We start from the raw sequence: 49,426 nt of genomic DNA on the forward strand, positions 1-49,426 counted from the left end.
GGTATGGATTTGATACACGGTGATTTGTTTTGGTTTTGTGGTGGTTTTGTTTTCTTTGATATAGCCATCTTTTTGTCGTATTGGGGGGGGGGGGGGGGGGTGTAACTTCATAATTTTCAATAGGCGTTTCTTCAATAGACGCTTCAGCCTCTTCAGTTTCTGTATAGATAGGGAGAGAGTACAAATTGGTTTTATGGCCTCCCCAATAATGCCCATAGAGTCTCACAAAATCAAAAGGGCTTTTCAAGCAATCTTCTAAGGCTTGCATGAAATGAGACTCTAGCGTTGCATCATCTTCTAAAATAACGACCGGTTGGTTTAATTTGACGCATTCCTTCCATAAAAGATAATGGCTTAAATAGCACCCAAATTCTCGGGGCAATAATTCTCCACAACAATAATCAGAATGGAACCAATCGGATTTTAACATGCTTTGCGCGTCATAAAGCTCTTGAACGAGTTTTTCAAAATCTTCGTGTTTAGGGCTAATAGCGTCAAAGATTTGAAAAACACAACGGCCTTTAAATTTTTCATTGGATTCTAAAACGAGTTTTTCAGTATCCAAACGCCTTTGACTTTCTTTTAAAGAAATGATATAAACTTGTGTCAAATGAACTCCTAAATATGGCATTCTGTGGCATTCTACCATAAAGTTTTTTCATTCTTTTTAAACCTCTTTAGGGGTTTTTAAAGGAGCGTATTGCTTGCTGTATTGTTGAAAGGCTTTTAAACGTTTTTTAGCGTTAATGCTGTAGTAGAAAAGATTCTTAAAAGTTGATTTTTTAGGCGGAAATGGGTAAGATTTCAAGCTCTTTTTTTGGGGCTTTTGAATGGTGCTGTCTAAAGAATGCTCGCTTAAAGAAACAGGGCAAGGCACATAAGTCAGATTCGCTATATCATGATAAGCAGAATTATCCATAAACATATCCACCGGCTCTATGATTTTAAAACGCTCCGTGGCTTCTATAAAAGTTTTAGCGCCCTTAGGGGTTAAGTAATAACTGGCTGTAGAAGCCACATACACGCTGGTGAGGTAAAAATGCTCTAAAAAAAAGGCTTCTTTTTCATGCGTTGCGTAATAGCTTTTTTGTATTTTTTTGAGAATATAGTGGATGACCTTATGGGTAGAAAGATTTAAAAATCTAGAAACATCAAAAAATTTTTTAAATTTTTCTAAAATAGGGTTATTTTTAAAAGGATAATCAAAGGGAGGAAATACAAATTCTTTGGGTAAAACATGGAATTTTGTCTCGTGGTAATACCAATAGCACCCATAGAGTCTCACAAAATCAAAAGGGCTTTTCAAGCAATCTTCTAAGGCTTGCATGAAATTAGACTCTAAGGCTACATCATCTTCTAAAATAACGACCGGTTGGTTTGTTTTGACGCATTCTTTCCACAAAAGATAATGGCTTAAATAACACCCCAATTCAGGCAAAGTCAAACCAGCGCCAACATAAGAATGATACCAATCAGATTGCAATAAACTTTGAGCGTCATAAAGCTCTTGAAGTAATTTTTCAAAATCTTCGTGTTTAGGGCTAATAGCGTCAAAGATTTGAAAAACGCAACGGCCTTTAAATTTTTCATTGGATTCTAAAACGAGTTTTTCAGTATCCAAACGCCTTTGACTTTCTTTTAAAGAAATGATATAAACACCAATCACAGCTTATTCTCTTTGGAACGCATTTTAATTTGCAAAAGACAAAATATATTTTTGCATTTCATTCACGATTTCTTCAATGCTTCTTTCGCCATCGATAACTTTATACACTTTCTTATTCTTGTAAAAATTTTGGATCTCACCCAACGGATCCAAAAACACCCGCATGCGGTTATGAAACACGACCTCATTATCATCAGCCCCCCTAGAGCGCCCTAAAACCCTTTCTTTAGCAGTGTTTTCACTCACTTTTACTTCAATCACGCTTTTTAAGATCACTTCGTTTTGAGCGTTCAATTCCTTATCCAAAGCCTGCATTTGTTCCACGCTCCTAGGATAGCCATCAATTAAAATGATCCCTTTGCTAGAGCTTTTAATCGCCGAAAGGATCGTTTCTACCACAATTTCTAAAGGCACTAATTCGCCTTGAGAAGTGAATTTTTCAATCAATAAGCCTCGCTCAGTCTTTTTAGCGCTCTCAGCCCTTAATAAATCCCCGGTAGAAAAATGAGCGATTGTTTCGCTGTTATTCTTAGCGATAAGCTCTGCATCAGTGGTTTTACCACTCCCTGGGGCTCCAATAATCAAAAATAGTTGTTTCATATCGTATCCTTTTAAATTATTTTCTTAAGCGAATGTGTAATTCTCTTAATTGCTCTTCATTAATGGGGCTAGGCGCGTCAGTCAATAAGCATGAAGCTTTTTGCGTTTTAGGGAAAGCGATCACGTCTCTAATGCTACTAGATTTAGTCATTAGCATGATCAAGCGATCAAAACCTATCGCAAAGCCCCCATGAGGAGGAGCGCCAAACTTTAGCGCTTCTAGTAAAAAGCCAAATTTTTTTTGTGCTTCTTCTTCATGGATATTGATTTTTTCAAAGACTTTTTTTTGCATTTCTTCTTTATGGATCCTTATGCTCCCCCCACCAAGCTCCACGCCATTAAGCACCACATCATACGCATGCGCTTCAACCTCTTCTATATCTTCGCATTCTATATTTTTAGGCATCGTAAAAGGGTGGTGTGCAGCATGATAGCCGTTTTCGGTTTTTTCAAACATGGGGAAATTGACTACCCATAAGAAATTCAAAGCGTCTTTATCAATCAAATCAAGCGTTTCAGCCACCTTCAAGCGCAAGCGCCCCATGTAGTCTAACACGATTTTTTTATCTCCCGCTCCAAAAAAAACAATATCCCCAACTTGTGCATCAGTCCTTTCTAAAATATTTTTAAGCCCCTTTTCGCTCAAAAATTTAACCAAAGGCCCTTTAATCCCATCTTCTTTAATTTGCAAATACGCTAAGCCTTGAGCCCCAAATTGGCGTACAAATTCTTCTAATTCTTTTAAAACGCTGCGGCTAAAAAGCGCATCAGCCCCCTTAACGTTCAAAGCTTTAATGCGTTTGTGTTTAGAATCTTTTGCGATATTAGAAAAAATAGAATTCGAGCTGTCCCTAAAACAATCCCCCACTTCTATTAAAGGCAATTCAAAGCGTAAATCCGGCTTATCGCTCCCGTAATTTTCCATCGCTTCCTTATAAGGCATGCGTTTAAAAGGTTTAGAAATAGTATGCCCAATCGCTTTAAAAATCTCTTGCAACAAATCTTCCACCACGCCCATCACATCATTTTCATCGCAAAAGCTCATTTCCGCATCAATTTGCGTGAATTCTGGCTGCCTGTCCGCCCTCAAATCTTCATCTCTAAAGCAGCGAGCGATTTGAAAATACCTGTCCATCCCCCCCACCATTAAAAGCTGTTTGAATAATTGCGGGCTTTGGGGGAGTGCAAAAAATTCGCCCTCATGCACCCTGCTTGGCACTAAATAATCCCTAGCTCCCTCAGGCGTGGTTTTAGACAAAATGGGGGTTTCAATCTCTAAAAAACCCTTTTGGGCTAGAGTGTTACGAGTGATTAAAGCCACTTCACTGCGCAATTTAAAGATTTCATAAGCATTCAAAGAGCGTAAATCCAAATAGCGGTATTTCAAGCGCAAATCTTCATTCACGTTTTTATTGCCAATTTCAATCGGTGGGGTAGCGCTTTTATTTTCAATAATTAACTCTTCTAAAACGATTTCAATTTTACCCGTTTTTAGTTTAGGGTTTTCTAACCCAGCACCCCTTAAACGCGCTTTCCCTTTAGCCACTAGCACAAATTCGCTCCTAACCTCTAAAGCCTTTTCATAAGCCTTAGAGCTAGGATCACAGACTAGTTGCACCAAACCGCTTTTATCCCTTAAATCAATAAAAACCACGCCTCCATGGTCTCTATAAGTGTTACACCACCCGGCCACTTTGACTATTTTACCCACATCTTTTTCACTAATTTCTGTGCAGAAATGACTTCGCATGTTTTATCCCTTTAAATTAAAACAAAAATTAAATTTATGAAAGCGTTTTTTTAAGCATTTCATGGATTTCAAGAATGTTAGATTTTACCACAAAACCATCCGCTTCTAAAGATTGGGCTAATTGGCGGTTAGAATCGCTGCTCATGGACGAATTGATGATCACAGGAAGATGCTCAGTTCTATGATCAGCTTTAATGGTTTTTAGCACTTCAAACCCTGAAACGTTAGGCATTTCTAAATCCGTAATAACCACGCCAACTTGTTGGTAATGTTCTTTTTCATACAAATAATCCAACAATTCCCTCCCATTTGGAAAGGCTAAATAACGCAATTCTAAAGTTTGAACGATCTTTTCTAAGGTTTTAAGAGCGCTCAAGGAATCTTCAGCGATTAAAATGAGTTTTTGGCTTTGAATGGCTTCTATGCAACGCAAAGTCAAATCGTCTAAATCCTTCAAGCTAGGGAAAACATCGCTAATCATTTTCTCCACATCTAAGATCTGCACCACTCGTTCTTCATCAAAACGGGTGATAGCGCTAAGCTTACCCTCTTCATTAATGCCTTGTTTGTCCCCGGCGCTAATCTCATTCCAATTTTTATGAATAATCCTTTCAATTTTTAAAACCTTTAGAGCGATGGAATGGTTAGAAAAATGGCACACGATCACTAAATTATGGTCATCTTTAACGCTACATTCTTTTAAATCACGACTCGGATCATTCGCGTTATAATGCAACCACCTTTTCACATCCACTAAAGGAATGGATTCGCCCCTAACGCTAAGAAACCCGAGCATCACGCCATCGCTCCCCCCAAGAATCTCTGTAATCTCCCCGTCATAATGGATAATTTCTCGGATCTTAAAAATGTTCATGCCATAAAGTTGGGCGTCTTTTTTTTCATCTAATCTAAAGCACAGAAATTGCACTGCGTTGTTTAAGTGCAACGAAGTCGTTTTGTCAATGTCTCTTACCACCTATTTTCCCCTAAAGCCCTATCAAAGATTAAATGTTATAATACTACCCTAATTTAGTTTAAAAGGTTTTTACAAAAATGATAAAAAGCCAAAAAGAATATTTAGAAAGAATTGAATACTTAAACACGCTATCGCACCATTATTACAACCTTGATGAGTCAATCGTAAGCGATGCGATCTATGATGAACTTTACCAAGAATTAAAAGCTTATGAAGAAAAAAACCCTAGCCACATTCAAGCGAATTCCCCTACCCAAAAAGTGGGGGCTACTGCCACCAATTCGTTCAGTAAAAACCCCCATTTAATGCGGATGTGGAGCTTAGATGATGTGTTCAATCAAAACGAATTGCAAGCGTGGTTGCAACGCATTTTAAAAACCTACCCTAGCGCTTCGTTCGTGTGCTCGCCCAAACTTGATGGGGTTTCGCTCAATCTTTTGTATCAACATGGCAAGCTAGTGAGTGCGACCACTAGGGGCAATGGCTTAGAAGGAGAATTAGTTAGCGCAAACGCTAAACACATCGCTAATATCCCCCATTTTATCGCTTATAATGAAGAAATAGAAATCAGGGGCGAAGTGATCATTTCTAAAAAGGATTTTGACGCTTTAAATAAAGAACGCCTAAACGCTAATGAACCCCTATTCGCTAACCCCAGAAATGCCGCATCAGGGAGTTTGAGGCAACTTGATAGCGAAATCACTAAAAAGCGCAAATTGCAATTCATCCCTTGGGGCGTGGGCAAGCATTCTTTAAATTTTTTAAGCTTTAAGGAATGTTTGGATTTTATCGTCTCGTTGGGTTTTAGCGCCATTCAATACTTACGCTTAAACAAAAACCACCAAGAAATAGAAGAAAATTACCACACCCTGATTAAAGAAAGGGAGGGCTTTTTTGCCCTTTTAGACGGCATGGTGATCGTTGTGAATGAATTGGATATTCAAAAGGAGCTAGGCTACACGCAAAAATCCCCTAAATTCACTTGCGCTTATAAATTCCCGGCTTTAGAAAAACACACCAAAATCATAGGAGTCATCAACCAAGTGGGGCGCAGCGGGGCGATCACACCGGTCGCTCTTTTAGAGCCTGTAGAAATTGCTGGAGCTATAATTACGAAAGCAACCTTGCACAATTATTCTGAAATTGAAAAAAAGAATATCATGCTCAATGATAGGGTCGTTGTCATTAGAAGCGGTGATGTGATCCCTAAAATCATTAAACCTTTAGAATCTTATAGAGACGGCTCGCAACACAAAATTGAACGCCCCAAAGTTTGCCCCATATGCTCGCATGAGCTTTTATGCGAAGAGATTTTTACTTATTGTCAAAACCTTAATTGCCCAGCAAGGTTGAAAGAAAGCTTGATTCATTTCGCTTCTAAAGACGCTTTAAACATCCAAGGCTTGGGCGATAAAGTCATAGAGCAACTTTTTGAAGAAAAACTCATTGTTAACGCCCTGGATTTGTATGCTTTAAAATTAGAAGATTTAATGCGGCTAGACAAATTTAAAATCAAAAAAGCTCAAAATCTATTAGACGCTATTCAAAAGAGCAAAAACCCTCCCTTATGGCGTTTGATCAACGCTTTAGGGATCGAGCATATTGGTAAGGGAGCGAGTAAAACGCTAGCCAAATACGGCTTAAATGTGTTAGAAAAAAGCGAAGCCGAGTTTTTAGAAATGGAAGGTTTTGGAGTGGAAATGGCGCGCTCTTTAGTCAATTTTTATGCGAGCAATCAGGAATTTATCCGATCGTTATTTGATTTGTTGAACCCTAAAAACAGCGATATGGCTGAAGAAAAGCAAAAAAGCTCTTCTGTTTTCAATAACAAAACGATTGTTTTAACCGGCACGCTTTCTAAACCACGGCAAGAATACGCTCAAATGTTAGAAAATTTAGGGGCAAAAATTGCTTCAAGCGTGAGCGCTAAAACCGATTTTTTAATCGCTGGAGAAAACGCCGGCTCAAAACTCGCTCTAGCAAAAAAACATGGCGTGAGCGTTTTGAATGAAGAAGAATTGTTAAAACGCCTTAAAGAATTGGATTAAAATTAAAATCAAATACCCGGTTAAATTCTAAAGAAAAATTCCAATTTTCATTCTTAATGAATTTACTCACAAAATCCTATTTTATAGTAGAATGCGAAAAATAAAGATATTTTAAGGAGCAATGATGGAACACCATAAAGTGCACACAACCATTCAGGCTTTACAAGCCAAACGCAAAAGGTTGCTAACCGAATTAGCCGAGCTAGAAGCAGAAATAAAAGTGAGCAGCGAACGAAGGAGCAATTTTAACATTTCGCTTTCGCCCAGTTTGTTAGCCGAAATAGAAGAGATAGAATACGAAGAAAAAACAAGTAAAGAGCGAAGAATCAATCATAGCGTTTTACTCTCGCCTAGTTTTATGGCTAAAGTGGATGAATACATGAAAGAGAAAGGTTTTTCTAACCGCTCGCTCCTCTTTGAAAAAGCGTTGGAATTTTATATGTTAAAACACCCATAAAACCAATAACGGACAAAAAACGAGAGAATATTTAGGGTTTTGAGAATGAAAAATCAAAAACCCCGTTTCTCTTTTAAGGTCTTTCTTATTTAAAGCTTTGGCTTTGTCTATTTTTTAGAGTTGGAGTGCTTTTTAAAATCGTTTCACTCGCTTAGAGCGTGTCTATCAGTAACGCTTTTGGCTCGTTTTAACAAAAATCGGTTAATTTTTTAATAACACTGCACTAAATAAAACCATTATTTGAATACAATAACCCTAAATGGGATTTTAAATCATTTCTATCAAAAGAGATTTTATGCAAAGGGGATTTTATGATTTCTAACATCAGCATACACCCAAAAACCATGTTTAAAAACGCTTTAAATATACAAGATTTTTCATTTAAAAATCATACTAGTACAGCCATTATTGGCACAAATGGTGCTGGAAAATCAACGCTTATCAACACTATTCTAGGCATTAGATCAGACTATAATTTTAAAGCACAAAACAATAATATTCCATACCACGACAATGTTATACCACAACGCAAACAATTGGGAGTTGTCTCTAACCTATTCAACTACCCACTTGGATTAAACGCAAACGACCTTTTTAAATTCTATCAATTTTTTCACAAAAACTGCACTCCAAATCTATTTGAAAAAAATCTTTTAAATAAAACCTACGAACACCTAAGTGATGGACAAAAACAGCGCTTAAAGATTGATTTAGCTCTTAGCCACCACCCCCAATTAATTATTATGGATGAACCAGAAACCAGTTTAGAGCAAAACGCTCTTATAAGACTATCAAATCTCATAAGCTTGCACAACACCCAACAACTTACAAGTATCATCGCCACTCAGATCTGATTGTCTTAGATAGTTGCGAATGGGTATTGTTCCTTAAGAATGGCAACATTGCTCAATACAAACCTTTAAATTCTATATTAAAATCTGTAGCTAAAACTTTTAACTTTAAAGAAAAACCAACCACAAAAGACTTATTAGCATTACTAAAGGATATTTAGTGGGAGCAATTCTATCTATCCTAAAACTTGAAATCAAATCTTATCTCACCAATACAAGCGCGCTATTTTGGACTTTTATTTATCCTATTTTAATGCTCCTATTACTGATTTTTGTTTTTTCAAAAAATACTACTGAAATTTTTTACTTTAATAGCATCATAGGTCTAATGGGACTCCTTATTATTTCTAGCGCGATCTTTGGTCTCACTCAAGCTATAACAAGCTTGAGAATCGCATAATATATTCTTGTTCTACATGCTATCACTAGCAACTTTCAAACAAATAACTCTAGCATTAATCGCTTCAAGACTAATCGTTGTAATCCTATATGCTTTTATCTTTATTATTCTCTCTTTTTATGCGTTCAATATCATCACTATTCTTAATTTTAAAGCGCTTATTTTGGGGTTTGTTAGTGTTTTTTCAAGCGCATTGTTTTGTTTTTGCTTAGCCATTTTTGTAGCTAGAATTTTTCAAAACGAACAAAGCATCTTAGGATTTTGTAATATCATCAATCTCTATGCACTAATGTCTTGTAATGTTTTTGTTCCTTTAGAATACCTACCTAATATTGGTCAATTATTTATCAAAACATCTATTTTTTACTACCTTAATCAACTTCTAATCAAAGCTTTTCAAGGGATTGATACTATACTGGTTTTAGCAACTTCAACATTTTTCATTATTGGTGGCATTATTTTATTTTTACTAAGCACTAATCGCATGTTACTAACACCAAAAGAACGCATGCGTTAAAGACTTAGTCCCACCATTGATTTATTTAATGGCTCAAAAAGGGGTAAGCCCCCACCCCTTAAAACGCTAAACGCATTCCAATATTTCCGGTAATGTTGATCATTTTATAATCCAATCCAAACCTAGCCCCCACCCCAGCATTCGCATAAAAGCTTTTAAACAACCTCACTTCCCCGCCTGTAGTGATGCTCGCAAAAGTGTTATAAAGCTCGCCTTTTCTGTAGCTCAAAGTGTTGTTACCAATGAAACGCACCAATTTATCCCCCATAGACCTCACAAGCAAATCCCTACCAAAGCCGCCAATCGCATAAAAATAAGAGTTTGTGTTGAAATAATGGCGGTTCTCTAAAGCAAGATCAATCGTTAAAACGGATTTTTTAGACGGATCGGCGTTCGCTTTAAACTGGTTATAGAGCGCGTTATTCATAACCCCTTCTAAACCGGTCATGCCAATATAGTAATACCTTAAACCAATTTGAGGTTTTAAAATGATGCTTTTGTTTTTAAACATGAAATCATACCCGTAATTAACTCTCGCATTCGTCGTCCATGTGCTGTATTTATAGGACTGATTGATCATAGAAAGCAGAGTGTCGTTGGAGCTGATTTGGGTTTTATTAGCCCCCCAAGTTTCATTGACGCTAAAGGTTAGCTCGCTCTTTTTAATGAAAGCTCTCGCATACAAGCCCACATCCACATTATCGGATTTAGAATTAGTGATGCGTTCATAAAACCCGCTATACCCATAAGCCGCATACCCTCCAACAATCACACCCTTAATGAATCTGTCATAGCCCACATTGACACCATAGAGCGTTCCTGTGCCATTTTCCACAAAACTCACGCCCCCAATACCGGTCGCCCAAAGGTTGTTTTTTAGTTTATCCCTTTGAGAGTATTTTAAAATCACATCCATCGCGTTAGGGATTGCATCAGCAAATCTTTGGTTTTTAAGACTGCTCAAGCGTTCGCTAAAATCCGTTGAATCAAAAGAAGCGAAATTAGAAAGCTTGGCTAGACGGCCCATTTGTTGCGTGTAAGTGTTGAGCTGTAAAACATCGGTGGAATTGTTTTTAAGATTGGGTTTAGAAAGCATGCCTAAAGCGCTGCTCACATCTTCCATTAAAGTCACAATGTGTTTGGTGGGCGTGTCTTGCAAATAATAAGGAGCGAACAAGGGATTACCCCCCTTAGCCACAAAAAGCTCATTCAGCCACAGAATGGAATTATTGCCCGCAGATTTGATCGCATTCAAACCAGCGCTGCCTTGAATGTATTTAATGTAATACTCCAAACTAGGGGCATGAATATCCATGGGCTTATCAGAGACGCTAACTTGAACTTTATCATAAAGGATAGATGAATACACCATTTGCCCTTGATTGTCTTTAAAGCTCACCACAAGACCCCCATCTTTAATATTGACTGGTTGGTTGTCATAGCTTAGTGAATCGCCCTTTAATTGCATGCGTTTGCCGTTAAAATCAATGAGGGTGTAAAGCTTGAGGTAATCGCTCAAGCTCCCTTGACGAATGATTTGATTGTCATAGCCATAAAGCATGCGTTTAGCGTCCATAAGCGTGTAAGCACCTTGCTTGAGTTGGGTATTAAAATGGATTAAAGCCTGATTATTGTAAGACATGATCGTAGAAGCACCCGTTACATTAATAATCGTTTGATGGGTGGGGTTATTAAGATTAAAGATTAATGACCCTTCGCTCTTAAAATTCCCCCCCACATTCAAACCATTTTCATTCGTGCTGAGAGCCGCTCCTTTTACCACATTGAGATTACCGCTAATATCAGCCCTGTAATTAGAATTGTTGTTAAAAGCGTTATTCACGATCAAATTATTCGCTTTAAAAGTGGCGTTTGGCCCTAAATCCAAAGTCCCGATAGTCGTATTTTGCAAAACTTGTGAAAAATTGACCATGCCGTTGGCGTTAATCGTGCCTAAGAACGAGAAGTTATTCGCATTCACTTCTAGCGTTTCATCGGTTGGGGCTGTCGCGCTTGAATAATGAGCTTTTTTCTCGCCCATGCAATCTAAGACATTCACGCAAATTTGACCTTTTTGAACGCTAATGTCATTTTTAGGAGCATTAAGCGTTAAGCCGTTGGTAGCGTTTAAGGTATCTAATGAAATGTTAGAAAAATCTTTAGATACAAAAGAAAGCCTGCCCTGATATTGCGTGAAATTAATCGTGTTTTTCCCATTAAAGATAATGGACTTGCCCGCCACAAAATTCAATTCCCCTCCTGTGGCGTTACTAAACGAGCTGTTATTCACAAACACATGGTTTTTAGCCACGAAATTAAAATTCCCTTTTTGCCAGAGATTGTGCAAGCCTTTAGGTTTGAGCAAAGAGCCCATGCCCAATTGTTTCAACTCATCTTGTAAAGATTTAGGGAGTATGGAGCCCAAACCTTGATGATAAACGCCTCCTAAGCCCTTATCAGCGACGATTTTATTGATCATTTGCCCTAGGACTTGATTGCTCATGATTTTATTCACTACGCCTTCGCCCAATAAGTCATTTAACGCTTTTTCACCTATGCTAGAAATGGTGCTAGTCAGCTCTTTACTAGGGTTAGTGATGCTGTTTAAAGCGATATTGACTAACACGCTCAAATCCTGCGGGCCTAGCCAAGAAATGAGCTTATTGATTAAGGGGGCTTGATTGATCATTTGATTGAGAATATCCCCAAAAGTCGTTTTGTCTAAGAAATTCTGTAAGTCTTTGGAATCAGCGCTAGAGCCTATTTTATCAAGGGCTTGATTTAAGCCTCCAGGCACAAAATTATTAGCAAAAGAACTCAAACTCTGCTTGCCATACCAGTTATTGATGAAATTCTCTACATTTTCAATCCCTAAAGTTTTAACGATGAATTTTTCAAACCCTGAAGAATGGGCTTGGATTTGCTCTAAAAGCATTTGATCGATTTCTTTTCTTTTTATAGGATCTAGCGCGTTTAAAAGCCCGTTTTCACCAAAAACATCGCCCACCGTTTTAGAATTTAAAATTTCCATGATCGCGTTTTTAAAAGCGCTCACGCCTAAGAGGTTATTCACTTCAGTAGGGCTAAGCAAGGAGCTTAAAGTCTTAGATCCAAAATCTTTAGGGATCATGTTGGCTAGATCTTTAGGGATAGCGTTATTATTCAAGCTCTCTTCATAAATGATATTAGAAAGCGCATTCCCTAAACCTTTTTCTCCAAAAAGCTTTTCAATGCCACCTTGCCCTAGATAAGAAAAGATTTTATCGGTCCCTTGAGCGTCAATATTGGCTTGATTGAGCACCAAATTCGTCGCGCTTTCAAAAGACACATTCGCGCTCCCTCCGCTCCCCCAAGCGTTCCCGCTGCCGATGGTTCCGGTGATATAAATGTTTTTAGCCTTAAAATTAGCGTTAATGTAGCCTAAATAAGGCGCACTAGAATAAAGCAACTGCCCCAAATTAGTCTGCCTGAACATCTGGCAAGTGTTATCCCCAACCGTGCATGGATTTTTATACCCATCGCCTCCAAACCACACCACGCTATTAGTGTTCGTTTGCCCTTCTTTGATCGCTCCTACAACGAGATTGCCCTGAGAGAAATCATAATTAGCCGTGTTGGAAAAATTATTGATAATACCCAACAAACTCTTCCAATTTGCTTGAGTTAAAGCAATACCATATTTTTCAAAGATACCAAAAAGAGTTTCAAAACCATTCGGACTATTGAGATTGAGATGATCTAAAGCCCCTGAAGATAAAAGATTGGCTAATTTAGGCAAAAATTCCTTACCCAAGCTGGCAATCGTGCTCAAATCTTGCTTAGTGATAGCCTGATTATAGATGTGTAAGGCTTGTAAGGGTTGGTTTTGCGCATTATAAGTCCCAGGTGTTTCATTGTTTTGATTAAAGCCTTTGATGTTACTATTCAAATAATAAGTGCCAGCTTTGCCGCTTGTATAATTATAGGAATTAGAACTTTCATCATAAGGGTTTTTTTGGTAATTATACAAGCTAGGAGCGAGGTTAAACATCGCATTATTAGAAACGCCATTTTGAGAGATCTGCACTTTCAAGCGGTTGTTATGTAAGGTTTCTGTAATCGTTTCAGTCGTATTGAGCGGGTTAGTGAAACTCCAAGAATGAACGCCGTTATTAAACGAGTAATCAGCCTTGTCAATCTGTATGCCATAAAAACGGATCTTTTCATAGCCGTTATTCCCCATTAAACCCTGAATGTTTTGAGCTTGTAAAATATTATAAACTAAGGGCTTGTTTTTTGCATCAAACAAATTCACATTAGACAGATTCAAAACGCCTTGAGATCCAAAGCTGAAATTCCCGCTTGCATTAATAGATAGAGCGTTACCGCCATTGCCTAAAAGGCTTAAAGTGCTGTTTAAAAGAACGCTTTGAAAATTCAGAGTGCTGTTGTTTTGTAAATCAAACAAGGCGCTAGAATTAAAAGTCGCTAATTTAGTGAAAGAAATTTGAGAATTATTGGCATAAAAACTCACAGGAGCGTTAAAAACACTATTGCCATTGAAATTCAACAAGCTTGATCCGTTGAGATTGAAATTCGTTTCCCCCTCTACGCTAAGAGCGTTAAAACTCGCTTGAGAACTTTCAGCCAAATTCATCGTAGAGTTATTTTCAAAAGTAGAAGCGCCTTGGAAATTGATATGGATATTTTTAGCCCTTAAATTGAGCGTGGCTTGATTAAAATTCGTATTCCCTTTGAAATTAATCAGGCGTGCAGAGTTGCCAAAATCAGGCGTTTTACCAAATAAAGGAATGCCATAAAAGGTTACATTAGCGTTATTGAAATTCGCTTGATTGAAGCTTAATTGAGCGTTAGGGTTCAAATTCAAATAAGACACCCCGTTAAAAGCGGTTGTGCCGTTAAAATTCGCTACGCTGTTGTTGTAAAAAGAAAGGCTTGAAGCGTTTTCTAAAGTCGTTTGGGTTTGGCTATCCCCAATATTAATAGCGGCGTTAGGCTTGACTGAAAGCCTGGAATTATTGAAAGTAACATTCCCATTCAATGAAGACTGATTCACATTTTTAGACACATCAATGACTATTTGAGAGTTATTGAAAATAACGTTATTAGCTTTCAAATCATAGCGAATACCCCCCCCTAAAATGGAATTAGAAAAAATCAAATTCGTATTCGCAACCATATTCACATACGATGAGCCGCTCTCAGTCGCTCCGTTAATATTGGTCCAGCCGCTAAAAGTGGTGTTTTCAAAAACCATGCGCCCTGAATTGAACCTAAAGCCTCCCCATGTGAAATCCCTAAAGTTGGAGTTTTTAATCTCCATAGAAAGCCTAGAATTAAAATTCGCCCAAGAATGTTGGCTCGTGCTGGTTTGTAAGCCCATAGCCACGGTTTGGAAATTCGTGTAATTTAACCCGTCAGCGTTCAAGATTTCATCAGCGTTAAAACTGATCGTCGCCCCACCGCCGGCGTTAGGGTTGCCGACATTAAAGTTATTCGTTAAAAAGATATTAGTCGCGTTGAAATTGCCATGCAAATACAGCAAATTATTCTTACCAAACCAGATAGATCCGCCATTGTTATTGGCCTTTTCTTGAGCGCTCCCTAAAAGCAAAGTCCCTACCACCGTGGCCCCAAAGTTCAGCGACCACGCAAAAGCGCTAGAGCCAATAAGGTCTTGATTTTTATAGGGTGCGATATAGCACACGCCAACACACACGGGGGTTTTTCCTGGAATGAAATCAAATTGCTTCCTCACTTGACTCCAAATATCCTTAGAATCAGCGTCTGTGTGGAAAGGCGAAGAATGGATAGTGAAATATTTATAAGTGATAGAGCCCGGGTTAAAAGTCTCTTCAAAGACAAATTTTTGGCCGTTGCTCTGCGTGAATTGCACAAAAAAAGTGTTGTTATCCGCTCTTAATAGAGTCCCTTGTTCGCCACCATAATGGATTAAATTCCATAAATTTTTTGAAAAAACATTATCCGTCGCAATTTCATTATCATATTTAATGTTATTCCCGCTTAGAAGCGTGTAGGTGGTGTTGTCAGTCAAATCCCTTTCAATATTAAAAATACTATTATTTTCAATAGCGATTGAGCCTTGGAGACGGCTAAAAGGATCGCTGTTAATGAGCGTGTTTGTGCCTTTAAAGGTGGTGTTTTTAGTGTCGTTAAACGAATAGCTACCGCCATTAAACGAGTTGTTGTTAAAAATTAGGTTTTGCGCTTTGGCGTTGATATTGTAGGAATTGAAAGTGTTGTTTTCTAGGGTTAGGGAATTTCCGGCGCTGTTTTCACCCCCCTTATAAATCAAAGTGCCGTTATTATTGAAAGTTACTCCGCTAATGGTGGTTGTGCCATTGCTATTGGCGTTATCCACACCAAAATTCCCCCCTCCACTCACAGACCCTTTATCCCAAGTGATATTATTGGCTTTAAGGTTAAAGCCTCCATGCGGGGTTTGGTTGCTAAAATTTGCGTTTGTTACATTCAAGTTGCCGTTATTGACAATGAAATTCATCCATGAATTTTGCAAACCGGCTTTATCGCTATTCAAATGAGCGTTAGCGATATTCAAACGCTTTTGAGCGTTAAACACTAAAGTCGCGCCCCCACCGGTTTGAGCCCCATTACCAGAGCGAATCGTGCCGGTAATGTCAATTTGATTGGCTTTAAAAACGCCTTGAATATAGCCCACTAGCCCCCATTCAGCCCCTGAAGTTTTCCCAAAACTCACCACGCTATTGGAAGCGGGATTTGCTCCATCAAGAAAAGGGGTGGTCTGATTGAACACTAAAACGCTGTTAGCGCCGCTGTAATCTTGCGTGAAAACGCCTGTGCCAGCAGTCTTCCAAGTCGTCATGCCATTGAGATAGAACACGGTGTTACTGGCGTTATTATTGACATTTTTAAGATGAAATACATCATTGTGGATATTCACGCAATGCGTATAGCCTAGAGTGCATAAACGAGTGAGCGTGATCCCGTTATTAAAATTTTCTTTGATGTAGTAAGTCAAGCCGTTATCGGTGAATTGGACATTATAAATTTTAGCGTTGCTTGGCGCGGATTGATTTTTATCAACTAGCGTGCCGCTAGGATTTTCCCCGCTCGTCCAGCGCAACATTTGATACAAAGCACTATTGTTATCCTTATAATCCACGCTTTTAGCGTTAAGCAATTGATAAGTCGTGCCTACGCTTAAATTGCTCAAAAGCCCTTGCATGTTAAAAATAACGCCCTTATTGAAAGTGAAAGTTGTTTGAGCGCCGTTTATTTTGAATTGGTTGTTCACATTAAAAGCGTCATCAGTGAAACTGACTTTAGGGGTATTATTGAAATTAAACACGCCCCCATTGAACAAGTTATGATTAAAATCCACTTGTTTGGCGTTGAAATTAAACGAACCGCCATTAAACGAATTGTTATTGAAAGCGTCTGTCTGCTCGGCGTGGTTGAAATTAAACGATCCGCCATTAAATTTGTCTTCATTAAAGGTGTTGTTCGCGCCATCAAAAGAATAAGAAGCGTCATCTAAAACGGATTTTTCAATGGTGGTCTTGCCTTGAAACTTAAAATTCCCTGCTAAAAAGTTCGTGTTTTTAAAAGTGTAAGAATTTTCAGCGCCTTGAAATTTGTAATAAGCTTTGTTGAAATTCACGCTATCAAAAGCGCCATTACCGGTAAAATCATACCCCCCACCCGTCCAATCGTAAAAATCAGACTGAGAGACATTGATCTTACCGCTCCCAGAGCTATCCCCTAACGCCATAAAAGTCATGTAAGAATTTTGTGAAGTGGTTTTTAGGTTTTTAAAGGTGGCTCCAGCGATATTAATTTCAGTCGCGCCCACAAAATTCAAAGTCGCTCCTCCACCGGTTTGAGCGCCGTTACCAGTCATCATGTTACCGGTGATATAAACCCTATCGGCTGTGAAAGTGCCAGTAATATAGCCCGTTTTCCCCCAATTGACTCCCTCATACCCTCCAAAACGCACCGTGCTGTTAGATTTAGGGATACTGCCATTAGCCCAAGGGGTCGTGGCGTTAAAGACTAAAGCGCTGTTTTTCCCGCCATAGGTTTGAGTGAATCTCGCATTAGTGTAATTCCAAGTGTTCAAGCCGTTGAGGTAGAAAATCGTATCAGCCCTATCATCGTTAATATTTTTTAAATTAAAAACATTGTCATGGATATTCACGCTATTGGTGTAATAAATATTATTCGCGCCATAATAAACGGATTGTAAAACAATGGAATCAGGGCTAAAAATTTGTCTGAAATTATAGAGCGTGCCGCCTAAATTGTAGGTTACATAGTAAGTGTGGGTGTTATTATTGGAAGTGGCGTTTTTGCTATTGTCCTTTGTGGCTTGCGTGTTTTTAAGCCTGATGATATTCCATAAATTATCCACATCATTATAAGCGATAGAGCCATTTTTCATGCTAAAGAGCGTGTAAGCACTCCCTATCGTGGGCGTGTAATTTTGAATATTAAAAATCGCGTTAGCGTTAATATTCACCTTACCGGTCATATTCAAAAAGGGTGAAGTGGGGTTGTTGATCGTGGTCGTGCCTTGAAAATCTATTTTAGAATCCGGCCTATTAAAAACAAACCACCCTCCATCAAAAGTCAAATTATTAAAAGTAATGCGTTCAGCGTTAAGGATATAAGCATCCCCTACGGTGTTAGCGCTGCCATTAGGCATACTCCCTAAAATGCTGTTATTAAAGGTAACGCTATTAGCGTTAAGATTGAGTTTGTAATGATTGATATTAGAGTTAGTAAAGGTGATGCTCCCCCCAATACCATTCCCACCCTTATAAGTGAGCGCGCCGTTATTGTTGAAAGTTACTCCGCTAATGGTGGTTGTGCCGTTGCTATCCACATTATCAAAGCCAAAATTCCCGCCATTGACGATCCCACCATTATAAGTAACCTTTCGCCCCATCACATTAAAGCCCCCATTAGGGGTTTGGTTGCCAAAATCCGTGTTTGTCAAATTCACGCTGTTATTGGAAATCAAATTGATCCAAGAAGTTTGCGTCCCAGCTCTGTTATTTTGAAAATAAGCCCCATTAGCGTTTAATTCGTTTGAGCTTTCAAAAACAAGTATCGCACCCCCACCGGTTTTTAATTCATTGCCTGAGCCAACAGCTCCTGTGATAAAAATGTCTCTAGCCTTAAAAACCCCTGTAATAAAACCTATATAGCCCTCTTTCCCAAACCATATAGAATTGTTGTTGGGCGTTGCGGAAGCGTTTTTTGTCCCTATATACAATTTGCTGTTGTTATAGTTTTGCGTAAAACTCCTACTCCCCCCAGCCCAAGTGCGTAAAGGGCTGACATAGTAGGATTTGTTGCTGTTATTTTCATTCACGCTATTGAGCCAATATACTGAACTATTATAATCTTCAGCGCTCAAAGCTGAAACAAACCCTAGCCCTAAGAAGATTTTTTTGTTAAAAGATGCAGAAAGATTTGATCGCATTTTGAATGCATGAGCGATCAAGGACGGATTTTTGGCTTTGTGTTTTTTAGCGATTTTCTTTTTAACGCCCTTAAAAGAGCGGTTTTTACTAAAGCGTTCATTCTTTAAATCTATTTTGCCATTTCTATAAGTCATATTTTAAACCCTTTCATGTGGTCATACTCGTTGTTATATTTTTTGATGCTATCCATATTATACAATTTAATTAAAAACGGCACAATCTCCTTATATCATAAGGATCTTATCTTATTGATAACGACCACCAATAGGCTATTTTTATTCTCTCTTAAAACATATAGCTATAAGCCGCATGGATAAAAACGCTCTCTAAAAAATAAGAATTTTTAAAAGAATTTCTGGTGTTTGAAAAAGGGATTTTAGCCCCAATCTCTACGCGGTGGTGGTAATCAATCGTGCTGCCAAGCCCCACATTAAACAAGCCGTTATAACCCATAAACGAACTATTTTTCATGCCTAAATGGTTGCTTTGATAAAAATACCCTATCCCAAGCCCCCCATACACCCCAAAGCTGTATTTTTTGTAAGTGTAAAAATCGCTCAATGCATCAATATTTAAGCTCAATAAAGAAGTGTTAATCGTGTGCAATGCGGTGGGTTTGATTGCCATAAGGTAGGAAAATTCACCCCTTAGCGCTAGAGCTTTAAAAAAAGCGAATTGATACCCCCCTTTAGCCCCCCATAAAAAAGCCGTATAAGAAGAATCACTAGCCGGTTTTGGGGTTATTTTAATAGGGGCTAAACCCACCATAGCCCCAAAATAAATATGACTTTTTTTAGGCTCAAACGCCCCTAACAAGCCCACCCATAAAGCCAAAATTAAAACAATTTTTTTCATTCTAAAGTTTTTTGGTTTTGATAAAACCGCTTGATTTTGTCGTCTATGGGAGCGAGCAAACGATAAAACACCGGCACAATGAGTAAGCTTAACACCATAGAAATCATTAAGCCCCCACTCATCGCAATCCCTATAGGGGATTTCATCGCCGCTCCATCCCCACTCGCTAACGCTAAAGGTAGCATGCCACAAACCATCGCAATGGTCGTCATTAAAATCGGTCTTAAACGGGTTTTGCCCGCAAACAAAATGGCTTCTTGGATATTCAAACCTTTTTTACGCTCTTCATTCGCCACATCAATTAAAAGCGTGGCGTTTTTACCCACCATACCAATGAGCAAGATCAAGCCTATCATAGAGAACATGCTCAAAGGCTGATGCACTAAACCTAGAGCAAAAAACGCCCCTGAAAAGCTTAAAGGCATGGTAACCATGATGATAAAAGGCTCTAAAATGGACTCATACAACGCTGCTAAAATCATATAAATCAGCACAAACGCTGTCGCTAAAGCGACTAAAAACTCCCCGTTGCTCTCTTTGGCGTTATCCGCTTCTCCGGTAAATCTGTAATTCGCCCCTTCAACCAGCCATTCTTTAGTGTTTTTACTCACTTGCGTTAAAATCTCGCCCAAAGAAACGCCCGCATTCCTATTAGGCTCAGCAAGCACCGTAACGCTGCGTTGGCGGTTATAGCGAGAAATACTGGACGGGCTTTTAGTTTCTGTGATTTCCACTAAAGCGTCTAAAAACATCAATTTATCGTATTTGTTACGCACTTGCAAGCGTTTGATGTCTTCTACAGAAACGCGCTTGTCATTAGGCACTCTAATGATCATGTCGTATTCTTTGCCATCTTCTTTGAACACGCTCGCTTGAGAAGTCCCAGAAAAAGCAGAGCTCACCACCGATCCAATGGTTTGAGCGCTCACGCCGTATTTGTTAGCGTTTTGTCTTAAGATTTTGAGTTGCAATTGCGGTTGCGATTCGCTCGTGCTTGTATGGTAGCTTTCAACCTTGCCTTTTAATTCAGGGCTTTCTAATAAGAATTTTCTCAAATTCTCCACGCTTTTATCCACCGCTTCTTGAGAATGGGAGAACACAAAGGTTTGGAAGGGCGAACTATCCCCACCGCCCCCTATAAGAGCAACTTCAGAAAGATTAATAGTATCTAAACCTTTAGCTTCAGGCAAGCTTCTCAACTCTTTCCTTAAAGCGCGCATCAACTCAAATTGCCCCAATTGGTGTTCTTTTTTGCGCTCTTTTAAAGGCTTGAGTTGCACAAAAATCTTAGCCTTAAAAGGGTTTTGTGTGGTGCCATAACCCACTTGCAAAGTGGTAAATTCCACTTCATCATGTTTTTCAATCGCTTTTTGAAAGATCTTACTCTTTTGTGTCATGTAATCTATGCTCACACCCGGTTTAGCCTTAAGCCACACTAAAAACCTCCCCCTATCTTCTTTCAGCATGAAATCCATGCCGAGCTTAGAAGCCACAAAAAGCGAACCCACAAACACCAAAACCACCGCTATAAAGATAATGAGCTTGTGGTTTAATACCCATTGGAGCAACTTGGTATAACGAGACTCTAAAGCCTTAAAAAAAGGCTCACTCCACACATAAAAACGAGAATGCCTGGGATTGACCACGACTGAGCTTACCATGGGGATAATCGTAACGACCACCACATACGATAAAGCGATCGCTAAAGCCACTGTGATCCCAAAGCTTTGGAAAAAGCGCCCGATAATGCCTTTCATGTTCCCTATAGGCACAAACACAGAGAGCAGCATCGCTGAAATCGCTACTAGAGCAAAGCCAATCTCTCTCACCCCCTCATAGCTTGCTTTTCGTTTGCTCATGCCCATTTCTAGCTTTTTATGGATATTTTCAATCACCACGATCGCATCATCAATGATAATCCCTATCGCTAGCGTTAAAGCCACCATGGTGAGCATGTTTAATGAAAAGCCCATCCATTGGATGAGCGCAAAAGTCCCCATGATAGAAATAGGGATAGAGATCGCTGAAACAAGGGTGATCGTGCCGTTACGCAAGAACGCAAACACCACTAAAACCGCTAAAATCGCCCCTAAGATTAGATCAAATTTCACGTCTTCAATAGAGGTGCGGATATAGCTCGTGGTGTCTAAAAAGGGTCTGATTTCATAGCTAGGGCTAATGGCTTGAATGTGTTTTAACGCTTCATACACCCTATCTACGATTTCAATTTCATTCGCTCCGGCAATCTTTTGGATTTCTAAAATCACACCGGGTTTATCTTTAAAGCTCGCAAAAGTGTTGTCTTCTTCCAAACCGATTTCAATCTTTGCAATATCGCCAAGACGCACATGATTACCCACTTGAATCTTTTCTACATCCGCCACGCTATAACTATTCGCATTAATCAAAATAGACAATTCCCTTTGGCTATTGACAATGCGCCCCCCATCAATTTCCACATTCTCCGCTTTAAGCGTGCTGAAAAGATCCGCATAAGTCAGGTTGTATTTATTCATCAAAGTGGGATCGGCATAAATCCTAATCTGGCGCTCCCTAAAGCCGTTGAGCTGCACGCCCCCTACCCCATTGATTTTTTGGAGCATGGGTTTAATGGTGTTTTTAGCGTAATCATTAAGGGTTGTAGCCGGCACGCTTGAACTGCTCACAAACAATGAAATAATGGCTTGGCTGTCGGTATCAAATTTATTGATAGAGGGTTTTTTAATATTGGAATCATCAAAACGCACCGAAGAAATTTTATTAACCACATCGTTTAAGGCTTCTTCATTAGGTTTTTCTAACTCAAATTCAATGACGACGATGCTCACATTTTTAGAACTCGTAGAAGTAACCTTTTTGATCCCATCAATCCCCATCACCGCTTCTTCAATCTTATCGGTTACCTTACTCTCTATGATTTCAGCGCTAGCCCCAGGATAAGTCGTAGTAACCACCACCGTAGGCAAATCAATTTTAGGGAAAAGCGCCACGCTCAATTTTTTAAAACCCATAGTCCCAAAAAAGACAATCGCCAAAGCAAACATCAAGGTCGTAATAGGACGATTAATCGCTGTTTTATACATCAAAATATCCTATTATTTCGTTTGGATAAACCCATCGCCAAAAAGCCCCACTGCCATAGGCTTAGACAAAAGGGCTTCAGCGCTCACTTTCCTAGTGTTTTCATCAACCGTGGGGTAAATCTTAGTGATTTTAATTTCATGCTGATTGGAATCCCCATCTATAGAATAAGTGTAAGTATCCCCCACTTTGACTGCATTAATATATTTAGAATCAAATTCAATGACCAATTTCCTGGCATGGCTGACTAGTCTCAATAACACCGTATTATTCGCGCTCACCCCTTCGCCCACTTGAATGTTTTTACTCGCTATTACGCCATCAAAAGGGGCTCTTAAAATGGTTTTATTCAATACCGCAATAGAATAAGCGTAATCAGACTCCAAGCGCCTGTAAGTGAACTCATAACCCTCTAGAGTGTTTTTATCCACAGCGCCCCCAATTTTGCTGTATCGTTGGTATTGCTTTTTAGCGAAAATGAGTTGTTGCTCGGTAGAATCGCTTTGAGCCTGTTTGTCTTGATTATACAAAAGCAACAAAACATCGCCCTTTTTGACCACGCTCCCCTCAGTAACCTTAATGCTATCCACAATCCCTGTGCTGTCTAAGGTGAGTTTGGAATCTTGCATCGCTTTCACATTGAAAATCGCATACACTCTTTCGCCAGCTTCCATGCTCAAAAAACTCAAAAAAAGTCCTATTAAAATTTTTCGTATCATTTTCATTCCCTTAATGCACATAGTCGTCTATTTTATGCCCGCTGTTGAAAATGTAATTGGCTTTTTGCACTTCATAATTATTGAGAGCTAAATTGTAAGCCACTTCTGCATCAAAGCGCGTGGTTAAGCCCCTTAAATAGGTGGTGAAATCCACTAAATTAGCGTCGTATTTCCTTTTAATATTGGCAAAAGAAAGATTGGCCGCATCCAAACTAGCCTTAGAAGATTCAATCTTAGCTCTGGCAATATCAAGCGACTTTCTGTAAAGCTGTTCGTCTTTTTCTTGCTCCAATTTTTTATACGCTAAATTCTTTTCATTCGCTAATTGGCCTAGCATGATGGATTGTTTTTGCAAGCTCAAGCCTATATCATCAAAAATATTCAAAGTCGCAGTAACCCCAGCCGTATTTTGCTGACCGGGGTAGAAATTCCCAAAACGCCCTGTGGCATAAGCGGGTTTTTGGATCCAAAAAAGCCATGAGTCAAACACATCTATCTTGGGGTAATAGTTGAGTTGCTTGTTTTGGTATCTGAGTGCAGAAATTTGCTCCCTTAAAGAGACTAAATCTTGCCTTTCTCTTAATTGCAAATTAGGCGCATCAATCGTGGTCTTTTTCAAATTTTTCACGCTGAGGTTAGTGAGGTATTCTAAAGTCAAGCGGTTTTGCTCCAAAGCAAATTGCATGTCCAAAATATCGTATTCGCTCAAGTTCCCTTGCGCTTTTAGGCTTTGTAAATCATCAATCGTGGTCAGCCCTTTGTCATAGAGTTTGGTAACCCTTTTAATATCCGTTTTGATTTGCTCTAATTTTTTTTGCAAAGCGATCATGCGAGCGAGGTTGTTAAAATACTCATAATATTGTTGCACCACTTGCAAATACACGCTTTGGCGGCTATATTCTAAATTAGCCACATTGGAGCGGTAAGTCGCAGACTTTTCTTTGACATTATTCACATCGCTAAAGCCATTAAACACATTCAATGTGACTTGAGCTTGGAGTTGTTGGGTGTTATAATGCTTATATTCTGGAGTATCCCTAGCTTCATTTTTAAAATTATAACTCGCGTTCAAAGTGGGCAAAAACATCGCTTTGGCGATGGTGTGGTTTTTCATCGCTTGCTTGACACTGAGTTCTTGCGCTTGCAAACTAAGATTAGTGGTAGCCCCTTTTAGCAATTCATAAAGCCCCAAAGCGGCTTTATCGCTTTTTTCATGGTATTTAGCGATCTCTTGATTGATCGTGGTCGCTGTTTCTTTAGGCGAGGATAAAAAACTCGGTGTTGCTTCTAAAGAACTTGTCGGCGGATCAATGAGTTTTAAATTCTTGTGGCTATAATTGTTAAGGATTTGCTTGATTTCATCAGGGGTTTTAGAGGGGGTTTGGGCTAGAGTTAAAGCCGCACACAAGCCCCATAAACTCGCATATCTTATAATAGTTTTCATCAATCCCCCTATCGCCTGGTTTTAGCATGCACTAATTGCACTAAATATTTTGCGTTTTCTCTAGGCAGATCCGGCAACATCCCATGCCCTAAATTAAAAATATGCCCTTGATTGCCCATGACTTTTAGAATCTTTTCAACCCCTTCTTCCAAAGCGTTTTTATCATAAAGGCGGGTGGGTTCTAAATTCCCTTGCAAAACATATTTATCGCCTAAAATCTTTTTTGCCGCTTCTAAAGGCATGCCCCAATCCACGCTAAACACATCAAATTCCCCATCTATGCTGTCCAAATAAGCACCAATCCCTTTAGGGAAAAGGATAACCGGGATATGCGCATAGCGTTTTTTAAGCTCTTTAGAGATTTTTTTCAAATAATCCCAACTGAATTCCAAATACGCTTCTTTCTCTAAAGCGCTAGCCCATGAGTCAAAGATCATCACCGCATTGACCCCTGCTTGGATTTGAAGGCTCAAATACTCTATCAATTCAAGGCTTAATTTTTCTAAAAGAGCTTTTAAAACTTCAGGCTCGCTATAGAGCATTTTCTTGCTTTTAGCATACGATTTGCTCCCCTCGCCTTCAATCATGTAAGTCGCTAAAGTCCAAGGCGATCCGCAAAAACCGATTAACGCTTTCTCTTTAGAAAGCTTTTGGCGCGTTTGAGAAATCGTATCATAGACATAGTTTAGTTGTTTATAAGCCCCTACTTTTAGGCTTTCCACGCTTTTTAAATCCGTAATCGTCTCTAGAAAATGCGGCCCCTTTTTGGGGACAAACTCCAAATTCAAGCCCATTTCCAAAGGCACTACTAAAATATCGCTAAACAAAATAGCCGCATCCACGCCCAAAATCTCTACCGGCTGCAAAGTAACTTCTGTGGCTAAATCGCTATTTTGACACAATTCCAAGAAACTCCCCGCTTTTTTACGGCTCTCTTGGTATTCGCTAAGGTAACGCCCCGCTTGCCTCATCATCCAAATGGGCGTGTAAGGCGTTTCCTTTCTAAAACACGCATCAATGAAAATCATCATAAATCCTTAAAGGTTTGTCTAATTATGGTTTTTATACCCTATGGTTAGTTTTTAAAATGAATATTTTACCCTAAAAATCTCGTAAAGTCATAAAAAGTGAATGTGATACCAACAGAATAGATGTTCAATCGTGGCGTGCCAAAGGCTTTAGAAAATTTGCTTTGGATGAAATAAAAAGGGATACCACCCCTTGCTTCTACACTCAAGCCAAAATTTTTAGCCGCATTGAAAAACAAGCCCACACTCCCTACTGCTGATTGGATATTGAATTGATACTTATCAATCTTAGCCCCTAAAATTTGAAGCTGATAGCCTAAGGCGATTTTAGGGATAACCCACCCCTTAAAAAGCCTCACCCCAGCGACTAGCCCAGCGCTCATGAAATACGAATCGCCCATTCCTGCATCCAAATACCCCCCTAATAAAGCTTTCTTTTTTAAAACGAACCCTGCCTGAAAGCCTAAAGAAGCGTCATGGTAAATTTTATCCATTAAAATAGGCGGGCGGTTTTTAGGGCGGATGGGGGATCTTTTAGTCGTTTCTGCATGCTGATACAGATAGCCGATTTTAAAAGAGCCAAAATATTTTTTAGTAGGCTCTAAAGGTTTGAAAAAATTCCCATCCTTTTTAGCCAGTAAAACCCCTTTCAAAAGGCTTAAGATTAAGAAAAATCTGAAAATCAAAGCTTTAATTCCAATTTTTGTTTGGAAAATTCTACGATCTTTCCATGGAATCTCGCATAAAGTTGTGCTAAAGAAATGGTGTTTTCATAAAGCGCTAAGGCGGAATTTAAATTCTCTTGAACGCCTTTTTCAAAAAAATGTTGCAATTCGTCATAATCTTCTATCTCTATGCCTAATTTTTTTAAAAAAAGATAGCTGTATTTATCCACCACCATCACTTCTTTAGCGCACGCATAGCATAAAATCGCATCCGTGCTTTCTTTGCCAATACCTTTTTGGTCTAAAAGCCACTCTCTGGTTACTTCTTGTTGAAAATTTTCAAAACTCTGAAAGTCTTTTAAAATATTCTTACTCAAATCAATCAGTCGTTTGGCTTTTTGGTTATAAAACCCGCTAGGGCGGACACACTCTGCAAGCTTTGAAAACTCTATATAAGCGATTTTTTTAAGATTGATCTCATCATCATTTTCTAAAATGAAAGCGTTTTTTAGATTTTCTAAAGATTTCAAAACGGCTTCAAATTTAGTATTTTGCGTTAAAACCGCCCCTAATAAAGCTTCAAATTTCAAAGCGTTAGGCCACCACCAAGCAGGGGCGTTTTTCAATAAGTCCAAACTCTTTAAAGCCTTTAAAATCTCAAAACTATCCAACACAATAACCGCCTGTAATTAAAGTATAAATAAAGAAATCAAAAAGAGTATTTTATTAAAAAAGAAGCAAAAATTAAAGCGAAAAGCCAACGCTTAAAGCGTTAGCCCCATACAAACACTTTTCTCAAAACTAAGTTAAAAGCCTTAAGATATTTTGTTGAACGGTGTTGGCTTGACTCATCGCATAGCTGCCTGATTGCGCCAAAATGTTGTTTTTATTGAAATTCGCGCTCTCTTCAGCAAAATCCACATCCCTGATTTGAGACTCAGCCGCTTTAACATTCACTTGAGTGATGCTGATGTTATTCACGGTGCTAATCATTTGATTTTGCACAGAACCTAAATCAGAGCGGACTTTATCCAACATTTTCATCGCAGACTCGGCAATATCAATCACCACCATCGCGCCTCTTAAGGTTGTAACCCCAGATCCCAAGCTTTGATTGCCGCTAGCGATGACAGCGTTATAGTTCGCGCCACTGGCTGATTTGACATTAGCGTTAAAATTCCCGGTAACATCGCGCAAATTCACCGTGGTTTCTGCCACTTGAGATTCCCCAAAACCAATCGCTGTGAAGCCTAAATGCTGTGAGTCAGAAGCTGAAACCACATTGATGCTCTTAGCGTCTAAGCGTGTGAGAGAAAGCCTTCCGTAGTTAGTAGAGCCTTTTGTTAAATCCTGACCGCCGTTAACCATCGTTAAAGCGCTAGGCCCGTTACTGACGCTATCGGTTTTGATTTCAATCCCACGACCATCTATACTGCGCAAATTCAAGCGCCCTTTTTGATCCGTATAAGCTTCCACGCCGGTTTCTGAAGTAACCGCATTGATCGCTGCGACTAACCTTCCGTCTGAGTCATTTTTCTTAATATCTGCGATATTACCCAAATGAATCCCATTTAAGGTTAAATTACTCAAACTTCCTGACTGGACCGCCACATCGCTCGTGGTGATAACGCTCGCATAAGCTTTAACCCCTGTTCGGTTAGAGTTTTTGTTGATCACCTCTGCTAACACGCCAATCCCTGTGCCTGCTGAACTAGAAACTTTCACGCTCTCTAAAGTTACATCATTCACGCCATCCACTTGTTTAAATGTCAAGCTAATATCCCCAGAAGCCGTGATTAACGCACCTGTAGCGATACGAACCTGACCGATTTTATCAGAAGTGGTAGAGCCGATAGAAGCCTTAATACTTTGGTTAGAATAAGCCCCTACTTGGAATTCTTTGTTAGTGAATTGACCAGACAATAACGCTTGCCCGTTATAAGTAGTCGTGTTACCGATATTGTCTAAACCTTGAATCAAACGAACGATGTCAGATTGAATCGCTTTACGAGATTCAGTAGTTTGCCCGTCTTGAGCCGCTTGAGTCGCTTTAACCTTAACGGTGTCTAAGATTTTCAACTGCTCATCCATAGCCTTATCCGCAACCTGGATAATCCCCATGCCGTCATTCGTGTTGGCAATCGCTTGACCCAAACTGCTCGCTTGTGAACGCAAAGAATCCGCCACCGTCATGCCTGATGCGTCATCAGCCGCTTTATTAATCCTTAAACCTGAACTCAATCTCTCCAATGAAGTTTTAAGTGCATTTTGAGTGAGTGCGGATTGCACATGCGCATTCATCGCATTGATATTTGTATTGACCTGAAAAGCCATTGTTGTAACTCCTTGTTATAAAAAACCCAAAGGCATCCTTGCTTTTGGTTGGAACTATTATCGGTTAAAGTTTGAAATTTTAAAGGGCTTTATTTTAAAAGCAAAATTTAAAAGAGCATGAAAATGGACTATAATAAAGAAAATTGATACCAAATCTTATTGAATGCAAACACCAATGGATACCATAAAAAACATTCCATTAAGGACTTTTGCTTTACTCTACAAAAGCTCACCAAAACGTGTTGTGTTGGCGTCAATTATAGTGCTGTTTGTCGGCATTATTCCATCTCTAAATATCCTTGTTATGATAAGATTGATTGATATTGTGGTGAATCTATTGCAAAATCATACGCATTTTGAATACAGCTTGCTGTTACCAACTTTGCTACTATGGGGAGCCTTGCTGTTTTTAACGCATGTGTTCTCAGGAATTTCATCAAGCTTGCAAACCATTATTGCTGAACAATTTTCTATAAACATCATCACTCAGCTTGCTAATAAACTCACAAAAGTTAAAAATCTAAATTTTTTTGAAAACAAAGATCACACTATTAAGCTTAACGCTATCCATAACGGTCTATACATCCGTCCCCTAAATTATGTCAGTAATCTATTTTTTAACTTGCAACGCATTATAGGGCTTGTGAGTCTGTTTGGGATATTATTTTCCATTAGTATTTATCTACCCCTTATAATGATTTTTGCAACAGTGCCTTGTATTTTCATCTCCAATCATATAGCAAAAAAACATAGCGCTTCCATAGATAAGCTTCAAGACAAAAAAGAGAGCATACAAAATTATCTATATTCTGGACTAGATAACCAAAAGAACAAGGACAACCTATTATTTAACTTCATGCTAAATTTTCATCATAAATTCATTGAAAACAAAGAATTGTATCTTAATAATTTTGTGAAAATCGCCCAAAAAAACTTAATATTCACCATATATACTGATGTTTTAACCACCATTCTAAGTGTCGCATTATTCTTCTTAATGGTTTTTATTATTCTTTCAAAATCCATTGGTGTGGGGGCAATTGCTGGGTATATCCAAGCATTTAGCTCTACCCAACAGCAACTACAAGATTTATCATTTTATGGAAAGTGGTTTTTTGCTATCAATAAATACTTTGAAAATTATTTCTGTATTTTAGATTACAAAATGCCAAAACCAGAAACACAAATCAAATTAGAAGAAAAAATCCATAGCATTACATTTGAAAATATTAGTTTCTCTTATCCTAATTCAAAACTTATTTTTGAAAACTTTAATCTCTCTTTACACTCTGATAAAATTTATGCACTAGTCGGCAAGAATGCTAGCGGAAAAACCACGCTGATTAAATTATTGCTAGGGTTTTATATCCCAAATTCAGGTCAAATTATTATCAATAACAAATACTCGTTACAGGATTTAGAGCTAAACAGCTACCACCAACAAATGAGTGCCATATTCCAAGATTTTTCTCTTTATGCTGGGTATAGCATTGATGATAATCTTTTCATGCAAAACAACCCCACAAGAGAGCAATTAAAGCAAAAGAGAGAAATGCTAAAATCTTTTGATGAAAATTTTCAAAATTGTCTTAATGATTATAGCAACGCATTATTTGGAACACAGTATAATGGGATAGATTTTTCTCTGGGTCAAAAGCAACGCATAGCCACTATAAGAGCCTTTTTAAAACCAAGTCATTGTGTTGTTTTAGATGAGCCAAGCAGTACTATTGACCCCATTATAGAAAAAGAGTTTTTGGATTTTATTTTTAAAAAATCGCATTCTAAGATGGCTTTAATTATTACACACCGCATGAATAGTGTCAAGCAAGCTGATGAAATTATCGTTTTAGATCAAGGCAAACTAATAGAACAGGGCAACTTTGAAACCCTTATGAAAAAACAGGGATTATTTTACGAATTGTTTTTGAAGCAACAATACTAGCGAGCGGTTAAATGTTTGGTAATTTTGGGTATAATCCCAAAAGATTCAAATTTAAATAAGGAATGCCACCATGTTTGGGAATAAGCAGTTGCAGCTTCAAATCAGTCAAAAAGATTCTGAGATTGCGGAGTTAAAAAAAGAAGTCAATCTCTATCAAAGCCTTTTAAATTTGTGCTTGCATGAAGGTTTTGTGGGTATTAAAAACAATAAAGTCGTTTTTAAGAGTGGGAATCTTGCAAGCTTGAACAATTTAGAAGAACAGAGTGTTCATTTTAAAGAAAACGCAGAAAGCGTTAATTTACAAGGGGTTTCTTATTCTTTAAAAAGCCAAAATATTGATGGCGTGCAGTATTTTTCACTAGCCAAAAAAACAGGGGGTGTGGGGGAATACCATAAAAGCGATCTGTTTAAGACTTTTTGCACGAGCTTAAAAGAGGGCTTAGAGAACGCGCAAGAAAGCATGCAGTATTTCCATCAAGAAACCGGCTTGCTCTTAAATGCGGCTAAAAATGGTGAAGAGCATTCTACTGAAGGATTAGGGACCGTTAATAAAACGAGCCAAGACATTGAATCGCTTTATGAAAAGATGCAAAACGCCACTTCATTAGCGGACTCTCTCAACCAACGGAGCAATGAAATCACTCAAGTCATTTCTTTGATTGATGATATTGCAGAACAAACCAATCTCTTAGCCTTAAATGCCGCTATTGAGGCTGCACGAGCGGGCGAGCATGGGAGAGGGTTTGCGGTGGTGGCTGATGAGGTGAGAAAACTCGCTGAAAAAACCCAAAAAGCCACTAAAGAAATCGCTGTTGTCGTTAAAAGCATGCAACAAGAAGCGAACGATATTCAAACCAACACCCACGATATTAATTCTATTGTAGGCTCTATTAAGGGCGATGTAGAAGAGCTTAAATCCACCGTGAAAAACAACATGATTGTCGCGCAAGCGGCAAAATACACCATCTACAATATCAATAACCGGGTGTTTTGCGGTCTGGCCAAACTTGATCATGTGGTCTTTAAAAACAACCTTTATGGCATGGTCTTTGGCCTCAACTCCTTTGACATTACCAGCCATAAGAATTGCCGTTTAGGCAAATGGTATTATGAGGGCGCGGGCAAAGAGAATTTTTCCAACACTTCAGGCTATAGAGCTTTAGAAAGCCACCATGCGAGCGTGCATGCTGAAGCTAATGATTTGGTTAAAGCCGTTCAAGAAGACCACATTACCGATTCAAAATACCTAGAGCATAAAGTGCATTTAATGGAAGATAGCGCTAAACATGTCAAAGAAAATATTGATAAGATGTTTTACGAAAAACAAGATGAACTCAATAAAATCATTGAAAAAATCCAAAAAGGCGAATGATTTTATTCAATGAAGTGTTTTGATGTTTTCTAAATCTTTAGAAGCCCTACGCCATGCCAAACGCTACCGCAAAAGAGAGTTGTTTGACCCTTCATTAAAGGATTACGCTTCTAACGATTATTTGGGTTTGAGCGTTAAAAAAGATTTGCTTCAAAACGCATTTAATAAGCTCCAATCCTTTGACACTCATTCCCCCAAGGCTTCCATGCTAGTGAATGGCTACCACCCTTTGCATGCAGAATTAGAAGAACGATTAGCGGATTTGTTGGGGTTTGAAAGCGCTCTTTTAGTGGGGAGTGGTTTTTTGGGCAATCTGGCTTTAATAGACACCCTTTTAGTCAAAAACGCCCTCTTATTCATAGACGATCACTACCATGCAAGCGGGATTTTTAGCACTAAAACCAAGTCTAATCAAGTGGTTTTTTTCTCGCACAATGACGCTAAAGATTTACAACAAAAACTCTTCAACGCTCCTAAAAATAAACTCAAATTCATCGCCATTGAAGGGGTTTATTCTATGGATGCGAGCGTCGCTCCCTATGATTTTTATACAATCACTCAAGAGATCCCTAACGCTTTTTTAATCGTAGATGAAGCCCATAGTTTTGGGACTATCGGTGAGAATTTATTGGGTTTTTTAGAATATTATCGCATCAAAGAAAAAGACAAAATCATTAAGCTCAGCACTTTTTCTAAAGCCCTTGCGAGCTATGGGGCGTGTATTTTAGCCCCTTTACAAGTCATAGAGTTTTTAACTAATCGCGCTAAAAGCGTGATTTACACCACCGCTTTAAGCCTGTTAGACACCGCTTTGACTTTGGCCCATTTAGAATACTTTATCGCGCAAAAACAAGAATTAAAAAATGAGCTTAGCAAACACCAACAGATTATTTTTGAAACCTTAGGTATTAGAACGCTCGCAGGATTTTTTACTTTAGAATTTGAAAACAATCCCGCTCTTTTAAACGCCCATCATTTTTTGAAAGAAAAGGGGTTTTTAGTGGGAGCTATCCGCCCCCCCACGGTTTCTAAACCCCTTTTACGAGTTTCTTTATCCCTCAAAAACAGATTAGAAGACACTAAAGAGCTTGCGAACACCCTTTTAAATTATTCTAAAATACAATCTTCTTTTAAGAGTGGTTAAATGCTAAAAAAGATTTTTTATGGTTTTATCGTTTTATTTTTGATTATCATAGGGTTGTTAGCCATTCTTATCGCTCAAGTTTGGGTAACTACGGATAAGGATATTGCTAAAATTAAAGATTATCGCCCGGGCGTCGCTTCACAGATTTTAGACCGAAAAGGGCGTTTGATCGCCAATATCTATGATAAAGAATTCCGTTTTTATGCGCGTTTTGAAGAAATCCCCCCACGATTCATTGAAAGCCTTTTAGCGGTAGAAGACACCCTCTTTTTTGAACATGGGGGGATCAATTTAGACGCTATCATGCGTGCTATGATTAAAAACGCTAAAAGCGGTCGTTACACTGAAGGGGGTAGCACCCTAACCCAACAACTCGTTAAAAACATGGTGCTCACACGAGAAAAAACCCTAACCAGAAAACTCAAAGAAGCCATCATTTCTTTACGCATTGAAAAAGTCTTAAGCAAAGAAGAAATTTTAGAGCGTTATTTGAACCAAACTTTTTTTGGGCATGGGTATTATGGCGTGAAAACCGCAAGTTTAGGGTATTTTAAAAAACCCCTTGACAAACTCACGCTTAAAGAAATCACCATGTTAGTCGCCTTGCCTAGGGCTCCGAGTTTTTATGATCCTACCAAAAATTTAGAATTTTCACTTTCTAGGGCTAATGATATTTTAAGGCGGTTGTATTCTTTAGGCTGGATTTCTTCTAACGAACTCAAATCCGCTCTCAATGAAGTGCCAATCGTCTATAACCAAACTTCCACGCAAAATATCGCTCCCTATGTCGTGGATGAAGTGTTGAAGCAATTGGATCAATTAGACGGGTTAAAAACTCAAGGCTATATTATAAAGCTCACGATAGATTTGGATTACCAACGCTTAGCGTTAGAGTCCTTGCGTTTTGGGCATCAAAAAATCTTAGAAAAAATCGCTAAAGAAAAGCCAAAAACTAACGCATCTAATGAAGATGAAGACAACTTGAACGCTAGCATGATCGTTACAGACACGAGCACCGGTAAGATTTTAGCTTTAGTGGGGGGGATTGATTATAAAAAAAGCGCTTTCAATCGCGCCACGCAAGCCAAACGGCAGTTTGGGAGCGCAATCAAGCCTTTTGTGTATCAGATCGCTTTTGATAATGGCTATTCCACGACTTCTAAAATCCCTGATACCGCGCGGAACTTTGAAAATGGCAATTATAGTAAAAACAGCGCGCAAAACCACGCATGGCACCCTAGCAATTATTCCCGCAAGTTTTTAGGGCTTGTAACCTTGCAAGAAGCCTTGAGCCATTCGTTAAATCTAGCCACGATCAATTTAAGCGATCAGCTTGGCTTTGAAAAAATCTATCAATCTTTAAGCGATATGGGGTTTAAAAACCTCCCTAAAGATTTGTCTATTGTGTTAGGGAGCTTTGCTATCTCGCCCATTGAAGCGGCTGAAAAGTATTCTTTATTTTCTAATTACGGCACCATGCTCAAACCCATGCTCATTGAAAGCATCACTAACCAACAAAACGATGTCAAAACTTTCACGCCTATGGAAACCAAAAAGATCACCTCCAAAGAACAGGCTTTTTTAACCCTTTCAGTGCTGATGAATGCGGTAGAAAACGGCACAGGGAGTTTGGCTCACATTAAAGGTTTAGAAGTCGCCGGTAAAACCGGAACTTCTAATAACAATATTGACGCTTGGTTCATTGGCTTTACCCCCACCTTGCAAAGTGTGATCTGGTTTGGGAGGGACGATAACACGCCTATTAGTAAAGGAGCGACAGGAGGCGTTGTGAGTGCGCCTGTGTATTCGTATTTCATGCGTAATATTTTAGCGATTGAACCTTCTTTAAAAAGAAAGTTTGATGTCCCCAAAGGCTTGCGTAAAGAAATCGTGGATAAAATCCCCTACTATTCAACTCCTAATTCCATCACCCCCACCCCCAAAAGAACAGACGATAGCGAAGAACGCTTGTTGTTCTAAGCCTACATGGCTATAGGGACTTTAATGTCTCCGTAATTGACAGAATCTTTAAAGATTTCTTCCACTTTAGCCACAAGGATACTCACCGCTTGATTGTCTAAGGCCATTTTATGCAACCCTTCGCTCAAAGCGTCCTTATCAAAACCACGCGCACGCACTAACGCAAACACTTCCTCATTGTTAGGATTGATATAAATCCCTAAACGATCCACATTCATCAAGCTATCATAAATAGGCTGTGTCATTTGGATAAACATTTCATTAGTGATCTTTTGCTTGATGCGGTTAGATTTGGAAAGGTAAGCCTCTTTGAGTTTATGTACGATATTTTGCGCCACTCTTATTGTCGCTCTTTTGGTAGCGATTTTTTCTATTTCTTCAGTTTTCTTACCATCCACAATGTGCGAGCTATCCACCCCTTGCGTGATATACTCACTACGATTTTGCAACATCCAATAAGGCACATCTTGCAAGAAAGAATTCCTTTGTGAAGTGTTTGGGCAAGTGCAAGCCTGCAGCATCAAAACACCCAATCCGCATAAAAATAATTGCTTGCTTTTTAAAAAAGATTTTTCTAACACGCTATCCCCTTTGATTTTGATTTTATAGAGTGTAACACAAATCTTTAAGGTTTTAAACAATAATTAGGTAAAAAAATAAAAAAAAATAAAATGATTGAAACTTTGTTAAAAAAATCAACACGCAATTAAGCATTAGAATAAGCCGGGTTCTGTCAATGGATGGCCATTTATCTGGGAAATATTTTGCAATATTCCTCAAGCGAAGCGTGTATCAATTTAGACTTACCATGCACTTCTTGCTACAAATTGGGTTTGCCCAAACAAGCTAAATTGCTTTAGCTCTGGTGGGCTCTTACCCCACCCTTTCACCCTTACCTTAAAAAGGCGGTTTGCTTTCTGTGGCACTTTCCCTTAGCTTGCGCTAGCCATCCGTTAGATGGAATTTTGTCTAATGTAGCCCGGACTTTCCTCTATTCTAAAATAGCGACCATCTTCTAATGCGTTAATATATTAGAAAAAAGTAGCTTTAAAAGAGTTTAAAAATTAAGGGTATAGAGAATATTTTTATCATTCTCATAGCTCACAAGGACAAGCTCATTATCCCTAAACCCCCCAGCGCTGATATTTTTAATCTCTTTAGGCAAGCCATAAACTTCAAGGATCTCTTCTTTTGTGGGGTCTATGACTAAAAGCGTGTTAAATTCCTTACTGAACGCATAAAGCTTATTATCCTTTAAAGCCAACGCGCTGATAACTAACTCGCCCAATTTCCTTTTTTCTTTAAGTTTGGCATTGCCCAGTTCAAGCAAAAACTCCCCATGCACTTGTTTGTCGCTATTACGCATAGAGATAATAATCAAATCCTTATAACGCTTGTTAGGAGCGGTGATCAAATAAGTGAATTTAGCCCCTCTTCTTGCAGCACTAACATAATAGTTTTTCGCCCTAGAAGTTTTCAAGCGGGTTCGTTCCACTTCATCAAAAGAGTTGGCCCCTTCTAAAAAATAAGGGAAATTTTTAAGCGCGTTAGCGTTTTTGTTAGGAGTGATTTCTACGCTCGTTTTATTATTGCCCATGATCACAATGTTTTCATCTTCGTTAAAATCCGCCCCCACGAACGACCCCACCGTCGCGCTATAATAGCTATCTAGCACCATATGGCTATGAATGGTTTTCAAATCGTTACTTACAAGATAAAGGCCTTGGTTTTCTGTAGTAAGAATCGCCTTGTCTTCATTGAAATTCAAATCCGTGATCGCTCCATTCAATTTTAAAAAAAGCTCTTCTTTTTTCTTAATATTCAACGCTTTTGCGATTTCTAAAGGCGAATGATCATAATCATTATCTCTAGGCAAAGCGCTCAATTTCAAAGGCTCACCCACATCTCTTCTGCCTAAAACGCTTCTTGGGAATTTCAAATGATCCCAATTCTCCATAGACCAGACCGATTCTTTCAAATTCCACGAAAAACGCACCGGATCGCTTTGCCCTATGTAAGGGAAAGGCCCGGTAGAAATGAACGCTTGCACGGCGTTAGAACCCACCACTATAAAGAAAACATAAAAAGCGCTTTTTTGGAGCGCGTTTAATGAATAATCTTTAAAAAGTTGGGTATTAGGGGCAAAAAAGAGCAAAACCGCTAAAAGCACCACCACGCTAAAAAAGACAAAAAGCGCCCAAAACTGCGTGTGCAAGCCCAAAATAGCGAGCGCGAATCCCTGCCCCACATCTTCTAAAGCATGGCTACCGGTATGATAAAAGCTCTCATGCAGCCCGCTACTAGCCATAAGCAATAGCAAGGCAATGTATTTAGGCTTAAACCCAAAACGCACCACCAAAAGTGCCACAGCCCCTATTAAAATCATGTTGATGCGTTGCGCCCAGCAAAAAATACAAGGCGAATCTTTCAAAACATAGCCAAAATAAAAATTCGCCAAACCCACAGGAAAGATCAAAATCCCTAAAATTGCCAAAGAAAAAAGATTGTAAAATCGGGTTTCTTTATTCATGCATACCCCTATAAATTCATGTTAGGCAAAACGCTAGAGCTGTGGGCTATAAAAATGATAAGCTCAACCAACCACACCACCATCAAAATCCCAAACGCCCAATTTTCTTTTTCAGGCTTTTTAAACGCTATCAAAATAGCGGCTAGACTCAAAAGCAGTCCTAAAAACTCCATGCCATTCCTTAAAATTTTCGTAGGATTATACTCAAAAACGGATTATTTGATAAATAAAAAATATCTAGTGGATAACTTTTGAGAGAATTATATTAAGGGAGAAAGCCCTATTTATCCATATTTGATTAAAAACAGAGCCAATTTTATCATTTCTTTTTTAACTTCCCATAGATTTTTTTAATTAGAGATAATATTTTAAACAACCTCTCTTGCTTGTTTGTCCTAAGGCTTCTTTTTAATACGCCATAACTTTGTGAAGGTTTTAAAATACAAGACAACAAAGAAACATCGTTGCAAAACAAGGGCAGAGCGTTTTTATGCGTTGCGTCTGGAAGAAAATAAATTTGTTTAAATTGCTCTTGATCTTGAATACTAGGATTGTCAATAAAGAAATTGACCCATTTTATCACATCATGAATGTCTAAAAAAATTTGACTTTCTTTAAAATATGAAGCATATCCAACAGCCCCTTCTACTATTTTTTCATAAGCTTTAGAGCGGTGTTTTTCACAAGATGAAACGTCTTTTTGATAAATTGGAACGCCATTTTCTACATTTAAAATAGGGTATTCAGGGCTTGTTAGCAAAAACTCCATAAAATCCCAATTATGAAAATAAACGGATTTAGGGTGTGAAAAAGGTAAGAAACTCACGCAATCATAATTTAAAATTCTTAGGAGATCCACATAGCACCCAAAAACTTCTTTGTTTAAAGCTTTTTGGATTAACCCTTGCGAAGAATAGCCTAAAGTAATCGTATCTACAATAGCGATATTTCCCTCTAAATTTGATGAAGACAAATATTTTCTGTAATTATCTAAACATTTTAACGCTAAATGGCGGCAGTATTCAAAGTTACTACATATGTATATATAGGCTTGTTGGTTGGTGGTGATTTGCTTCTTTTTAATTTCTTCTTCGCCTTCTAAAATACGCAAAATTTCCAAACTCTCGCTCTCTACGACTTCTAAAAATACCGCTTTTTTTAAAATTCTGGGAGCATAGACATAAGTAGTTTTATATGAATTTGGATATAAAATATTAAAAATTTTTTGCAATAAATAACCATCTCGCGCAACAAACACTAAAGTATCAATATTTCTTTTATGAATTTCCTTATAGATAAACTGGCAATAAGCAACAGCTGCAATTCCTGCCTGCATCGCTCCCAAAAGAAACCAATAATCAAATTTTTCATGTTTTTGAATATAATTTTTATAAAAAACGCATAAAGATCCTAAAATAAAACTTTGCGCAACACTGGTTGGATTAAATGTTTTGTATTTAGGAAAAACTTCTTCTAATTGTTTCAACACGCTTTTTCTAAATAGCGTTGCTATGCCTAAACTTTTAGGCATAGCGTCATCTGCCCAAGAATTATCACCGATATGCAACATCTGCGTATTAGTAATATTTTCTTGTTTTAAAACATGCTTAAACAAATCCTTTGAATGTTTAGTAAGCATTATATGGTTACTAAGATAGAAATTTGTATAACCATCAAAACCCTTAGAAATTAAAATATCTTCAAGGACCTCTAAGGGTAAATACATATCTGATACAATAATCACTCTCTTATTGTTCTCTTTAGCGAAACGATAGAGTTCTAACATCTCTAAGTTTGGAATAAGCATCTCTTTTTCAGTGGCAATTTCTACTCCCTTATATGAATGAAACTCTTTTGGGATTTGATGATAAATTTCATCTAGAGTAATGTCTTGTTTTTTACTGATTTCTCTAGATTGCATTTCTGCCAGGATTCTTGCTTGATGAAAACCTTTAATATTGTATTTAGTCTCAATATACAAAAATAAATCTGTGGGTTTAATGAAAGGTCTTAGAAGAAGGGTATCAAAAATATCAAAAGAAATCACATCATATTTTAAAATCTCACTTTTTGCCCCATCCAAAAATTTGTGCATATAAGAATCCTTTTTAAAATTTTAACATTATATCTTTTTTTTTTTTTTAAAAATACAAAAAAAGGGGAAAAAGCTATAGCTAAAGAAAAATAAGATAAGGAGTTACCCCCTTATTTTTTCAAAGCTTCTAAAGCATGTTTTTTGCCAATTTCAAAGGCTTTTTTGTTCGTTTCAGCGACTTTTGCAGGGACTTTTTTAAGCATGGTGTCTAGCACGATATTTTCTTCTACGCATTTGGTAAGCTCCACGGTAATGGCTAACGCTACCACAGATTGCGTGATAATGTTACCCACTTCATCTTTAGCGATGCTGATAATGGGGATTTTATAAATTTGATACTTTTCTTCATCTTCTTTAGTGGGGGTTACCAAATTGGGATCAATGACAACGATACCGCCTTTTTTAATATCGCTTTTAAACTGGTTGTAGCTGATTTGAGCGACTGAAAGCATGAAATCAATCTCGCCCTCTTTAGCATAAGGGAAAATGATTTCATCTCTGTCTAGCAAAATATCCACTTTAGTGGGTCCTCCACGCACTTGCGAAGTGTAGGTGGAAGTCTTAGTGCCATAGCCCCCACTCACAATCTTAGCTTCAGCTAAAATCTCCCCCGCTAACAACACGCCTTGCCCTCCAACGCCCGTAAATCGTAATTGCGCTTCCATTATTGTTTTCCTTGTGCTTTTTCAATGATTTCTTGATACGCTTCGCAATATTCTTTCCTGTCCGTGTCATGCTTTAAAACGCCTGTAGGGAATTTATCCACCCTTTCTTCAGGGCTCATGGCTTCAAATTGGCGTTTGCTCACCAATCGGCTTTCCATCCATTTTAGCATTTGAGACGCTTCGCCCATTTTATTTTTACGCCCTAAATTGATATGGCAATTACTATGGACATCAAAGAAGCTAAAGCCCTTGTGTGTAAAGCCTTCTTTAAGCACTTTTTCTAATTTTTGAGGGTCTAAAACGCTCTCTCTGGCCACAAAACTCGCCCCGGCGGCGGTGGTTAAAGCGCATGGGTCAAATTGGTTATCAATATTCCCCCATTGAGCCGTAACCGTCCACATGCCATTAGGCGTGGTGGGCGAAGTTTGGGAGTTGGTCAAACCATAAATGAAATTATTCACTAAAATAAAATTCAAATCAATGTTTCTTCTGCATGCATGCATGGTGTGGTTGCCTCCAATCGCAAAGCCATCGCCATCGCCAGAAACCACAATCACATGCTTACTAGGGTTAGCTAGTTTAATCCCTGTCGCATACGCTACAGCCCTGCCATGCGTGGTGTGAACGGTGTTGCAATTCACATACGAACTCATGCGCCCGCTGCAACCAATCCCGCTCACCAAACACACATCATCCATTTTCCAACCTAAAGCGTCAATCGTGCGGATAATGGATTTTAAAATCACGCCATCGCCACAGCCCCAACACCACAAAGTGGGTATTTTATCCACACGCAAATATTCATCATAATTAAACGCCATTTTAAAGCTCCTTCAACTTTGCGATGATTTGTTTAGGCGAAATCGTGCGCCCATTGGCTTGCCCAAAGAAATGCACCTTTCTTTGCATAGCCCTTTCAATTTCTTCTAAATACTGCCCCTTATTCAATTCAATCACAAGGATTTTTTCGTATTTATCCCCTATTTCTTTCAAGCGTTTAGCCGGGCTTGGCCATAAGGTTTTAGGCCTGAAAAAGCCGACTTTTTGCTTGCTTTCTTTATTGTAATCTTTCAAGGCTTCTTTAACCGCTAGAGAAACCGAACCATAAGCAATAACAACAATTTCAGCACTCTCTAAATCCATTTCCTCATTTTCGTTGATAATGTCTTGCTTGGATTCAATCTTATTAAATAATCTGTCAATCAAATCCCCACCGATTTTAGCGTCTTCAGTAGGAAAGCCAATAGGCCCATGGTGCAAGCCTGAAACATGGTAGCGATAGCCTTTAAAGAAAGGGTTTAAGACAGCCGGCTCATCTTGCGCGACCCCATAAGGTTTGTAGTCTTTTTTATCGCCCACAAATTCCTTACGATTAATAGTCATCTTTTGCACTTCTTCTAAATCCGGGATTTGCACCTTGCCATACATATGCCCCACGGTTTCATCCATGAGCAAGAATACAGGAGTCATGAGCATTTCAGCCAAATTGAACGCACGAACGGTTTCGGTGTAAGCTTCTTCTAAATTCGCAGGAGCGAGCGCAACGGCTTTAAAATCCCCATGTATGGGGTGTCTTAAGAAATTCACATCGCCTTGAGCCACACGAGTGGGCATTCCGGTTGATGGGCCTGAACGCATCACATCAGCGATCACTAAAGGGATTTCTGCCATGAAAGAATAACCGATTTGCTCCACTTTCAATGAAATACCAGGTCCAGAGCTCGCTGTCATAGACTTCGTCCCGCTCATGCTCGCTCCTAAAGACACACTAATCCCGCTGATTTCATCTTCCATTTGGATAAAATGGCCGCCGCATTTGGGCAGAGCCACGCTCATCGCATGCATAATATCCGAACTTGGCGTGATAGGATAGCCCCCAAAAAACCGACACCCCACTTCAATCGCCGCTTTAGCGACTAATTCATTCCCATCAGAAATAATCTCACGCATTATTTGCCTCTCCCTTCTAAAATAGTCTCTTCTAAGAGCATGTATTTATTGGCCTTAACCTTTTGGCTTCTTTCTTGGGCTTCTTTAGAAACTTTAGCGAATTTGAAATCCTTCCTGTCAGCCACATAAATCGCAAAGTCCGGGCAGTGCAATTCGCATTGCACGCAACCGATACAACTCTCTGGATAGGCTACTTTGGCCACTTTTCCAAGCACCCTTTCTTTTTCAATCCCCATGCCAAGAACCCCAGCAGGGCATACCGATACGCAAATATCACAACCCTTACACCTGTCTTCATTCACCCAAACGGCAACCCCATCTGGAGCGCTCATTTTAGCCATTCATTCTCCTTTGTGCTAAAAGCTGTTTTTAAAGCCCTAGCAATCAAAATTTGCCTAAAATTGTAGCAAGCCTTTTTTAATAAATTCTAAAATGCTTTAATAGTAGGAACTTAAAATTGAAATGAGAAAATACTAAACACTTTTTACTCAATTTAAAAGAAAAAACGCCTCATTAACCTTAATTTTAAAAATGATTATTAGAAAGATTAATGTTTTTTAAATGCTCCTTATAAGTCGCGCTGAAAGCATGTTTTTTATCCGGCATTTTCACAAAATACAAGAAATCCGTTTTTTTAGGGAAAACCACGGCTTTGATTGCTTCTAGGCTCACGCTCCCTACAGGATTTTTAGGCAAGCCCTTAAATTTATAGGTGTTATAGGGGGTGTTATCGGTTTTAATGCGTTCTTTGGTTACTTTAGCGTGTGAAAATTCCTGATAATTCAAAGCCCCATCCATTTGCAAAGGCATGCCTTTTTTCAAGCGGTTAAAAATCACGCTCGCAATCAAGGGCATTTCTTCAGTATTAGCGGCTTCTTTTTGCACAATGGAAGCGAGAATGATTTTTTCAAACCACTCTTCTTTATGGTAGTATCCAAGCCATTGTTTGCTTAAAGCTTCGTGTTTTTTGAGAGATTGACTGATTAAAGTTTGCATGATTTTAAAAGCGTCCTCCCCTAAAGGCAAATGATAAGTGTCTGGCCATATCACCCCATCTTCTATCACAGCGCCATCCAATCGTGGAGCGATGCTTTCATAAGCTTCATTGAGATCGCTTGTTTCTAGTTGGTAAGTCTCGCTCAAAATTTGCGTGAAAAAATAGCGGGTTTCTCCAGGGATTAAAGTCGCGCTTTTTTGCGCCGCTTTCGCTTTAATCAAACGGACTAAAAAATCCCCCCTCCTTAAAGCCCCATCGCCCATATCAATATAACCTTTTTTGGGCATGCCCATCAGGCGTAAAAAAAGCAAATCTAAAGCGTTAATATCCACGCCTTGCTCTTTTAAAGAAAAAAACACTTTTTTGAGCGAACCTTGCGGGACAACCACCACTTTGTTAGGATAAATTGGTATACTTAAATAAAAAAGAATACTAATGAATAAAAGAAAACATGTATCCAAGAAAGTATTTAATGTCATTATCTTGTTTGTGGCAGTATTCACTCTTTTAGTCGTCATTCACAAAACCCTTTCAAACGGCATTCACATACAAAATTTAAAAATCGGGAAGCTTGGCATTTCTGAATTATACTTAAAACTTAACAACAAGCTTTCTTTAGAAATTGAACGCATTGATCTCTCTTCTTTCTTCCATCAAAAACCCACTAAAAAGCATTTAGAAGTTTCTGATTTGATTAAAAATATCCGTTATGGCATTTGGGCGGTGTCTTATTTTGAAAAGCTTAAAGTCAAAGAAATCATTTTAGACGATAAAAATAAAGCCAATATCTTTTTTGATGGGAATAAATACGAGTTGGAATTTCCAGGAGTCAAAGGGGAATTTTCCCTAGAAGACGATAAAAACATCAAGCTTAAGATCATCAATTTGCTTTTTAAAGACATTAAAGTCCAAGTAGATGGCAACGCCCACTATTCACCTAAAGCTAGGAAAATGGCGTTCAATTTGATTGTCAAGCCTTTAATTGAACCCAGCGCTGCAATTTATTTGCAAGGGCTAACCGATTTAAAAACCATAGAATTAAAAATTAACACTTCTCCAATGAAAAGCTTGGCGTTTTTAAAGCCTCTTTTCCAACGTCAATCGCAAAAAAATTTAAAAACATGGATTTTTGACAAGATCCAATTTGCTAGCTTTAAGATTGATAACGCTTTAATTAAAGCCAATTTCACTCCCAGCGAGTTTGTCCCATCGCTTTTAGAAAATTCTGTAGCCAAAGCCACTTTGATTAAACCTTCAGTCGTTTTCAATGATGGCTTATCGCCCATTAAAATGGATAAAACCGAATTAGTTTTCAAAAACAAACAGCTCCTCATACAACCCCAAAAAATCACTTATGAAACCATGGAATTAACCGGCTCTTACGCCACTTTTTCCAATTTGTTAGAAGCCCCTAAGTTGGAGATTTTTTTAAAAACGACCCCTAATTATTATGGCGATAGCATTAAGGATTTATTGAGTGCTTATAAAGTCGTTTTACCTTTGGATAAAATCAGCATGCCATCTAGTGCAGATTTGAAACTCACCTTACAATTTTTGAAAAACACCGCCCCCTTATTTAGCGTTCAAGGCAGCGTTAATTTGCAAGAAGGCACTCTCTCGCTCTATAATATCCCCCTTTATACGCAAAACGCTAATATAAGCTTAGATATTACCCAAGAATACCAATACATTTACATAGAAACTACCCACACCCGCTATGAAAACATGCTGGATTTAGACGCTAAAATCGCTTTAGATTTGAATAAAAAAACCCTTTCTTTAGATTCTTTAGTCCATAAAGTACGATTCAACACTAACAATAATATCAACATGCGTTCTTATGGCTTGAATAACGACCAAGATAACCCACAGCCTACTAAATTTTCTTTGGATTTAAAAAGCTTGCATTCTGTTATTCAAGAGGGTGAAAACTCAGAGGTGTTTAGAAGAAAAATCATAGACACCATTAAAGCCCAAAGTGAAGATAAATTCACTAAAGATGTTTTTTACGCTACAGGAGACACTCTTAAAAACCTTTCTTTGAATTTTGATTTTTCTAACCCCAACCACATGCAATGGAGCGTGCCACAACTTTTATTAGAGGGCGAATTTAAAGATAACGCCTATGTTTTTAGAATCAAAGATTTGAAAAAAATCAAGCCCTATTCCCCTATTATGAAATATTTCGCCTTAGAAGATGGCTCTTTAGAAGTTTCTACGAGCGATTTTATCAATATTGATTTTTTTGCTAAGGACTTGAAAATCACTTTACCCATCTATCATAGCAACGGCAAGCAGTTTAATTCCCTCTCTTTATTTGGATCTATTAATAAAGATGAAATTTCTGTCTATACTCCAAGCAAAAGCATATCTATAAAAGTTAAGGGGGATCAAAAGGATATTACCCTTAATAACATTGATTTGAGTATTGATGATTTTTTAGATAGTAAGATGCCAGCGATTGCGGGATTATTCTCCAAAGAACGAAAAGAAAAGCCTAGCTCTAAAGAAATCCAAGATGAAGATATTTTCATTAGCGCCAAGCAACGCTATGAAAAAGCCCACAAAATTATCCCTATCTCTACACGCATCCATGCTAAAGATGTCGTGTTAATCTATAAAAAAATGCCTTTTCCTTTAGAAAATCTTGATATTGTCGCTCAAGATGACAGAGTGAAAATTGATGGCAATTATAAAAACGCCATGATCATGGCGGATTTAGTGCATGGGGCTTTGTATCTTAAGGCTCATAATTTTAGCGGGGATTATATCAATACCATCCTCCAAAAAGATTTCGTAGAAGGGGGCTTATTCACGCTTATTGGGGCTCTTGAAGATCAGGTTTTCAACGGCGAATTGAAATTCCAAAACACAAGCTTAAAGAATTTCGCCCTCATGCAAAACATGATCAATCTCATCAACACCATTCCCTCTCTCATTGTCTTTAGGAACCCTCATTTAGGGGCTAATGGCTATCAAATCAAAAAGGGGTCTGTTGTTTTTGGAATCACTAAAGAATATTTAGGGTTAGAAAAAATTGATCTTATCGGCAAAACGCTTGATATTGCTGGCAATGGGATTATTGAATTAGACAAAAACAAATTGGATTTGAATTTAGAAGTTTCCACTATCAAGGCTTTGAGTAATGTCTTAAATAAAATCCCTATTGTGGGTTATCTTGTCTTAGGAAAAGGAGGTAAAATCACCACTAACGTGAATGTCAAAGGCACGCTGGATAAACCTAAAACTCAAGTAACTTTAGCATCAGATATTATCCAAGCACCTTTTAAAATCTTGCGCCGTATTTTCACACCTATTGACATCATCGTGGATGAAGTCAAAAAAAACATTGATTCAAAAAGGAAGTAAAATGACGCTCAATGAAGCCATTAAAGACAAAGTTTATGAAATCGTAGAAATCGCTAACTGCGATGAAGCCCTTAAAAAACGCTTTCTCTCTTTTGGTATCCATGAAGGGGTTCAATGCATTCTTTTGCATTATTCCATGAAAAAAGCCACGCTTTCGGTTAAAATCAACCGCATTCAAGTGGCTTTAAGATCCCATGAAGCGCAATACCTTGTCATCAAAGAAAGCGTGTGAAAATGGGTTTAAAACGCGCTAAAACTCACCAAAAAGCCCAACAAATCAAAGAGTTGCTCTTAAAACATTACCCCAACCAAACCACCGAATTGCACCATAAAAACCCCTATGAATTGCTGGTGGCGACCATTTTAAGCGCTCAATGCACGGACGCTAGAGTGAATCAAATAACGCCCAAGCTATTTGAAAAATACCCGAGCGTGAACGATTTAGCCCTCGCTTCTTTAGAAGAGGTTAAAGAGATTATTAAATCCGTTTCGTATTTCAACAATAAAAGCAAGCATTTAATCAGTATGGCGCAAAAAGTGGTTAGGGATTTTAAGGGCGTTATCCCCTCTACGCAAAAAGAATTGATGAGTCTAGATGGCGTGGGGCAAAAAACCGCTAATGTGGTGCTTTCAGTGTGTTTTGATGCAAATTATATAGCCGTAGATACCCATGTGTTCCGCGCAACACACCGCTTAGGCTTAAGCAACGCTAAAGATCCCATTAAAACCGAAGAAGAACTCAGCGATCTTTTTAAAGACAACCTATCCAAACTCCACCATGCCTTAATCTTGTTTGGCCGCTACACCTGCAAGGCTAAAAACCCCTTATGCGGCGCGTGTTTTTTAAAGGAATTTTGCGTTTCTAAAGCTAGCTTTAAAGCGTAGTGGCTTTATTTGTTATAAAATTTATAGTAAAATTAAGATTTTATAATCAAAGTCAAATCATTCTTGAAAGAGTAGAGTTTTATGTCAGAAACAGAAGCTAATAAGTTAAAAATAGCCGAAAAAGAGAAAGAAAAAGCTAGCAAGGAAAGAGAACTAGAGCTTTCCACTTATTTAGAAGAACTCATTTGCGATTATAAAAACCTTTTAGACATGGAGATTGTTTTTAGCGCCGAACTTGGCTCTACGCAAATCCCTTTATTACAAATCTTGCGTTTTGAAAAAGGCTCTGTGATTGATTTGCAAAAACCCGCCGGAGAAAGCGTGGATACTTTTGTGAATGGGCGGGTTATTGGTAAGGGTGAGGTGATGGTTTTTGAAAGGAATTTAGCCATTCGTTTGAATGAAATCCTAGATTCTAACGCCATTGTGTATTATCTCGCTAAAAATTCATGAGATTGTTGTTCTTGTTATTGAGTGCTGCTTTGATGTTACTGGCTGAAGAAAAAATACCTTTAAATGATGATGCCCCCATTAAATTGGTGCATTGGCAAAATGCACTAAAAGAAATCCAACCTGATTCAAACGCTCTAACAACCCCACCTATAAAAGCCGTGCAAACCACGCTCACTTTTGAAACGCCTTTTAACAAAACGCCTAAAATCATGGAAGTTGAAGGGCAAAAGGTGATCGTTTTAAAAAACGCTAAACTGGATTCTAAAAAAATGATGGATTTTAAAGAAGCCTCTTTAAATGCATTAGAAATGTTTTCCTACCAAAATGACATCTACCTCTTGTCTAAAAAAGCCACAACAGAATTAGAAATCCAAGCTTCAAACAGCAAGGATAAAAAACGCATCCGCTTTCTCTTTTTACCTAGAGGTTTTCATTTAGCCCCACCGCCTAACCTGAAAGAAAAATCTCAGCAAACTAACCTTACACAAAAAGACACCAACGAGCAACCCCAAAGCCCCTTAAACGCTCTAGAGTTAAAACCCCCACTGGATTTAAGCCATGCTTACAAGGGGTTAGCGGTTATTGTTGCCTTACTCTTAATATTGTATATAATCAAAAAAAAAATTGTTCCTACACAAGGGTCTTTTTCTGCAAAAGATTTTAAGTTAGAAGTTAGTGTTTTGGGTCGTGTTGATGCGAACCATAAAATCATTTCCATAGAAACCAATAAGGAGCGTTACTTGGTTTTATTAAGCGACAAATACGGCCTGCTTTTAGACAAAATAAGCCCAAAAACATCTAAAGAAGAACTGATTAAAGAAGCTGAAAATAATATAAAGAATTCAAAATTAGGAAATTTATATGACGGAAAATTCTAAACTACAACCTGCTAAGTTAGGGAAAAATTTTGACCCTGTGGATCATTCTAACAGGAATTTTTTCTTTTCTCTCATTCTGTCTGTATTGTTACACTGGTTGATTTATTTTTTATTTGAACACAGAGAAGATTTTTTCCCTTCAAAACCCAAGCTCGTTAAATTAAATCCTGAAAATTTATTGGTTTTAAAAAGAGGCCATTCACAAGATCCCAATAAAAACAACCCAGGTGCTCCTAAACCCACGCTAGCTGGCCCTCAAAAACCCCCAACACCCCCCACCC

36 protein-coding genes, 1 other RNA gene and 1 pseudogene are annotated in these 49,426 nt (G+C 38.4%); 14 read left to right on the forward strand and 24 right to left on the reverse strand.

Annotation, left to right across the window (positions count from 1 at the left end; all coding sequences use genetic code 11):
* From CXY28_RS04510 to CXY28_RS04530, 5 genes are all read right to left on the reverse strand, one after another.
* On the reverse strand, positions 1-610 hold a 610-nt coding region (locus tag CXY28_RS04510; RefSeq protein ID WP_232779980.1), incomplete at its 3' end, for a glycosyltransferase family 25 protein.
* A 57-nt stretch (positions 611-667) separates the two neighbouring features.
* Positions 668-1,666, reverse strand: a complete 999-nt coding sequence (locus CXY28_RS04515) for a glycosyltransferase family 25 protein (RefSeq protein ID WP_100979644.1) — start codon at positions 1,664-1,666, stop codon at positions 668-670.
* Positions 1,667-1,690: 24 nt separating this feature from the next.
* Entirely contained in the window at positions 1,691-2,266 is a 576-nt protein-coding gene (locus tag CXY28_RS04520; protein WP_100979646.1) for an adenylate kinase, read from the reverse strand.
* A gap of 16 nt (positions 2,267-2,282) precedes the next feature.
* Entirely contained in the window at positions 2,283-4,016 is a 1,734-nt protein-coding gene (gene aspS / locus CXY28_RS04525) for an aspartate--tRNA ligase (protein ID WP_001256423.1), read from the reverse strand.
* 34 nt (positions 4,017-4,050) lie between these two features.
* Positions 4,051-4,992 carry a chemotaxis protein gene (locus CXY28_RS04530; RefSeq protein ID WP_100979648.1) on the reverse strand — a complete coding sequence of 314 codons (942 nt, stop codon included), beginning with the start codon at positions 4,990-4,992 and terminating at the stop codon, positions 4,051-4,053.
* A 77-nt stretch (positions 4,993-5,069) separates the two neighbouring features.
* Here CXY28_RS04530 and ligA point away from each other — a divergent pair, with 77 nt between their 5' ends.
* The 4 genes and pseudogenes from ligA to CXY28_RS04555 all read left to right on the forward strand — a co-directional run bounded on the left by ligA (position 5,070) and on the right by CXY28_RS04555 (position 9,265).
* Positions 5,070-7,040, forward strand: coding sequence for an NAD-dependent DNA ligase LigA (gene ligA, locus CXY28_RS04535; protein ID WP_100979650.1), 1,971 nt, complete (start codon positions 5,070-5,072; stop codon positions 7,038-7,040).
* 124 nt (positions 7,041-7,164) lie between these two features.
* Complete coding sequence (locus tag CXY28_RS04540) at positions 7,165-7,497, forward strand: ribbon-helix-helix domain-containing protein (RefSeq protein WP_181325943.1); 333 nt, start codon at positions 7,165-7,167, stop codon at positions 7,495-7,497.
* Positions 7,498-7,808: 311 nt separating this feature from the next.
* Positions 7,809-8,351 carry an ATP-binding cassette domain-containing protein gene (locus CXY28_RS04545; RefSeq protein WP_232779981.1) on the forward strand — a complete coding sequence of 181 codons (543 nt, stop codon included), beginning with the start codon at positions 7,809-7,811 and terminating at the stop codon, positions 8,349-8,351.
* Between the two features lie 157 nt (positions 8,352-8,508).
* Positions 8,509-9,265 (forward strand): annotated as a pseudogene (locus CXY28_RS04555) (ABC transporter permease).
* A gap of 58 nt (positions 9,266-9,323) precedes the next feature.
* On the opposite strand, the gene CXY28_RS04560 reads toward CXY28_RS04555, so the two are convergent.
* The 9 genes from CXY28_RS04560 to CXY28_RS04600 all read right to left on the reverse strand — a co-directional run bounded on the left by CXY28_RS04560 (position 9,324) and on the right by CXY28_RS04600 (position 28,882).
* The gene (locus tag CXY28_RS04560) at positions 9,324-18,890 is read right to left on the reverse strand and encodes a vacuolating cytotoxin domain-containing protein (RefSeq protein WP_100979656.1); all 9,567 of its coding nucleotides are present in this window, start codon (positions 18,888-18,890) and stop codon (positions 9,324-9,326) included.
* A gap of 151 nt (positions 18,891-19,041) precedes the next feature.
* Positions 19,042-19,611 (reverse strand): outer membrane beta-barrel protein, encoded by a 570-nt coding sequence (locus CXY28_RS04565; RefSeq protein ID WP_100979658.1) that lies wholly within the window; start codon positions 19,609-19,611, stop codon positions 19,042-19,044.
* Positions 19,608-22,694, reverse strand: coding sequence for an efflux RND transporter permease subunit HefC (gene hefC / locus CXY28_RS04570; protein ID WP_100979660.1), 3,087 nt, complete (start codon positions 22,692-22,694; stop codon positions 19,608-19,610). Before hefC ends, CXY28_RS04565 begins: the two co-directional genes overlap by 4 nt.
* A gap of 12 nt (positions 22,695-22,706) precedes the next feature.
* Positions 22,707-23,411, reverse strand: a complete 705-nt coding sequence (gene hefB / locus CXY28_RS04575) for an efflux RND transporter periplasmic adaptor subunit HefB (protein ID WP_000619671.1) — start codon at positions 23,409-23,411, stop codon at positions 22,707-22,709.
* Positions 23,412-23,421: 10 nt separating this feature from the next.
* Positions 23,422-24,855, reverse strand: a complete 1,434-nt coding sequence (hefA, locus tag CXY28_RS04580) for an efflux RND transporter outer membrane subunit HefA (RefSeq protein ID WP_100979662.1) — start codon at positions 24,853-24,855, stop codon at positions 23,422-23,424.
* 8 nt (positions 24,856-24,863) lie between these two features.
* Positions 24,864-25,883 carry a uroporphyrinogen decarboxylase gene (gene hemE, locus CXY28_RS04585; protein ID WP_198542610.1) on the reverse strand — a complete coding sequence of 340 codons (1,020 nt, stop codon included), beginning with the start codon at positions 25,881-25,883 and terminating at the stop codon, positions 24,864-24,866.
* A gap of 68 nt (positions 25,884-25,951) precedes the next feature.
* Positions 25,952-26,569 carry a hypothetical protein gene (locus CXY28_RS04590; protein ID WP_198542611.1) on the reverse strand — a complete coding sequence of 206 codons (618 nt, stop codon included), beginning with the start codon at positions 26,567-26,569 and terminating at the stop codon, positions 25,952-25,954.
* The gene (locus CXY28_RS04595) at positions 26,566-27,222 is read right to left on the reverse strand and encodes a 3-methyladenine DNA glycosylase (protein WP_100979666.1); all 657 of its coding nucleotides are present in this window, start codon (positions 27,220-27,222) and stop codon (positions 26,566-26,568) included. Before CXY28_RS04595 ends, CXY28_RS04590 begins: the two co-directional genes overlap by 4 nt.
* Before the next feature lie 127 nt (positions 27,223-27,349).
* On the reverse strand, positions 27,350-28,882 hold the full coding sequence (locus tag CXY28_RS04600) for a flagellin A (protein ID WP_000885496.1): 1,533 nt from the start codon (positions 28,880-28,882) through the stop codon (positions 27,350-27,352).
* Between the two features lie 175 nt (positions 28,883-29,057).
* On the opposite strand from CXY28_RS04600, the gene CXY28_RS04605 reads away from it, so the two are divergent.
* From CXY28_RS04605 to pbp1a, 4 genes are all read left to right on the forward strand, one after another.
* The gene (locus tag CXY28_RS04605) at positions 29,058-30,827 is read left to right on the forward strand and encodes an ATP-binding cassette domain-containing protein (protein ID WP_232779982.1); all 1,770 of its coding nucleotides are present in this window, start codon (positions 29,058-29,060) and stop codon (positions 30,825-30,827) included.
* 70 nt (positions 30,828-30,897) lie between these two features.
* A complete protein-coding gene (gene tlpD, locus CXY28_RS04610) occupies positions 30,898-32,199 on the forward strand; it encodes a chemotaxis chemoreceptor TlpD (protein WP_100974156.1) in 1,302 nt (433 codons plus the stop codon).
* 22 nt (positions 32,200-32,221) lie between these two features.
* The gene (locus CXY28_RS04615; protein WP_100979670.1) at positions 32,222-33,343 is read left to right on the forward strand and encodes an aminotransferase class I/II-fold pyridoxal phosphate-dependent enzyme; all 1,122 of its coding nucleotides are present in this window, start codon (positions 32,222-32,224) and stop codon (positions 33,341-33,343) included.
* Positions 33,344-35,323 (forward strand): penicillin-binding protein 1A, encoded by a 1,980-nt coding sequence (gene pbp1a / locus CXY28_RS04620; protein ID WP_100979672.1) that lies wholly within the window; start codon positions 33,344-33,346, stop codon positions 35,321-35,323. It abuts the gene before it with no gap.
* A gap of 2 nt (positions 35,324-35,325) precedes the next feature.
* On the opposite strand, the gene CXY28_RS04625 is transcribed toward pbp1a, so the two are convergent.
* From CXY28_RS04625 to mltG, 10 genes are all read right to left on the reverse strand, one after another.
* Positions 35,326-35,844, reverse strand: coding sequence for a tumor necrosis factor alpha-inducing protein (locus tag CXY28_RS04625; protein WP_231622747.1), 519 nt, complete (start codon positions 35,842-35,844; stop codon positions 35,326-35,328).
* A 185-nt stretch (positions 35,845-36,029) separates the two neighbouring features.
* An RNA gene (rnpB, locus tag CXY28_RS04635) (RNase P RNA component class A) lies at positions 36,030-36,345 on the reverse strand.
* A 35-nt stretch (positions 36,346-36,380) separates the two neighbouring features.
* Complete coding sequence (locus CXY28_RS04640; RefSeq protein WP_100979674.1) at positions 36,381-37,853, reverse strand: disulfide bond formation protein B; 1,473 nt, start codon at positions 37,851-37,853, stop codon at positions 36,381-36,383.
* Between the two features lie 8 nt (positions 37,854-37,861).
* Positions 37,862-38,026 carry a hypothetical protein gene (locus CXY28_RS04645; protein WP_000394822.1) on the reverse strand — a complete coding sequence of 55 codons (165 nt, stop codon included), beginning with the start codon at positions 38,024-38,026 and terminating at the stop codon, positions 37,862-37,864.
* Positions 38,027-38,172: 146 nt separating this feature from the next.
* Positions 38,173-39,948, reverse strand: a complete 1,776-nt coding sequence (locus tag CXY28_RS04650) for an HAD-IA family hydrolase (RefSeq protein ID WP_100979676.1) — start codon at positions 39,946-39,948, stop codon at positions 38,173-38,175.
* A 110-nt stretch (positions 39,949-40,058) separates the two neighbouring features.
* Entirely contained in the window at positions 40,059-40,613 is a 555-nt protein-coding gene (locus CXY28_RS04655; protein WP_000388045.1) for a 2-oxoacid:acceptor oxidoreductase family protein, read from the reverse strand.
* Entirely contained in the window at positions 40,613-41,434 is an 822-nt protein-coding gene (locus CXY28_RS04660; RefSeq protein WP_000885307.1) for a 2-oxoglutarate ferredoxin oxidoreductase subunit beta, read from the reverse strand. The genes CXY28_RS04655 and CXY28_RS04660 overlap by 1 nt, the downstream gene beginning before the upstream one ends.
* Position 41,435: 1 nt before the next feature.
* A complete protein-coding gene (locus tag CXY28_RS04665; RefSeq protein WP_100979678.1) occupies positions 41,436-42,563 on the reverse strand; it encodes a 2-oxoglutarate synthase subunit alpha in 1,128 nt (375 codons plus the stop codon).
* Positions 42,563-42,904, reverse strand: coding sequence for a 4Fe-4S dicluster domain-containing protein (locus CXY28_RS04670; RefSeq protein ID WP_001096897.1), 342 nt, complete (start codon positions 42,902-42,904; stop codon positions 42,563-42,565). The genes CXY28_RS04665 and CXY28_RS04670 overlap by 1 nt, the downstream gene beginning before the upstream one ends.
* Before the next feature lie 184 nt (positions 42,905-43,088).
* Positions 43,089-44,078 (reverse strand): endolytic transglycosylase MltG, encoded by a 990-nt coding sequence (mltG, locus tag CXY28_RS04675; protein ID WP_100979680.1) that lies wholly within the window; start codon positions 44,076-44,078, stop codon positions 43,089-43,091.
* Here mltG and CXY28_RS04680 point away from each other — a divergent pair.
* The 6 genes from CXY28_RS04680 to CXY28_RS04705 form a co-directional block, all read left to right on the forward strand.
* Positions 43,996-46,929: a DUF3971 domain-containing protein gene (locus CXY28_RS04680; protein WP_100979682.1), complete on the forward strand. Its 2,934-nt coding sequence runs from the start codon at positions 43,996-43,998 to the stop codon at positions 46,927-46,929. The two genes, mltG and CXY28_RS04680, sit on opposite strands and share 83 nt — an antisense overlap.
* Position 46,930: 1 nt before the next feature.
* Positions 46,931-47,161 (forward strand): FeoA family protein, encoded by a 231-nt coding sequence (locus tag CXY28_RS04685; protein ID WP_000174130.1) that lies wholly within the window; start codon positions 46,931-46,933, stop codon positions 47,159-47,161.
* Between the two features lie 2 nt (positions 47,162-47,163).
* The gene (gene nth, locus CXY28_RS04690) at positions 47,164-47,814 is read left to right on the forward strand and encodes an endonuclease III (protein WP_198542612.1); all 651 of its coding nucleotides are present in this window, start codon (positions 47,164-47,166) and stop codon (positions 47,812-47,814) included.
* Positions 47,815-47,895: 81 nt separating this feature from the next.
* Positions 47,896-48,267 (forward strand): flagellar motor switch protein FliN, encoded by a 372-nt coding sequence (fliN, locus tag CXY28_RS04695; protein ID WP_050843968.1) that lies wholly within the window; start codon positions 47,896-47,898, stop codon positions 48,265-48,267.
* Complete coding sequence (locus tag CXY28_RS04700) at positions 48,264-49,145, forward strand: hypothetical protein (protein WP_020946757.1); 882 nt, start codon at positions 48,264-48,266, stop codon at positions 49,143-49,145. Before fliN ends, CXY28_RS04700 begins: the two co-directional genes overlap by 4 nt.
* Positions 49,129-49,426: hypothetical protein (locus CXY28_RS04705; protein ID WP_100979687.1), on the forward strand; the 298-nt coding region annotated here is incomplete at its 3' end. The genes CXY28_RS04700 and CXY28_RS04705, both read left to right, overlap by 17 nt.

The organism is Helicobacter pylori (genome assembly GCF_002832345.1).
Classification (GTDB): domain Bacteria; phylum Campylobacterota; class Campylobacteria; order Campylobacterales; family Helicobacteraceae; genus Helicobacter; species Helicobacter pylori_CP.

Excerpts from the sequence above, each read along its gene's own strand:
- CXY28_RS04520 (WP_100979646.1), bottom strand. The coding sequence starts at position 2,266 with ATGAAACAACTATTTTTGATTATTGGAGCCCCAGGGAGTGGTAAAACC.
- aspS (WP_001256423.1), bottom strand. The coding sequence starts at position 4,016 with ATGCGAAGTCATTTCTGCACAGAAATTAGTGAAAAAGATGTGGGTAAA.
- ligA (WP_100979650.1), top strand. The coding sequence starts at position 5,070 with ATGATAAAAAGCCAAAAAGAATATTTAGAAAGAATTGAATACTTAAAC.
- CXY28_RS04540 (WP_181325943.1), top strand. The coding sequence starts at position 7,165 with ATGGAACACCATAAAGTGCACACAACCATTCAGGCTTTACAAGCCAAA.
- CXY28_RS04545 (WP_232779981.1), top strand. The coding sequence starts at position 7,809 with ATGATTTCTAACATCAGCATACACCCAAAAACCATGTTTAAAAACGCT.
- CXY28_RS04560 (WP_100979656.1), bottom strand. The coding sequence starts at position 18,890 with ATGACTTATAGAAATGGCAAAATAGATTTAAAGAATGAACGCTTTAGT.
- CXY28_RS04565 (WP_100979658.1), bottom strand. The coding sequence starts at position 19,611 with ATGAAAAAAATTGTTTTAATTTTGGCTTTATGGGTGGGCTTGTTAGGG.
- hefC (WP_100979660.1), bottom strand. The coding sequence starts at position 22,694 with ATGTATAAAACAGCGATTAATCGTCCTATTACGACCTTGATGTTTGCT.
- hefB (WP_000619671.1), bottom strand. The coding sequence starts at position 23,411 with ATGATACGAAAAATTTTAATAGGACTTTTTTTGAGTTTTTTGAGCATG.
- hefA (WP_100979662.1), bottom strand. The coding sequence starts at position 24,855 with ATGAAAACTATTATAAGATATGCGAGTTTATGGGGCTTGTGTGCGGCT.
- hemE (WP_198542610.1), bottom strand. The coding sequence starts at position 25,883 with ATGATTTTCATTGATGCGTGTTTTAGAAAGGAAACGCCTTACACGCCC.
- CXY28_RS04600 (WP_000885496.1), bottom strand. The coding sequence starts at position 28,882 with ATGGCTTTTCAGGTCAATACAAATATCAATGCGATGAATGCGCATGTG.
- CXY28_RS04605 (WP_232779982.1), top strand. The coding sequence starts at position 29,058 with ATGGATACCATAAAAAACATTCCATTAAGGACTTTTGCTTTACTCTAC.
- tlpD (WP_100974156.1), top strand. The coding sequence starts at position 30,898 with ATGTTTGGGAATAAGCAGTTGCAGCTTCAAATCAGTCAAAAAGATTCT.
- CXY28_RS04615 (WP_100979670.1), top strand. The coding sequence starts at position 32,222 with ATGTTTTCTAAATCTTTAGAAGCCCTACGCCATGCCAAACGCTACCGC.
- pbp1a (WP_100979672.1), top strand. The coding sequence starts at position 33,344 with ATGCTAAAAAAGATTTTTTATGGTTTTATCGTTTTATTTTTGATTATC.
- CXY28_RS04625 (WP_231622747.1), bottom strand. The coding sequence starts at position 35,844 with ATGCTGCAGGCTTGCACTTGCCCAAACACTTCACAAAGGAATTCTTTC.
- CXY28_RS04640 (WP_100979674.1), bottom strand. The coding sequence starts at position 37,853 with ATGAATAAAGAAACCCGATTTTACAATCTTTTTTCTTTGGCAATTTTA.
- CXY28_RS04645 (WP_000394822.1), bottom strand. The coding sequence starts at position 38,026 with ATGGAGTTTTTAGGACTGCTTTTGAGTCTAGCCGCTATTTTGATAGCG.
- CXY28_RS04650 (WP_100979676.1), bottom strand. The coding sequence starts at position 39,948 with ATGCACAAATTTTTGGATGGGGCAAAAAGTGAGATTTTAAAATATGAT.
- CXY28_RS04655 (WP_000388045.1), bottom strand. The coding sequence starts at position 40,613 with ATGGAAGCGCAATTACGATTTACGGGCGTTGGAGGGCAAGGCGTGTTG.
- CXY28_RS04660 (WP_000885307.1), bottom strand. The coding sequence starts at position 41,434 with ATGGCGTTTAATTATGATGAATATTTGCGTGTGGATAAAATACCCACT.
- CXY28_RS04665 (WP_100979678.1), bottom strand. The coding sequence starts at position 42,563 with ATGCGTGAGATTATTTCTGATGGGAATGAATTAGTCGCTAAAGCGGCG.
- CXY28_RS04670 (WP_001096897.1), bottom strand. The coding sequence starts at position 42,904 with ATGGCTAAAATGAGCGCTCCAGATGGGGTTGCCGTTTGGGTGAATGAA.
- CXY28_RS04680 (WP_100979682.1), top strand. The coding sequence starts at position 43,996 with ATGAATAAAAGAAAACATGTATCCAAGAAAGTATTTAATGTCATTATC.
- mltG (WP_100979680.1), bottom strand. The coding sequence starts at position 44,078 with ATGACGACTAAAAGAGTGAATACTGCCACAAACAAGATAATGACATTA.
- CXY28_RS04685 (WP_000174130.1), top strand. The coding sequence starts at position 46,931 with ATGACGCTCAATGAAGCCATTAAAGACAAAGTTTATGAAATCGTAGAA.
- nth (WP_198542612.1), top strand. The coding sequence starts at position 47,164 with ATGGGTTTAAAACGCGCTAAAACTCACCAAAAAGCCCAACAAATCAAA.
- fliN (WP_050843968.1), top strand. The coding sequence starts at position 47,896 with ATGTCAGAAACAGAAGCTAATAAGTTAAAAATAGCCGAAAAAGAGAAA.
- CXY28_RS04700 (WP_020946757.1), top strand. The coding sequence starts at position 48,264 with ATGAGATTGTTGTTCTTGTTATTGAGTGCTGCTTTGATGTTACTGGCT.